Source organism: Haemophilus parainfluenzae (assembly GCF_003252755.1).
Taxonomy (GTDB): Bacteria; Pseudomonadota; Gammaproteobacteria; order Enterobacterales; family Pasteurellaceae; genus Haemophilus_D; species Haemophilus_D parainfluenzae_N.
Map to the genome: position 1 here is coordinate 57672 of NZ_QEPT01000005.1, position 56377 is coordinate 114048.

60 protein-coding genes (2 of these 60 only partly in view) are annotated in these 56377 nt (G+C 40.1%); 34 read left to right on the top strand and 26 right to left on the bottom strand.

Features of this window, described 5'->3' with window-relative positions:
* The 5 genes from DPV95_RS07300 to DPV95_RS07320 form a co-directional block, all read right to left on the bottom strand.
* A protein-coding gene (locus DPV95_RS07300) for a class I SAM-dependent methyltransferase (RefSeq protein ID WP_111304735.1) crosses the window boundary here: on the bottom strand, window positions 1-571 show its 5' portion. 197 nt of this gene lie to the left of the window's left edge; only the first 571 of its 768 coding nucleotides appear in the window; the start codon lies at window positions 569-571; its stop codon lies off the left edge, out of view.
* Window positions 553-1644: a tRNA (uridine(54)-C5)-methyltransferase TrmA gene (trmA, locus tag DPV95_RS07305; protein WP_111406881.1), complete on the bottom strand. Its 1092-nt coding sequence runs from the start codon at window positions 1642-1644 to the stop codon at window positions 553-555. Before trmA ends, DPV95_RS07300 begins: the two co-directional genes overlap by 19 nt.
* A gap of 101 nt (window positions 1645-1745) precedes the next feature.
* A complete protein-coding gene (maoP, locus tag DPV95_RS07310; protein WP_032804166.1) occupies window positions 1746-2081 on the bottom strand; it encodes a MaoP family protein in 336 nt (111 codons plus the stop codon).
* 53 nt (window positions 2082-2134) lie between these two features.
* Window positions 2135-2740, bottom strand: a complete 606-nt coding sequence (gene dsbA, locus DPV95_RS07315) for a thiol:disulfide interchange protein DsbA (protein WP_111406882.1) — start codon at window positions 2738-2740, stop codon at window positions 2135-2137.
* 9 nt (window positions 2741-2749) lie between these two features.
* Complete coding sequence (locus DPV95_RS07320) at window positions 2750-3016, bottom strand: YihD family protein (protein WP_005694923.1); 267 nt, start codon at window positions 3014-3016, stop codon at window positions 2750-2752.
* A gap of 66 nt (window positions 3017-3082) precedes the next feature.
* Between DPV95_RS07320 and mobA the strand changes: the two genes are divergently transcribed.
* On the top strand, window positions 3083-3649 hold the full coding sequence (mobA, locus tag DPV95_RS07325) for a molybdenum cofactor guanylyltransferase MobA (protein ID WP_111406883.1): 567 nt from the start codon (window positions 3083-3085) through the stop codon (window positions 3647-3649).
* A 78-nt stretch (window positions 3650-3727) separates the two neighbouring features.
* A complete protein-coding gene (htpX, locus tag DPV95_RS07330) occupies window positions 3728-4579 on the top strand; it encodes a protease HtpX (protein WP_207974265.1) in 852 nt (283 codons plus the stop codon).
* A 52-nt stretch (window positions 4580-4631) separates the two neighbouring features.
* Here the strand turns inward: htpX and DPV95_RS07335 are convergent, their stop codons facing one another.
* Window positions 4632-6080 carry an aminoacyl-histidine dipeptidase gene (locus tag DPV95_RS07335; RefSeq protein ID WP_049366687.1) on the bottom strand — a complete coding sequence of 483 codons (1449 nt, stop codon included), beginning with the start codon at window positions 6078-6080 and terminating at the stop codon, window positions 4632-4634.
* A 111-nt stretch (window positions 6081-6191) separates the two neighbouring features.
* Between DPV95_RS07335 and gpt the strand changes: the two genes are divergently transcribed.
* From gpt to pdxH, 22 genes are all read left to right on the top strand, one after another.
* Complete coding sequence (gpt, locus tag DPV95_RS07340) at window positions 6192-6650, top strand: xanthine phosphoribosyltransferase (RefSeq protein WP_049366686.1); 459 nt, start codon at window positions 6192-6194, stop codon at window positions 6648-6650.
* Between the two features lie 109 nt (window positions 6651-6759).
* The gene (gene dnaE / locus DPV95_RS07345) at window positions 6760-10239 is read left to right on the top strand and encodes a DNA polymerase III subunit alpha (RefSeq protein ID WP_049366685.1); all 3480 of its coding nucleotides are present in this window, start codon (window positions 6760-6762) and stop codon (window positions 10237-10239) included.
* 77 nt (window positions 10240-10316) lie between these two features.
* A complete protein-coding gene (gene pyrR / locus DPV95_RS07350; protein WP_049366684.1) occupies window positions 10317-10856 on the top strand; it encodes a bifunctional pyr operon transcriptional regulator/uracil phosphoribosyltransferase PyrR in 540 nt (179 codons plus the stop codon).
* 77 nt (window positions 10857-10933) lie between these two features.
* Complete coding sequence (locus DPV95_RS07355) at window positions 10934-11866, top strand: peptidylprolyl isomerase (RefSeq protein ID WP_049366683.1); 933 nt, start codon at window positions 10934-10936, stop codon at window positions 11864-11866.
* Window positions 11867-11930: 64 nt separating this feature from the next.
* Entirely contained in the window at window positions 11931-12980 is a 1050-nt protein-coding gene (gene mltG / locus DPV95_RS07360) for an endolytic transglycosylase MltG (protein ID WP_070591009.1), read from the top strand.
* On the top strand, window positions 12980-13612 hold the full coding sequence (tmk, locus tag DPV95_RS07365) for a dTMP kinase (protein WP_111406885.1): 633 nt from the start codon (window positions 12980-12982) through the stop codon (window positions 13610-13612). Before mltG ends, tmk begins: the two co-directional genes overlap by 1 nt.
* Window positions 13609-14589 carry a DNA polymerase III subunit delta' gene (locus tag DPV95_RS07370; protein ID WP_111406886.1) on the top strand — a complete coding sequence of 327 codons (981 nt, stop codon included), beginning with the start codon at window positions 13609-13611 and terminating at the stop codon, window positions 14587-14589. Before tmk ends, DPV95_RS07370 begins: the two co-directional genes overlap by 4 nt.
* Window positions 14590-14596: 7 nt before the next feature.
* Window positions 14597-15379, top strand: a complete 783-nt coding sequence (locus DPV95_RS07375; RefSeq protein WP_049366679.1) for a YchF/TatD family DNA exonuclease — start codon at window positions 14597-14599, stop codon at window positions 15377-15379.
* A 26-nt stretch (window positions 15380-15405) separates the two neighbouring features.
* Window positions 15406-15930, top strand: coding sequence for a DUF1523 family protein (locus tag DPV95_RS07380; RefSeq protein ID WP_049366678.1), 525 nt, complete (start codon window positions 15406-15408; stop codon window positions 15928-15930).
* Between the two features lie 110 nt (window positions 15931-16040).
* Window positions 16041-17351: a polyamine export protein PaeA gene (paeA, locus tag DPV95_RS07385; protein ID WP_049366677.1), complete on the top strand. Its 1311-nt coding sequence runs from the start codon at window positions 16041-16043 to the stop codon at window positions 17349-17351.
* Window positions 17352-17432: 81 nt separating this feature from the next.
* Window positions 17433-17963 carry an HI_0449 family lipoprotein gene (locus tag DPV95_RS07390; RefSeq protein ID WP_049365129.1) on the top strand — a complete coding sequence of 177 codons (531 nt, stop codon included), beginning with the start codon at window positions 17433-17435 and terminating at the stop codon, window positions 17961-17963.
* Between the two features lie 74 nt (window positions 17964-18037).
* On the top strand, window positions 18038-19558 hold the full coding sequence (fruB, locus tag DPV95_RS07395; protein ID WP_111406887.1) for a fused PTS fructose transporter subunit IIA/HPr protein: 1521 nt from the start codon (window positions 18038-18040) through the stop codon (window positions 19556-19558).
* A 3-nt stretch (window positions 19559-19561) separates the two neighbouring features.
* The gene (gene fruK / locus DPV95_RS07400) at window positions 19562-20503 is read left to right on the top strand and encodes a 1-phosphofructokinase (protein ID WP_049366675.1); all 942 of its coding nucleotides are present in this window, start codon (window positions 19562-19564) and stop codon (window positions 20501-20503) included.
* A gap of 4 nt (window positions 20504-20507) precedes the next feature.
* Window positions 20508-22184 (top strand): fructose-specific PTS transporter subunit EIIC, encoded by a 1677-nt coding sequence (locus tag DPV95_RS07405; protein ID WP_111406888.1) that lies wholly within the window; start codon window positions 20508-20510, stop codon window positions 22182-22184.
* Between the two features lie 85 nt (window positions 22185-22269).
* Window positions 22270-22527 carry an FAD assembly factor SdhE gene (locus DPV95_RS07410; protein ID WP_049366673.1) on the top strand — a complete coding sequence of 86 codons (258 nt, stop codon included), beginning with the start codon at window positions 22270-22272 and terminating at the stop codon, window positions 22525-22527.
* A gap of 117 nt (window positions 22528-22644) precedes the next feature.
* A complete protein-coding gene (rpoE, locus tag DPV95_RS07415) occupies window positions 22645-23220 on the top strand; it encodes an RNA polymerase sigma factor RpoE (protein WP_014064431.1) in 576 nt (191 codons plus the stop codon).
* 21 nt (window positions 23221-23241) lie between these two features.
* Entirely contained in the window at window positions 23242-23823 is a 582-nt protein-coding gene (locus DPV95_RS07420; RefSeq protein WP_049366672.1) for a sigma-E factor negative regulatory protein, read from the top strand.
* 70 nt (window positions 23824-23893) lie between these two features.
* The gene (gene rseB, locus DPV95_RS07425; RefSeq protein WP_049366671.1) at window positions 23894-24838 is read left to right on the top strand and encodes a sigma-E factor regulatory protein RseB; all 945 of its coding nucleotides are present in this window, start codon (window positions 23894-23896) and stop codon (window positions 24836-24838) included.
* A 135-nt stretch (window positions 24839-24973) separates the two neighbouring features.
* The gene (mobB, locus tag DPV95_RS07430; RefSeq protein ID WP_049366670.1) at window positions 24974-25483 is read left to right on the top strand and encodes a molybdopterin-guanine dinucleotide biosynthesis protein MobB; all 510 of its coding nucleotides are present in this window, start codon (window positions 24974-24976) and stop codon (window positions 25481-25483) included.
* Entirely contained in the window at window positions 25462-26871 is a 1410-nt protein-coding gene (locus tag DPV95_RS07435; protein ID WP_049366669.1) for an MDR family MFS transporter, read from the top strand. The genes mobB and DPV95_RS07435 overlap by 22 nt, the downstream gene beginning before the upstream one ends.
* A 133-nt stretch (window positions 26872-27004) precedes the next feature.
* Entirely contained in the window at window positions 27005-28651 is a 1647-nt protein-coding gene (locus DPV95_RS07440; protein WP_049366668.1) for an ABC transporter substrate-binding protein, read from the top strand.
* Window positions 28652-28717: 66 nt separating this feature from the next.
* A complete protein-coding gene (gene pdxH, locus DPV95_RS07445) occupies window positions 28718-29350 on the top strand; it encodes a pyridoxamine 5'-phosphate oxidase (RefSeq protein ID WP_049366667.1) in 633 nt (210 codons plus the stop codon).
* Between the two features lie 76 nt (window positions 29351-29426).
* Here the strand turns inward: pdxH and DPV95_RS07450 are convergent, their stop codons facing one another.
* The 3 genes from DPV95_RS07450 to DPV95_RS07460 are packed head-to-tail and all read right to left on the bottom strand — an operon-like array spanning window position 29427 to window position 32317.
* The gene (locus DPV95_RS07450; RefSeq protein ID WP_014064423.1) at window positions 29427-30533 is read right to left on the bottom strand and encodes a Gfo/Idh/MocA family protein; all 1107 of its coding nucleotides are present in this window, start codon (window positions 30531-30533) and stop codon (window positions 29427-29429) included.
* A 10-nt stretch (window positions 30534-30543) separates the two neighbouring features.
* Complete coding sequence (locus DPV95_RS07455) at window positions 30544-31617, bottom strand: Gfo/Idh/MocA family protein (RefSeq protein WP_049366666.1); 1074 nt, start codon at window positions 31615-31617, stop codon at window positions 30544-30546.
* The gene (locus tag DPV95_RS07460) at window positions 31607-32317 is read right to left on the bottom strand and encodes a FadR/GntR family transcriptional regulator (protein ID WP_049366665.1); all 711 of its coding nucleotides are present in this window, start codon (window positions 32315-32317) and stop codon (window positions 31607-31609) included. The genes DPV95_RS07455 and DPV95_RS07460 overlap by 11 nt, the downstream gene beginning before the upstream one ends.
* Window positions 32318-32490: 173 nt before the next feature.
* Here DPV95_RS07460 and DPV95_RS07465 point away from each other — a divergent pair, with 173 nt between their 5' ends.
* Both DPV95_RS07465 and DPV95_RS07470 read left to right on the top strand, forming a co-directional pair.
* The gene (locus DPV95_RS07465) at window positions 32491-33717 is read left to right on the top strand and encodes an MFS transporter (protein WP_049366664.1); all 1227 of its coding nucleotides are present in this window, start codon (window positions 32491-32493) and stop codon (window positions 33715-33717) included.
* A gap of 155 nt (window positions 33718-33872) precedes the next feature.
* A complete protein-coding gene (locus tag DPV95_RS07470; protein WP_111406889.1) occupies window positions 33873-35258 on the top strand; it encodes an SLC13 family permease in 1386 nt (461 codons plus the stop codon).
* A gap of 70 nt (window positions 35259-35328) precedes the next feature.
* On the opposite strand, the gene DPV95_RS07475 is transcribed toward DPV95_RS07470, so the two are convergent.
* From DPV95_RS07475 to DPV95_RS07495, 5 genes are all read right to left on the bottom strand, one after another.
* Entirely contained in the window at window positions 35329-36420 is a 1092-nt protein-coding gene (locus tag DPV95_RS07475) for an extracellular solute-binding protein (RefSeq protein ID WP_049366662.1), read from the bottom strand.
* Between the two features lie 19 nt (window positions 36421-36439).
* On the bottom strand, window positions 36440-37291 hold the full coding sequence (locus tag DPV95_RS07480; RefSeq protein WP_049366661.1) for an ABC transporter permease: 852 nt from the start codon (window positions 37289-37291) through the stop codon (window positions 36440-36442).
* Window positions 37288-38157 (bottom strand): ABC transporter permease, encoded by an 870-nt coding sequence (locus DPV95_RS07485; RefSeq protein ID WP_014064417.1) that lies wholly within the window; start codon window positions 38155-38157, stop codon window positions 37288-37290. Before DPV95_RS07485 ends, DPV95_RS07480 begins: the two co-directional genes overlap by 4 nt.
* Window positions 38154-39224, bottom strand: coding sequence for an ABC transporter ATP-binding protein (locus DPV95_RS07490; RefSeq protein WP_049366660.1), 1071 nt, complete (start codon window positions 39222-39224; stop codon window positions 38154-38156). The genes DPV95_RS07485 and DPV95_RS07490 overlap by 4 nt, the downstream gene beginning before the upstream one ends.
* 137 nt (window positions 39225-39361) lie before the next feature.
* Window positions 39362-39583 (bottom strand): SlyX family protein, encoded by a 222-nt coding sequence (locus DPV95_RS07495; protein ID WP_005699194.1) that lies wholly within the window; start codon window positions 39581-39583, stop codon window positions 39362-39364.
* 94 nt (window positions 39584-39677) lie between these two features.
* On the opposite strand from DPV95_RS07495, the gene fkpA reads away from it, so the two are divergent.
* The 5 genes from fkpA to tusB are packed head-to-tail and all read left to right on the top strand — an operon-like array spanning window position 39678 to window position 42157.
* Complete coding sequence (gene fkpA, locus DPV95_RS07500; RefSeq protein ID WP_111406890.1) at window positions 39678-40400, top strand: FKBP-type peptidyl-prolyl cis-trans isomerase; 723 nt, start codon at window positions 39678-39680, stop codon at window positions 40398-40400.
* A gap of 59 nt (window positions 40401-40459) precedes the next feature.
* Window positions 40460-41125, top strand: coding sequence for a helix-turn-helix transcriptional regulator (locus tag DPV95_RS07505; RefSeq protein WP_080349560.1), 666 nt, complete (start codon window positions 40460-40462; stop codon window positions 41123-41125).
* Window positions 41125-41505, top strand: coding sequence for a sulfurtransferase complex subunit TusD (gene tusD / locus DPV95_RS07510; RefSeq protein ID WP_065286169.1), 381 nt, complete (start codon window positions 41125-41127; stop codon window positions 41503-41505). Before DPV95_RS07505 ends, tusD begins: the two co-directional genes overlap by 1 nt.
* Window positions 41502-41861, top strand: a complete 360-nt coding sequence (tusC, locus tag DPV95_RS07515) for a sulfurtransferase complex subunit TusC (RefSeq protein ID WP_111406891.1) — start codon at window positions 41502-41504, stop codon at window positions 41859-41861. Before tusD ends, tusC begins: the two co-directional genes overlap by 4 nt.
* 8 nt (window positions 41862-41869) lie before the next feature.
* Entirely contained in the window at window positions 41870-42157 is a 288-nt protein-coding gene (gene tusB, locus DPV95_RS07520) for a sulfurtransferase complex subunit TusB (protein ID WP_111406892.1), read from the top strand.
* Here tusB and DPV95_RS07525 read toward each other — a convergent pair.
* Window positions 42152-42553 carry an HI_0559 family membrane protein gene (locus DPV95_RS07525; RefSeq protein WP_049366655.1) on the bottom strand — a complete coding sequence of 134 codons (402 nt, stop codon included), beginning with the start codon at window positions 42551-42553 and terminating at the stop codon, window positions 42152-42154. The two genes, tusB and DPV95_RS07525, sit on opposite strands and share 6 nt — an antisense overlap.
* Before the next feature lie 67 nt (window positions 42554-42620).
* Window positions 42621-43109 (bottom strand): YbaK/prolyl-tRNA synthetase associated domain-containing protein, encoded by a 489-nt coding sequence (locus DPV95_RS07530; RefSeq protein WP_049366654.1) that lies wholly within the window; start codon window positions 43107-43109, stop codon window positions 42621-42623.
* Window positions 43110-43265: 156 nt separating this feature from the next.
* Here DPV95_RS07530 and DPV95_RS07535 point away from each other — a divergent pair, with 156 nt between their 5' ends.
* Window positions 43266-43664, top strand: a complete 399-nt coding sequence (locus DPV95_RS07535; RefSeq protein WP_049366653.1) for a pyrimidine dimer DNA glycosylase/endonuclease V — start codon at window positions 43266-43268, stop codon at window positions 43662-43664.
* Between the two features lie 68 nt (window positions 43665-43732).
* On the opposite strand, the gene DPV95_RS07540 is transcribed toward DPV95_RS07535, so the two are convergent.
* The 9 genes from DPV95_RS07540 to hemC all read right to left on the bottom strand — a co-directional run bounded on the left by DPV95_RS07540 (window position 43733) and on the right by hemC (window position 52487).
* A complete protein-coding gene (locus DPV95_RS07540) occupies window positions 43733-44845 on the bottom strand; it encodes an ABC transporter substrate-binding protein (protein ID WP_049366652.1) in 1113 nt (370 codons plus the stop codon).
* A 223-nt stretch (window positions 44846-45068) separates the two neighbouring features.
* Entirely contained in the window at window positions 45069-45926 is an 858-nt protein-coding gene (locus DPV95_RS07545; protein WP_049366651.1) for a cysteine ABC transporter substrate-binding protein, read from the bottom strand.
* A complete protein-coding gene (locus DPV95_RS07550) occupies window positions 45910-46674 on the bottom strand; it encodes an amino acid ABC transporter ATP-binding protein (protein WP_049366650.1) in 765 nt (254 codons plus the stop codon). Before DPV95_RS07550 ends, DPV95_RS07545 begins: the two co-directional genes overlap by 17 nt.
* Window positions 46675-46692: 18 nt before the next feature.
* The gene (locus DPV95_RS07555; RefSeq protein WP_005699119.1) at window positions 46693-47361 is read right to left on the bottom strand and encodes an amino acid ABC transporter permease; all 669 of its coding nucleotides are present in this window, start codon (window positions 47359-47361) and stop codon (window positions 46693-46695) included.
* Entirely contained in the window at window positions 47351-48010 is a 660-nt protein-coding gene (locus tag DPV95_RS07560; RefSeq protein WP_049366649.1) for an amino acid ABC transporter permease, read from the bottom strand. The genes DPV95_RS07555 and DPV95_RS07560 overlap by 11 nt, the downstream gene beginning before the upstream one ends.
* A gap of 169 nt (window positions 48011-48179) precedes the next feature.
* On the bottom strand, window positions 48180-49466 hold the full coding sequence (locus DPV95_RS07565) for a heme biosynthesis protein HemY (protein ID WP_049366648.1): 1287 nt from the start codon (window positions 49464-49466) through the stop codon (window positions 48180-48182).
* A gap of 9 nt (window positions 49467-49475) precedes the next feature.
* A complete protein-coding gene (locus DPV95_RS07570) occupies window positions 49476-50774 on the bottom strand; it encodes a uroporphyrinogen-III C-methyltransferase (RefSeq protein ID WP_111406893.1) in 1299 nt (432 codons plus the stop codon).
* A 9-nt stretch (window positions 50775-50783) separates the two neighbouring features.
* Complete coding sequence (locus DPV95_RS07575; RefSeq protein ID WP_065286159.1) at window positions 50784-51545, bottom strand: uroporphyrinogen-III synthase; 762 nt, start codon at window positions 51543-51545, stop codon at window positions 50784-50786.
* 9 nt (window positions 51546-51554) lie between these two features.
* The gene (hemC, locus tag DPV95_RS07580) at window positions 51555-52487 is read right to left on the bottom strand and encodes a hydroxymethylbilane synthase (RefSeq protein ID WP_065286158.1); all 933 of its coding nucleotides are present in this window, start codon (window positions 52485-52487) and stop codon (window positions 51555-51557) included.
* A 136-nt stretch (window positions 52488-52623) separates the two neighbouring features.
* Between hemC and DPV95_RS07585 the strand changes: the two genes are divergently transcribed.
* Window positions 52624-55128, top strand: a complete 2505-nt coding sequence (locus tag DPV95_RS07585; protein ID WP_111406894.1) for a class I adenylate cyclase — start codon at window positions 52624-52626, stop codon at window positions 55126-55128.
* Window positions 55129-55309: 181 nt separating this feature from the next.
* A complete protein-coding gene (locus DPV95_RS07590; protein WP_005694852.1) occupies window positions 55310-55939 on the top strand; it encodes a response regulator in 630 nt (209 codons plus the stop codon).
* 48 nt (window positions 55940-55987) lie between these two features.
* Here DPV95_RS07590 and DPV95_RS07595 read toward each other — a convergent pair whose 3' ends face one another.
* On the bottom strand, window positions 55988-56377 hold the final stretch of the coding sequence (locus DPV95_RS07595; RefSeq protein ID WP_111406895.1) for a divergent polysaccharide deacetylase family protein. 453 nt of this gene lie beyond the right edge of the window; 390 of the gene's 843 nt are visible here — the last part of the coding sequence; its start codon lies beyond the right edge, outside the window — the gene reads right to left on this strand; the stop codon is at window positions 55988-55990.

The following is a 56377-nucleotide window of genomic DNA, read 5'->3' on the forward strand; positions in this document are numbered from 1 at the left end:
TTTCTTTTTTGACTAGGGCGGATTTTTGCTTGTGCGGATACATTGGATCCAAATACACCACATCAGCACTATCGATTTGTGGATTAAGTTCGGCAATATGATGAACATTTAGTAAGCGTATATTTTGTTGCATCATTTCACCTATTTCTGCATCCTGATAAGCGCGGTTGAGGCCATCCTGCAATAGTAAATATACTACCGGATGACGCTCCACTAAACGCACTTGGCAACCGATAGAAGCTAAAATAAAGGCATCTCGACCAAGTCCTGCTGTGGCATCAATCACGCTCGGCAATTCTGCACCCTTAATACCTACAGCTTTGGCAATAGCTTCGCCACGTCCACCACCAAATTTACGACGATGCGCCATCGCACCAGCTACGAAATCTACAAACACATCGCCCAACTTGGGTTCATCCAGTTTGCGTAGGGCTAGGTGAGTTTCAGTTTGCACCAATGCAAGTGGGCTTTCAGTACAATGCTCGATACCAAGAGGGGCGCAAAGTGCGGTCAATTCTGACAATGTTCCCGCTTCGGCAAGCAGTTGAATTTTTATTTTTTCACCAGCCATACGCCGCTTTCCATATGATCTGTATAAGGGAATTGATCAAACAGCGCCGCTTTTTCAATGCGGTGGGTTTGGCTTAGGGTTTGCAAATTCTCACAAAGGGTATGTGGGTTGCAGGAAATATACAAAATACGATCGTAATTCTGCACCAGTTTTACCGTGTCAGGGTCAAGCCCTGCTCGTGGTGGATCAACAAAAATTGTATTGCATTGATAGGCTTTTAAATCAATGCCTTTTAAGCGATTAAACTCACGTACACCATTCATGGCTTGGGTAAATTCTTCTGCGGACATACGAATAATTTGCAGATTATCTATACCATTTTCCGCAATATTAAATTGTGCAGCTGCAACAGATGGCTTGGCGATTTCGGTAGCAAGGACTTTACGGAAGTTTTGTGCAAGGGCGATAGAGAAATTGCCGTTGCCGCAGTACAGCTCTAATAAATCGCCCTGAGAACCTTGAGTGCAATCAATCGCCCATTCCAACATCTTGCAATTCACGGCTGCATTTGGCTGAGTGAAACTATTTTCTACTTGGCGATAAACATAATTGCGTCCTTTTATCGGTAACACTTCATCGACAAAATCTTGCTCTAAACAGATTTTTTGTTTACTCGCACGACCAATCAGTTGCACATCAAAACCAAGTTGTTGTAATTCGCCTTTCAAGTTTTCGGCAGCATTTTGCCATTCTTCCGTAAGTTGCTTGTGGTAAAGCAGGCTTACAATAATTTTATTGCTAAGCGTGCTCAAATAATCAATTTGAAACAGTTTTTTATGCAATACTTCCTGCGTTTTTAACAACGGTAGTAAGGCTTTCATCATGCGATTTATCAGTTCACTGGCAATCGGGAATTCATCTACTCGATAGCGCTGCAAGGTGCTTTGATCAAACATGATGTGATAAAAATCGCCTTTATCATGCCAAATACGAAATTCTGCACGCATCCGATAATGGCTAGTCGGTGAATCAAACACGGCTATTTCTGGGGCGTTAAAGGGCTGCAAAAGTGCGGTCAGTTTTTCAGTCTTTTTTTGCAGGAGTTCGGTATATTGGGAAATGGGTAGTTGCATTGATGTTTACGTTTGAATGATAAATATCCCACAGCCCTTGGCAAGCATGGGGATTGAGTAAAAAAGCAAAAGGCAAGCTTCTGCCTGCCTTTTTAAGTGTATTATTCGCCAGAATAATCTTCGCCGCCAGAAGCCGCTTCGCTCACATCTCCTGATAAGGTGTAAACACGTTTTGTTGTGTTAATGCGAGTACGATATTTATTCCAGGTTTTTTCGAAGAAAGTTTCTGGTGCACGTTCACCACGGCAAAAAGCAACAAATTCTTTTTCTTCTTTTGTCGCTGGCTTGCGTTCGCCTGAATCTAATGCTTTAAACGCTTGACCATATTGCTCTAATACTTGGGATTCTTTGATTGTATAATCACCGTGACGGGAAAATCCGCGTGGGTAGTTTTTGTCGTCAAAAAAACGACGAGTAACACTGAAACTAGCAGCCATAATCATCTCTCTTCTTTATATTTAAAAACGGCAGGCATTAAACCAATTTTTTTTTATTTTTGCAATAAACCTTTCACGGTTTCTACATAATCTTTGACGAAATCATCGTAATTTAAGCCTTCAGGGTTTACACGATATTTGCCATTGACATAGAAATCAGGTACGCCATGTACTTTAAACTGCTCAACCGCATTCACTTGTTTATTCACTAAACCGTTTACAGCAAAGCTGTTGATGTTGTTATCAAATTGTTCAGCAGTTACACCGCTATCAATGAAGATTTTACGAATATCATCCATTGAGCTTAATTTATCTTGTTGTGCGGCTTCAAATAAAGGCGCTTTTACTTTGTTTTCTGCGTCAAGCGCCATCGCTAATGCCCATGCACGAGTGAGATTTTCAGATTGACGACCTAAGAAGTTAACGTGATATTGTTTAAATTCAGTGCCTTTTGGTAAGCTTTCTGCCACTTGTTTTGGAATGTGGTATTCCATTTCAAAGGCATAGCAATGCGGGCAGTAGAAAGAGAAAAATTCAATCACTTCAGGCTGTGCAGAAGCGGTTTGGCTCACTTGAATGTATTGTTTGCCTTCTTCTAAATTAGCTGCGAATGCGTTAAATGAAAATAAAGCACCGAGTAAAAATAAAACTTTTTTCATTTGTTTTCCTTATTTAATAATTCCGCGCGCTTTTAACAATGCGGTTTTAAAATCTTCTTCATAATCTTTTTTGATACCTGGAATCGGCTCAAGTTTATCTGTACCGTGCATTTTTAAATGATAAATAATCACTTCATCAGATAATTCTGCTACGGGCTTATCGAAACCTGCTTCATCAGCAATTTTTTGCAAAATTTGTAGCAAGCTAAGATCTGGGTCTTTAGACCAGTAAGGTTGTAAAAGTTCCAAAACTTCATTTAAACGCTTACATTTCATTGCTATTTCCTTTTAAATGGAGAAAAATAAGGCTAGATCATACTTCAAATAAGGCAATAAGAAAATATGGAATATACAATAAGTGCGGTTATTTTGGCTGGTGGAAAAGCACGGAGAATGAATGGAGCGGATAAAGGCTTACAGCTTTTAAAAAATAAACCGTTAATTAGCCATGTGATTGAGCGCTTACAACCTCAAGTGATTGATATTTCGATTAATGCTAATCGTCACCATGAGGAATATGCACAATGGGGTTTCCCTGTATTTTCAGATGAATTGCCTGATTTTCAGGGACCGTTGAGTGGTATGCTAACATCACTCGAACAAGCTAAAACAGATTTTGTACTTTTTGTGCCTTGTGATAGCCCATATTTTCCGCAAAACTTATTAGAAAAACTAAAAAGTGCGGTTAAAAATGACCGCACTTTAGTGGCTTATGCAAAAGATAAAGCGCGTGAACACCCGACATTTTGTTTGATGTCTGTTCAACTTAAAGAGAAGTTACGTGCCTATTTAAATAAGGGCGAACGTCGCTTATTACAATTTATGAACAAAAATGGGGCGGTTGCTGTCCAATTTGACGAACAAGAAGGACGATTTGTAAATTTTAATACCTTAGAAGATTTACAATAAATTATTTGTTTAACCTTGAATTTTGTAAAAAATTCTCCATTATTGCAGTGTTTACTTTCTATTTTATTGAGGAACTTTATTATGATGCGAATCCTTTTATTTTTAGCTACTAACTTTGCTGTAATGCTTGTGTTAGGGATTATTTTAAATGTGACCGGTATTGCAGGAAATAGTACAGGTGGCATTTTAATTATGGCGATGCTTTTCGGTTTTGCTGGCTCGTTGATTTCATTATTTTTATCAAAAACCATGGCATTGCGCTCTGTGGGGGCGGAAGTGATTACCGAACCACGTAATCAGGCAGAGCGTTGGTTAGTAGAAACTGTACGCCGTCAAGCGCAACAGGTCGGCATTCCGATGCCAGATGTAGCGATTTATCATTCCAATGATGCGAATGCCTTTGCTACCGGTGCAACCAAAAACAATTCTTTAGTGGCGATTAGTACGGGTTTATTAAACTCCATGACGGAAGAAGAGGCTGAGGCGGTATTGGCTCATGAGGTCTCACACATCGCGAATGGCGATATGGTGACCATGACCTTATTACAAGGCGTATTGAATACCTTTGTGATTTTCTTATCTCGTGTAATTGCTAATGTGGTAGCAAGTTCTCGTAATGGTGATGAAGAAAGCCGCAGCTCAGGCATTTATTTCTTAGTTTCAATGGTGTTAGAAATTGTATTTGGTATTTTAGCGAGCATTATCGCAATGTGGTTCTCACGCTATCGTGAATATCGTGCAGATGCTGGTTCTGCGCACCTTGTAGGTAAAGAAAAAATGATTGCGGCATTGCAACGTTTACAACAAATTCATGAGCCGCAAGAGATGGAAGGTTCACTCAATGCCTTTATGATTAACGGCAAACGCAGTGAACTCTTTATGAGCCATCCACCGCTTGAAAAACGTATCGAAGCATTACGTAGTTTATAAAGGATAAAAAATAAAGGGCTAAATTTAATATTTAGCCCTTTTTATTTGTAGATTATTTAATATCCGCTAAGACTTTAGTGAGTAATTCCCAGTATGTTTGTACTGTTGAAATTTGGACTTTTTCATCTGGTGAATGTGCATTGCGAATAGTAGGCCCCACAGAAATCATCTCAATGTTCGGATAATGTTCTTTCAACAAGCCACATTCAAGCCCTGCATGAATCACTTTAATCTCAGGCTCTTTGCCAAGCACTTCTGCATAATGTTTTTTCATTAAGGCTAAAATTGCCGTGTCGTTTACCGGTTTCCAACCAGGGTAAGAACCTGAGAATTCGACCGTTGCACCAGTGAGTTCAGCGAGTGAGCTTAAAGTTTCTTCTACATACTCTTTACCACTTTCAATAAGTGAGCGAATAAGAATCGTGCCTTTGATTTTATCTTCAAGGTTTTTTAATACACCAATGCTCAACGAGCTTTCCACCACGTTTTTGATTACATCACTGTTGCGGATTACACCATTTGGTAAGACGTTCAGCAAATTAATCACTTTTTTGGTGGTTTCAAGCGTGAAAGTTTGTTGTGGATTTTCAACTTGTTCAGCGGTTAAGGTTAAGTTAGGTTCAGCAATAGCGAGCTCTTCTTTCAATAAAACTTCAAAATTTTTGACCGCGGTTTTTACGCTTTCAACATCATGATTGAAGCAAATGGTTGCAGCCGCTTCACGTGGAATCGCATTACGAATTGAGCCACCACGAATTTCTGCAAGGGCAAAGTGCGGTTGATTTTGTGTAAGTTTTGCTAATAAGCGTGCTAATACTTTAATTGCATTCGCACGTGTGGTGTGAATATCACAACCAGAGTGACCGCCTCGTAAACCTTTTAAGTTAATTTGTAGGGCGTGGCTAAATGAATTGTTTTCACGGTGAACAGGTAACTCAACATTCGCATTTACCCCACCAGCACAACCAATATAGATTTCACCGATTTCTTCGGTATCGGTATTAATTAAGATTTCCGATTTTAACCAGTTGCGGCGAAGGTGTACAGCACCATCCATGCCGGTTTCTTCAGTCATGGTGAGTAACACTTCAAGTGGTGGATGTGCAATATCGGTACTTTCTAATACCGCTAAGGTAGAGGCTAAACCGATACCGTTATCTGCGCCAAGTGTCGTACCTTGTGCTTTTACCCAATCACCGTCGATATAAGGGCGAATCGGGTCTTGGGTAAAATTATGCGGATTGCCTTCATTGGCTTGTGGCACCATATCTAAATGTGCTTGTAAGACAACGGGTTGGCTGTTTTCCATTCCTACTGTGGCGGGTTTACGGATTAATACATTACCGGCTTCATCACGCTCAGCAAAAAATTGTTTTTCTTTCGCCCAGTTAACAATAAAGGTCGCGAGTGCATCTTCGTGATGAGATGGATGTGGAATCGCACAAATTTGATCAAACCATTTCCAAAGTAATTGCGGTTGTAATGTGGTAATTTCTGACATAATGAACTCCTTTTTTCATTAAAATTTTTGCGGAAATCATAGCATAAAACACCATTTCAGGTTAAAATTCCGCAATTTTTTTATTTAGCGACAAAGTTTAAGGTATTTGTTATGAGCGAAAAATATGTTGTGACTTGGGATATGTTCCAAATGCATGCCCGCAAATTAGCGGAACGTTTACTTCCTGCCACTCAGTGGAAAGGTATCATCGCAGTAAGCCGTGGTGGTTTATTCCCAGCAGCGGTACTTGCTCGCGAATTAAATATTCGTTTCGTGGAAACCGTGTGTATTGCCAGTTATGATCACGATGAACAAGGTGCATTAAAAGTATTACACCGTGCTGAGGGTGATGGCGAAGGAATGATTGTGGTAGACGATTTAGTGGATACCGGCAACACTGCTCGTGCAATTCGTGAAATGTACCCGAAAGCAAAATTTGTCACAGTATTCGCAAAACCAGCAGGTGCTGAGTTAGTGGATGATTACGTGATTGATATTCCACAAAATACTTGGATTGAACAACCTTGGGATTTAGGTTTAACTTTCGTGCCACCATTGGCAAGAAAATAATCACAAATGTAAGTTGGAAATGCGGGGTTTAGCCTCGCATTTTGTTTTATTGAGCCAATTGCAAAATCCCGTTAGAATTAACCGCACTTTTACTTAACAAGGAATTTGAATGTCAGCCAAACCGCGTTTTGTGCATCTCCGTACGCACACTGATTTTTCTATGATTGATGGAATCGCGAAAGTGAAACCATTAGTCAAGGCGTGTGCAGCAGATAACATGGTCGCGTTGGCATTAACTGATTTCACCAATTTTTGTGGTGTGGTACGTTTTTATGGTGAAACCCTTTCTTCGGGGATTAAACCGATTATTGGTGCAGATGTTCATGTTAAAAGCGAGTTGTGCGGCGAGGAATTATTCACGCTCACTTTACTTGCTAAGAATAATGAAGGCTATAAAAACATCACTTTACTGCTTTCAAAAGCCTATCAGCGCGGCTATGTGGATCTTCCTTATATTGACCAAGAGTGGTTGATTGAACACCGTGAAGGTGTGATTATTTTATCGGGTGGCACACAAGGCGATATTGCTAAAAAACTCCTTAAAGAAAATAGCTCTGAAGCTGAAAGTGCGGTCAGTTTTTATCAAGAATTTTTCTCTGACCATTTTTACCTTTCGCTTTCCAGAACCGGCCGACCAGATGAAGAACGTTATATTCAAGCTGCATTAAAATTAGCTGAGGAACATGATTTACCGCTTGTCGCAACCAATGATGTTGTCTTTCTCGCGCCTGATGATTTTGAGGCACACGAAATTCGAGTCGCTATTCATGATGGCTATACTCTTGACGATCCAAAACGTCCAAAACGTTATACCGAGCAACAATATTTTCGTTCGGAAGAAGAGATGTGTGACTTATTTTCGGACATTCCTTCTGCACTTGAAAATACCGTATTAATTGCTCAACGCTGTAATGTGACTTTGCGTTTAGGGCAATATTTCCTCCCTCAATTTCCAACTGGTGAACTGAGTACGGAAGATTATTTGGTGATGAAATCCAAAGAGGGGTTGGAAGAGCGTTTGGCGTTTTTATTCCCTGATGAAAAAGTGCGGGCAGAAAGACGACCAGAATATGATGAGCGCCTTCAAGTTGAACTCGATGTGATCAACCAAATGGGTTTCCCGGGGTACTTCTTAATCGTCATGGAGTTTATCCAGTGGTCAAAAGACAATGATATTCCGGTAGGACCTGGACGGGGTTCTGGTGCAGGTTCATTGGTGGCTTATGCACTAAAAATTACTGATTTAGATCCCCTTGAATTCGATCTTCTTTTTGAACGTTTCTTAAACCCAGAACGTGTTTCCATGCCCGATTTCGACGTGGATTTCTGTATGGATGGACGCGATCGCGTTATCGATCATGTGGCAGACACCTATGGTCGTGGGGCGGTATCACAAATTATTACTTTCGGTACCATGGCAGCGAAAGCAGTAATTCGAGACGTAGGGCGCGTATTAGGCCATCCTTACGGCTTTGTAGATCGTATTTCGAAAATGATTCCCCCTGATCCCGGCATGACTTTAGCTAAGGCTTTTGAGGCTGAACCACAGTTACAAGTGGCATATGATTCAGATGAAGAAGTCAAAGCCCTAATTGATATGGCGCGTAAGCTAGAGGGGGTAACGCGAAATGCGGGTAAACACGCAGGTGGCGTGGTGATTTCGCCCTCCTTGATTACAGACTTTGCACCACTTTATTGCGACAACGAGGGACTTCATCCTGTTACCCACTTCGATAAAAATGATGTGGAATATGCCGGTTTAGTGAAGTTTGACTTCTTAGGCTTGCGTACACTCACCATTATCAAATGGGCACTAGATATGATTAATGCCCGCCTTGCTTGTGAAGGCAAACCACCAGTCGATATTGCTGCTATTCCATTAGATGATCCTGAATCTTTTGAGTTGTTGAAGCGATCTGAAACGACTGCTGTATTCCAGTTGGAATCGCGTGGGATGAAAGATTTAATTAAACGCCTTCAGCCAGACTGTTTTGAAGATATTATCGCGTTGGTGGCATTATTCCGACCAGGTCCATTACAATCGGGCATGGTGGATAACTTTATTGACCGTAAACATGGTCGAGAAGAAGTGTCTTATCCTGACGCAAACTATCAACACGAAAGCCTTAAACCGATTTTAGAGCCAACTTACGGTATTATTTTGTACCAAGAGCAAGTCATGCAAATTGCTCAGGTGCTAGCGGGCTATACTCTTGGTGGTGCGGACTTATTACGTCGTGCGATGGGTAAGAAAAAGCCAGAGGAAATGGCGAAACAGCGCTCTGTGTTTAAAGAAGGCGCGGAAAAAAATGGCGTTGATGGTGAGCTTTCCATGAAGATTTTTGACTTGGTGGAAAAATTTGCTGGATATGGTTTTAATAAATCGCACTCCGCTGCTTATGCATTGGTATCTTACCAAACCCTTTGGCTGAAAACCCATTTCCCAGCTGAATTTATGGCAGCGGTAATGACCTCGGAAATGGATAATACCGATAAAATTGTTGGCTTGTACGATGAATGTTTACGTATGGGCTTAAAAGTCACGCCACCGGATATCAATGTAGGGAAACATCATTTCAGCGTGAATGAAAATGGTGAAATTGTTTACGGTATCGGCGCCATTAAAGGTGTGGGTGAAGGTCCGATTGAAGCCCTAATTACCGCACGTAATGAAGGTGGGATTTTCAGAGATTTATTTGATTTATGTGCTCGCGTTGATTTGAAGAAAATTAACCGTCGTACCTTTGAAAGTCTGATTATGTCGGGCGCATTTGATAAGCTAGGACCACACCGTGCGGCGCTATCTAAGAATCTAGAAGATGCACTCAAAGCTTCAGATCAGCATGCAAAAGATGAGGCCATGGGGCAAGCCGATATGTTCGGTGTGCTGACAGAAACACACGAAGAAGTGGAAAATGCTTACGCCCACACACCACCTTACACAGAAAAACAAATTTTAGATGGTGAACGTGAAACCCTTGGTTTGTATTTAAGCAGCCATCCGGTAAGTCGTTATTTAAAAGAGCTTTCTCATTACAGTTCCACTCGATTAAAAGATCTCACACCAAACCGCCGAGGACAGATTAGCACAGCAGCCGGTTTGTTAGTATCAACTCGCTTTGCTACAACGAAAAAAGGTAATCGAATAGGTATTGCAACCATAGATGATCGTTCTGGACGTTTGGATTTAACCCTATTCGGTGAAAGCTTAGACCAATTCGGCGAAAAACTGCAAAAAGATACAGTTGTGGTGGTATCTGGCCAAGTCAGTTTTGACGATTTTTCAGGCGGATTAAAAATGTCGGTACGGGATTTGATGACTTTGGATGAAGCACGTTCCCGTTATGCGAAATCCTTGGCTATCAGTTTGTCTGAGGAGCAGATTAGCCCAAGTTTTATTAAGAAACTGAAAGAGATGTTAGAGCCTGTTAGTGGCGGCACTTTACCTATTAACGTATATTATCAAAGTGCAAAAGGTCGTGCGTTATTGCGTTTAGGGATTCAATGGTCGATTACGCCAACGGATGAGATTCTAACAGAATTGGTGAATTTGCTCGGCGAAAATGCGGTAGAGCTAGAATTCGGTTAATATTCCAGTAAAAGTGCGGCCAAAAAATCAGTGTTTTTAACCGCACTTTAGTCGATATAAACAAAGCGAGAAACAAAATGGAAAAAATCATTATTGATGCAGACAGATTTTTACGCACTATTTCGCGTATTTCCCATGAAATTATTGAAAAGCACCAAGATTTCGATAATGTGATTTTAGTTGGGGTAAAACGTCGCGGAGCAGAAATTGCTGAATTAATTCAACGTCGCATTGAAGAGTTGAATGGTGTAAGTCTTCCCATGATGGAATTGGATATCACGTTTTACCGTGATGACTTAGAGTATGTTGAACCTGAAAATCCAACTCCTGTGTATAGCGGTGCCTCCAGTTATATGAATATTCAGGGTAAAGAAGTCATTTTGATTGATGATGTATTATTCACTGGAAGAACCATTCGTGCTGCGATGGATGCGTTAACAGATTTTGGACGAGCAGCTAAAATTGAATTGGTCATCTTTGTAGATCGTGGACATCGTGAATTACCAATTCGGGCAGACTATGTAGGTAAAAATGTGCCGACTTCCCGTGATGAACAAGTTCAGGTGCGTACATTAAAATATGATGGTTGTTATGAAGTGGCATTATTGCCTAAATAACGATCAGCCTATTGTGAACCTTTGATAAAATTGATAATCTAACGAGCATTATCCTATTATTTTTTAAGATAACTAAAATGAAAAAATCAATGTTAAAATCTTTTTTATTTGCCATGATCGGTCTGTTTACTTTTTCTCAAGTACAAGCAGAAGAACGTGTAGTGGCGACTGTAAATGGTACGCCAATTTTACAAAGCCAAGTGAATGCTGTGATGGGCAAAAAAGGTAGCCAACGTGCCGCGCTAGATAAAATTATTGACGACATGCTAACAGAGAAGGCCATAAAAGAATCGGGTGTAAAAGTCAACCAAGCAGAAGTAAACCGTATCGTAGAAGATATTGCAGCAAAAAATGGTTTAACTTATGGTCAATTCTTGGATGCGCTCGATTATCAAGGCATTTCCTTAAATGCATTTAAACAACAAATTTCTCGCCAAATGTTAATGGCTGGTGTGCGCAACCATGCTATTCAAAACAGCGTAGATGTGACTCGTGAGCAAGTGGATGCGTTGGGTAAACAAATGCTCGATGAAGCAAAAGCAAAAGGCACGGCGCAAAAAGTGATGGGCAAAGAGTATGAAGTTCGTCATATTTTATTAAAATTAAACCCATTACTGAATGATGCACAAGCAAAAGCAGAATTAGAGCGTATTCGTAGCGAGATTATTTCGGGCAAAATGACATTTGCTGATGCGGCATTAAAATACTCTAAAGATTATTTATCAGGTGCGAATGGTGGAAGTTTAGGCTATGCTTTCCCTGAAGCTTATGTAGGTCCATTTGCAAAAATGGTTGAAACAACCCCACAAGGTACTATTTCTGCTCCATTTAAATCTGAATTTGGTTGGCATATTCTCGAAGTAACCGGTAGTCGTGATGGCGATAAAACAGAAGATGCCTATCGTCAAAAAGCTTACGAACAAATCGTGAATAGCCAATTACAAGATGCAACCAAAGACTGGGTGAAAGCATTACGTAAAAATGCTGATATTCAATATTTCGATAAGTAACAGAAACCGTTAGAATAAGGGGGCATTTTTGCCCCTTTTGTCGTTTTTATAAAATGAGTGACGCATGAAAAAATTTTTTGTCTTTTTACTGATTCTCTTGCTAATTCTTGGTGGTGTTGGTTTTTGGGGTTATCAAAAATTAACTGAGTTTGTTCATACGCCGGTGAATGTCACGCAGGATCAATTGCTTACAATTGAGCGAGGCACTACTGGCAGTAAACTCGCCGCTTTATTAGAGCAAGAAAAAATTCTTGAACATGCCGATTTATTGCCTTGGTTATTGAAATTACAACCGCAGCTCAACAAAGTGAAAGCGGGGACTTATTCTTTAACGGGCGTGAAAACGTTGCAAGATTTATTGGATATGCTCAATTCCGGCAAGGAAGCGCAATTTAGCGTGAAGTTTATTGAAGGTAAAACGTTCAAGGAATGGCGTAAAAACCTTGAAAGCGCACCTCACTTAAAACAAACCTTGCAAGGTAAAACGGATAAAGAGATCATGGTGTTATTGGATATTCCAGCCGTTGCAAAAGCCGTTTACGAATGGAATAACATGGATGGGTGGTTGTATCCAGATACCTATAATTACACGCCTAACTCGACGGATCTTGAATTATTAAAACGTTCAGCTACTCGCTTACAAAAAGCTTTAGATAAAGCGTGGAGTGAACGGGATGAAAATCTCCCATTAGCAGATCCATATCAGATGCTAATTTTAGCTTCTATTGTGGAGAAAGAAACAGGAATTGCGGCGGAGCGCCCACAAGTGGCTTCAGTATTTATTAATCGTTTAAAAGCCAATATGAAACTGCAAACTGACCCAACCGTGATTTATGGAATGGGTGAGAGTTATACCGGCAATATTCGTAAGAAAGATTTGGAAACGATGACCCCGTACAATACCTATATGATTGAGGGTTTACCACCAACACCAATTGCGATGGTGAGTGAGAGCGCTTTACAGGCTGTGGCGCATCCAGCGAAAACGGACTTTTATTATTTTGTTGCTGATGGAAGTGGCGGTCATAAATTTACTCGCAATCTGAACGAGCATAATAAAGCGGTGCAAGAATATTTACGTTGGTATCGTAACCAACAAAAAGGAGCCAACTAATGCAAGGCAAATTTATCGTCATTGAAGGGCTGGAAGGTGCAGGTAAAAGTACCGCCATGCAAACGGTGGTGGATACATTAAAATCTCTTGGTGTAAATGATATCGTGTTTACTCGTGAGCCAGGCGGTACACCGTTAGCAGAGAAATTACGCCATTTAATCAAACATGAAACAGAAGAGCCTGTTACCGATAAAGCGGAATTATTAATGCTTTATGCGGCACGAATTCAATTGGTAGAAAATGTGATTAAGCCAGCATTGGCAGAAGGAAAAATTGTGCTTGGCGATCGTCACGATATGTCTTCTCAGGCCTATCAAGGTGGTGGGCGTCAGTTTGACCAAACGCTGATGGCAAATTTAAAAAATATGGTGTTAGGTGATTTTGAACCCGATTTTGTACTGTATTTAGATATTGATCCTGCAGAGGGGCTTGCACGTGCTAGAGGACGAGGCGAATTAGACCGTATTGAACAACAAGGGCTTGATTTCTTCCATCGTACTCGCCAACGTTATTTGGAATTGGTGCAAAACAATCCGAAAGCCGCCATTATTAATGCTGGCCAGCCTTTGGCACAAGTACAAGCGGACATTCAAAGTGCGGTCAAAAATTGGTGGGTTTCACAAGCAAAATGAGCGAACTTTATCCTTGGTTAGTGCCCACTTATAATAAGATTAGCCAAACTTTTAGCGAAGGTTTGGGGCATCATGCATTATTGATTAAAGCTGATCAAGGTCTCGGTGCTGAAGGTTTGTTTGAGGCTTTAACAAAACGCATTATGTGTCAAACACCGGATAATGCACCTTGTGGCCATTGCCATGCTTGTCACTTAATGGCAGCGCACAGCCACCCTGATTTTCATGTTTTAGCCTCTCAAGAAGGCAAAGACATTGGTGTTGATCAGGTACGGGCGATTAATGAAGTTGTCAGCCAACACGCACAACAAAACGGCAATAAATTAGTGTATATCCAAGATGCGGAACGTCTTACGGAAGCGGCAGCGAATGCGTTGCTCAAAACTTTGGAAGAGCCGCGTCCGAACACGTATTTCTTGTTGCAAACAGAGCCATCCTCTTCATTGTTAGCGACTATTTACAGCCGTTGCCAGGTGTGGAATGTTCCTTTGCCAACGGAAGCAGAAGCCTTAACTTGGCTTTCTTCTAAATTTCAGGCAGAAACATCAGAATTATTAACCGCACTTGAGATGAATTTAGGTCGTCCACTGTTAGCATTGGAAACCCTCCAGCAAGGATTAATTGAACAACGGAAGAATTTCCTACGCCAATTTTGGCTGTTTTATCGTCGTCGTTCTCCTTTGGAAATTTTGCCTTTCTTTGAAAAAGAACGCACCGTACAGCAAGTGGATTGGATTTTAGCGTTTTTAAGCGATGCCATTAAATACAAACTCGAAATACAAAGTGGCTGGCAAATACTTGATCTTAAAACAGGTGTAACTCAATTTGCAGACGAGCAAACAGCGCTTGGGTTATTAACCGCAAATAAAATTATGCAAAAAGTACGCTCGGATTTACTCACTATCAACGGCGTTAACACAGAATTAATGTTATTAGATGGTTTGACGAAGTTAATTACCGACGTATTTAAGGACTAAATAAATTATGTTTATCGTAGATTCCCATTGCCATTTAGATGCATTGGATTATAAAAATTTACACAAAGATATTGCTGATGTAGTGGCTAAAGCCAATGCACGGGATGTGAAGCATTTACTCGCCATTGATGTAACATTAAGCCGTTTTGAAAAAACTTACCCTGAGTTAGCAAAATTTCCAAATGTGTCTTTAGCTTGCGGCGTGCATCCACTAGATCTTGAAGAAGAACCTTACGATGCTGAGCGTTTATTACGTTTATCCCAAGATAAAAAAGTGATCGCAATTGGCGAAATTGGTTTGGATTATTATTACAGTGCAGATAATAAGGCATTGCAGCAAACAGTTTTTGCTGATCAAATCAGAATTGCTAATGAAGTGGATAAACCCGTGATTATTCATACTCGTTCAGCGCCAGAAGATACCATTGCCATGTTGCGTGAGCATCATGCAGAAAAGTGCGGTGGATTAATTCATTGTTTTACAGAAACCTTGGACTTTGCGAAGAAGGCACTTGATTTAGGGTTTTATATTTCTTGTTCAGGCATTATAACCTTTAAAAATGCGGAAAGTATTCGTGAAGCTATTCGTTATGTACCGGCAGATCGTTTGTTAGTTGAAACGGATTCGCCTTACTTAGCACCCGTGCCTTATCGTGGTAAAGAGAACCAACCTGCCTATACGCGAGAGGTGTGTGAATATGTGGCAGCGTTAAAAGGGCTGTCTATGGAAGAATTTGCGCAAATTAGTACACAAAACTTCGAGCGTTTATTTAAAATTAATGTACAATAAATCATCGATTTAAATGAGAGAGTGTTATGCGTAAGTTTTTTAAGTACTTTTTATTTTTAGTGGTCTTTGTTTTCCACGGCTTTATGTTCGCTGTGGTGGACTACGTTTTCCCACACTATGATGTGACGCGAGTAACGGGTGTAGAAGTGAAACGTGTGGATAAAGATGGCCCGATTACAAAATCGAATCCGGCTGATGGTCCAACGCGCGATGTGTATTTTATCAATACACAAAATGATGATGGCAAAATCATGGTGTATCGTAATGAAGATACCCGTTGGGGTTTCCCGTTCTACTTTAAATTTGGTTCAGCGAACTTACAGGCTCAAGTTCAAGCCTTTGGTAATGAAAACAAATTAGTGCAAATCAAGTATTACGGTTGGCGGATGACGATGTTCGATGAATATCGCAATGCCGTTGCGGTGAAAGAAATCAGTGGCGATGTGACACCAAGCCATCCGATTTTATCTTGGGTATTCTATGCATTCCTATTAGTTACCCTTTTCCTTTCTATACAATTTGTACGCGGCTGGTTCGACAGCGAAAATTAGCGTTTCTTAAATAGGGCGTCATAGAACGCCCTCACAATTTAATAATAACATTTCAAACCTAAAAACTAGCGGTAAATTGACCGTACTTTAAAACCAATAAAGAGAACATTATGAGTTTATCTGCAGCGATTTTTATTTTAATCGTATTAATTATTGTCAGTGCAATCTTGTCATCAGCTGAGATTTCTCTCGCGGGTGCAAGACGCATTAAACTACAAACGTTGGCCAATGAAGGCAATATCAAAGCGGAGAAAGTTTTAAAATTACAGGAACAGCCAGGGCGTTTCATCACTGTAGTACAAATTGGACTTAATATGGTCGCCGTACTCGGTGGTGTGATTGGTGAAGCAACTATTAGTCTTCACTTACAGAGTTTTTTATATGAATACACCACGGCTGAATGGGTTGAGCCAGCCTCCTCTTGGATTGCCTTTTTCATGGTAACCATAACATTTGTTTTATTAGCCGATTTAATTCCGAAACGCCTCGCACTGATTAATCCTGAAGGTGTTGCGCTGCGGACTATTGGCATTATGCAAGCCTTTATTTTCTTATTGAAACCCATTGTATGGTTTTTTGATGGTCTTTCTAATATCTTCTTCCATTTAATGGGGATATCCACTAAGCGCGAAGATAATATGACTCCAGAAGACATTGTGGCGATTGTGGAGGCTGGTGCCGAAGCGGGCGTACTAAAAACACAAGAACATTATTTGATTGAAAACATCTTTGAAATGCAAGAGCGTACCGTGTCTTCAACCATGACGACTCGTGAAAACATCGTGTTTTTAGACCGCACTTTTACTCGTCAGGAAGTGTTGAATACCTTATCGGCTGACTCTCATTCTAAATTAGTGATCTGTGATAATGGTTTGGACAAGATTTTAGGTTATGTGGAATCCCATACTTTGTTGACGCTTTATCTTCAACAAGAAGTAGTAGATTTAACAGATAGCCGTTTATTACGCAAAGCGTTATTTATCCCAGATACGCTGTCGTTATACGAAGTATTGGAGTTGTTTAAATCTACGGGGGAAGATTTTGCGATTATCGTCAATGAATATGCGCTTGTAATGGGCTTAATTACCTTGAACGATGTGATGAGTATTGTGATGGGCGAATTGGTTTCTAACGAAGAAGAACAAATTGTCAGCCGTGATGAAAACTCTTGGTTGATTGATGGTGCAACACCGCTTGAAGATGTGATGCGAGTTTTGGATATTGAATCTTTCCCTGATTCAGAAAATTATGAGACTATTAGTGGCTTTATGATGTATATGTTACGCAAAATCCCGAAAAAAACCGATTTTGTCGTATACGATAAATATAAATTTGAAGTCATTGATACCGAAAACTTCAAAATTGATCAAATTTTAGTTTCGATTGTCAAAGACAGCGGAGTGAGCAAAGAATCAGCGTAGTACTAGGTGTTACCTTGCTTAACTCCCCATTCTAAGTATAATTAACGGCGTTTTTAACCGCCTATAAATAAGGAAAATTTAATGTTTAAAAAAATCTCGGTATTCTTTGTGGCAGTAATGCTTGCAGGTTGTTCTTCGATTTCAGATATGACCTCTTACATTCCGTTTATGGGTAAAGACAAAAAGGTCATTGATTTAGATAAAGATAAAATCGACCAAAAATCTTACGCGGCAGCTTATGAAGCCACTGTGGCAACCTATAAAGATCGCGTAACAAAAAATTTCTTTGTGGATAATTTTGCAAGTGGTGCAAATGACTGGTATCTCGGTCGTATTGTTGTGCCAATCAAACAAATTCAAGATAAACTCTACACAGGTGGTCATGATTCTGATGTGTATGCTTACTACAGTGGTGTGTTGCATGCAGAAGCATTACAAACCAACTTCAGCCGCTTAAGCGCGAATTGTTGGCAAAAAGTGGATTCACCAAGTGTGACACAAGGGATCTACGATGCAATGCGTGATTTGCAAAAAGGCAAAGAGCGCGGTGAAAATGACGCTTACATTTCCCAAGGTAGCGAAATGCTACTCAAAGCCTGTACCGGCCAATAATCAATTTGAGCTGTTGATGAGCGATCCCATCAGCAGCTTTTCTTTTTTAAAATCATCAATGTGAAGGAGCAAGAATGTTAGAACTTTCGGAAAGCAACATTCATTTAAATGCTACGGCAACAAATAAGCTGCAAGCTATTGAAATGGCTGCAAGTGCGTTAGAGCAAGCTGGCAATGTTGAACAAGGCTATTTGCAGGGCATGCTTGGACGTGAACAACAAACCTCCACTTTTTTAGGCAATGGGATTGCGATTCCACACGGTACATTAGAAACCCGTTCGATGGTGAAAAAAACCGGTGTGCAAGTTTTCCAATTTCCACAAGGTATTGAGTGGGGAGAAGGCAATATTGCTTATGTTGTGATTGGTATTGCTGCCCGTTCCGATGAGCATCTTGCTTTGCTTCGTCAATTAACGCATGTTTTAGGTGATGAAGACACTGCGGCACAGTTAGCGACATTAACAAATGTTGAAAAATTCCGTGCGATTTTGTTAGGTGAAAGCGATGCTTTTAGCATTGCTGAAGAAACATTAAGTTTAGATATTGAAACGCAAAGTTTGCTCATCCTTACCGCCATCAATGCAGGTAAATTACAACAGCAAAGTGCGGTTGAAAATAGCTTTGTTTCTGAAGTGGTATCCAATTCTGCTCTGCCGCTTGGTAAAGGGTTATGGGTAACCGATGCCGTATCAGGTAATGTGAAAAATGCCTTAGCATTCAGTCGTGCGAAAACCATTTTTAATCATAATGGCAAAGCGGTGAAAGGCGTGTTGACGATTTCGGCGGTTAACGATCAAATCAATGAGACATTAGCGCGTTTATTGGATGATGAAGTCCAAAATATTTTATTAAGTGGTAATACGCAGCAAATTTTGACCGCACTTAATGGCGGTAAAGTGCCTGTTGCAGCAGCTGCTCAATCTGAAGGTCAAATTGATACAGGTGCAGTGATTGGGACCTTTACTGTTCGCAATGAACATGGCTTGCACGCTCGCCCAAGTGCGGTGCTTGTTAATGAGATGAAAAAATTCGCCTCCAAGATTACCGTACAAAATCTTACTCGAGAAACCGCACCAGTTAGTGCAAAAAGCTTGATGAAAATTGTGGCATTAGGTGTCACTCAAGGTCATCGCTTACGTTTTGTGGCAGAAGGGGATGATGCGAAACAAGCCATTGAAGCCTTAGGTAAGATTATTGCGAGTGGGCTTGGTGAAGCTGTCTCTGCTGTGCCACCGGCTGAACCGGATACCATTGAAGTGAGCAGTGAGCACGCACCACAAATTCACGAAGACAAAACAGGTTTACCAGCAGATGCCATTGAAGCCGTATTTATGATTCGTAATGAACACGGTTTACATGCTCGTCCAAGTGCGGTACTGGTTAATGAAGTGAAAAAATACAATGCGTCTGTTGCGGTACAAAACTTAGATCGTGATAGCCAATTAGTCAGCGCAAAAAGTCTGATGAAAATTGTGGCGCTCGGTGTCGTGAAAGGTCATCGCTTACGTTTTGTAGCGAGCGGCGAAGAAGCTCAACAAGCGATTGACGGTATTGGTGCAGTCATTGAAAGCGGTTTAGGTGAAGGTAAGGAGTAAGTGATGGCAAAAGTAGCAACAATTACCTTAAATGCCGCTTACGACTTAGTCGGGCGTTTGCCGCGTATTGAAATCGGCGAAGTGAATACTGTTGAAACCCTTGGTCTTTTCCCTGCCGGAAAAGGCATTAATGTCGCTAAAGTATTAAAAGATTTGGGCGTAGAGGTGGCGGTTGGTGGCTTCTTAGGGGAAGACAACGTGGGTGATTTCGAAACCCTATTTAAAAAACAAGGCTTAGAAGACAAATTCCATCGTGTTGCAGGCAAAACCCGTATTAATGTAAAAATTACGGAAACCGAAGCCGATGTGACGGACCTAAATTTCTTAGGTTATCAAATCACCCCAGAAGCTTGGCAGCAATTTACAGCAGATTCATTAGCGTATTGCCAAAACTTTGACATCGTTGCGGTATGTGGCAGTTTACCGAGAGGTGTGAGTCCTGAATTGTTCGCGGATTGGCTTAAGCAGTTGCATCAAGCTGGTGTGAAAGTCGTATTAGATAGCAGTAATGCGGCACTCACAGCAGGTTTGAAAGCCCATCCTTGGTTGGTAAAACCAAATCATCGCGAATTGGAAGCGTGGATTGGTCATCCGTTAAATTCTCTTGATGAAATTATTGCGGCGGCTAAAAAACTTAAAGCAGAAGGCATTGCTAACGTTATTATTTCGATGGGCGCGAATGGTTCTTTATGGCTGAGTGATCAAGCTGTTATTCAAGCTCAACCACCTAAATGTGAAAACGTGGTGAGCACCGTAGGGGCTGGTGATTCTATGGTGGCAGGCTTAATTTACGGTATCGAAAAAGGCTTATCTCAAGCGGAAACCTTAGCATTTGCGAGTGCTGTTTCTGCCTTTGCCGTTTCGCAAAGTAACGTGGGGGTGAGCGATATCGCCTTGCTTGAGCCAATTCTGGCGAATGTCAAAATTTCTGTGATTGAAGGATAATGTAATGAATTTGTTTTTAACTCAATCTCCGCAAATTGGTGCGGCAAAAGCCTATTTACTTCGCCAAGCATTGGGCATGGCAGCGAAAAAAGCCAATCATACTGTGGTTGAACAAGCGACAGATGCGGATTTAGTGATTGTTTTCGGATCTAGTTTGCCAAACTCTGCTGAACTTGTGGGCAAAAAAGTCTTTTTAGTCAATGAAGATGCGGCGATTGCTTCACCTGAAGTCACGCTGACGAATGCACTCAATCAAGCAGTGGACTATGTTCAACCCGCTCAAAGTGCGGTTGGATTTGGCGGTGTTTCTGGCGTCAAAAATATTGTCGCGGTGACAGCTTGCCCGACGGGGGTTGCGCATACCTTTATGTCTGCTGAAGCTATTGAAACCTATGCAAAAAAACAAGGTTGGCAGGTAAAAGTCGAAACGCGAGGTCAAGTGGGCGCAGGTAATGAAATTACTCCTGAAGAAGTTGCTGCTGCAGATTTAGTCTTTGTTGCAGCCGATATTGATGTGCCGTTAGATAAGTTCCAAGGAAAACCGATGTATCGTACTTCGACAGGTTTAGCGTTAAAGAAAACCGCACAGGAATTCGATAAGGCATTTAAAGAAGCGAAAATTTATGAAGGCGGCGCAGCAAAATCTTCTTCGAAATCAGAAGAAAGCGGTGAGAAAAAAGGTGTCTATAAACATTTGATGACCGGCGTGTCGCACATGTTGCCGTTGGTGGTTGCCGGTGGTTTGTTAATCGCAATTTCCTTTATGTTTGGTATCGAAGCCTTCAAAGATGAAACAATTTTCCATGGTATTCCAAAAGCCTTAATGGATATCGGTGGCGGTGCAGCATTCCATCTGATGATTGCAGTATTTGCCGGCTATTTGGCCTTTTCTATCGCAGACCGTCCAGGGCTTGCGGTAGGTCTTATTGGCGGTATGTTAGCCACCACGGCGGGAGCAGGGATTTTAGGTGGTATTATTGCTGGTTTCTTAGCGGGTTATGTGGTGAAAGGATTAAATGCAACCATTAAATTGCCGGCAAGTTTAACTTCCTTAAAACCGATTTTAATTCTCCCGCTCTTTGGTACCTTGATTGTCGGCCTTGCCATGATTTATGTGATCAACCCACCGGTTTCACAAATTATGACTACCTTAAGCGATTGGTTAAAATCCATGGGTGAAGTCAATGCGATGGTCTTAGGTGCGATTATCGGTGCGATGATGTGTATTGATATGGGTGGTCCAGTAAACAAAGCGGCTTATACGTTCTCTGTGGGAATGTTAGCCTCTCAAGTTCACACTCCAATGGCTGCCGCTATGGCAGCCGGTATGGTGCCGCCAATTGGAATGGCGATTGCAACTTGGATTGCTCGCAGTAAATTTACCCGTAATCAACGTGATGCAGGTAAAGCTTCTTTTGTCTTAGGTTTATGCTTTATCTCTGAAGGGGCATTGCCGTTTGTGGCTGCCGATCCATTACGTGTGATTATTAGCTCGGTTATTGGTGGTGCAACTGCGGGTGCGATTTCAATGGCATTAAATATTTCTCTGCAAGCACCACATGGTGGTTTATTTGTCATTCCGTTTGTCTCTGAACCATTACTCTACCTAGGTGCAATTGCAACGGGGGCATTATTAACTGGCGTGGTTTATGCCGTGATTAAGCCGAAGGCGACAGAATAATCGATTCTTTGATTAAAAAAGTGCGGTAATTTTTAACCGCACTTTTCATTTATCAGGTATAATTACAATGGTTTAGGGAGAAATTATGGATAAATACAATAAACTCCGCATTGAATGGGATTGTCGTCGAGGTATGCTTGAGTTGGATAAAATCATCATGCCTTTTTATAAAGCGCATTTTGACCAACTGACTGACGACAAAAAAGATATTTTTATTCGTTTACTCGCGGCCACGGATTTACAGCTTTTTTCGTGGTTTTTTAATGGCAGTCAATCAGACGATGCCGAAGTGCAAGCGATGGTTGAATATATCCAAGATATGCAGAAAACGAATGTCCGTTAATTTTTTTGAAATTTTTTATACATAAGGAACTTTTCAATTTTAACTCTGTCTGATAAAGCAACAATAGCTTGCTGTCTTGAATATATGAAGGCGTGTTAGACGTAGCATAGGAGATATATGGCTGAACAGCTAACAGATCAGGCTTTGGTAGAAAGAGTGCAGCAAGGCGATAAAAAAGCCTTTAATTTATTGGTTTCTCGTTATCAAAATAAAGTAGCCGGACTTTTAACCCGCTACATTTCTCATAACGACATTCCAGATGTTGTACAAGAATCCTTTATTAAGGCCTATCGTTCCATTGAATCCTTTCGGGGCGATAGTGCATTCTACACTTGGCTATATCGAATTGCCGTTAATACGGCAAAGAATTACTTAACGGCACAGGGGCGCCGTCCACCGAGCGAAGATATTTTGGCTGAAGATGCCGAAAGCTACGATGTGGGAACCCATCTACGTGATGTAGATACCCCTGAAAATGAAATGTTATCTAGCGAATTAGAAAAAGTGGTATTTGATACCATTCACAGTTTGCCAGAAGATTTAAGAACCGCGATTACCCTGCGTGAGCTTGAAGGGTTAAGCTACGAAGAAATCGCAGAAATAATGGATTGCCCAGTAGGCACTGTACGTTCTCGCATTTTCCGTGCTCGGGAAGTGATTGAGAACAAAATACAACCGCTTATGCAACGTTAAAATAAAGTCGGAGTTTATAAAATGCAAAAAGAGTTACTTTCAGCCTATATGGATGGAGAAGAAGTCAGTGCCGAGTTGACGGAACAACTTTGTCAGGATAAAGATTCACAAGAATCTTGGGCGGCGTATCACACAGTAAGAGCAGTTATGCGTAAAGAGTCACCAGTATTATTAGGTGCTGATTTTACTGCGAAAATGGCTGATTTAATTGAATTAGAAGAAGTAAAACACGTTGAGATTACTGTTTCTCAACCAACACCAGAAGAAGCAGACAGCTTACCATTTGTGCAAAAATTAAAAGCATTCTTTGCACCAATGACACAAATTGCGGTGGCTGCAGGTGTGTGTTTAGTGGCAGTAGTAGGTGTCCAATCATTTAATGCGAAAAGCACGTCGGTTACACCAGAAAACCCTGTTTTACAAACCTTACCATTTAACAGTTCAGTTCAAGAAGTAAGTTACAACGCTCCGACCAAAGATGTAGCCACTTCGGAACAGGTTGAACAAAAAAATCGCCGTATTGGTACGATGTTACAAAACTATGAATTACAGCGTCGTATGCATGCAGACAGCTTAAATGTGGGTAGCAACCAAGCGAAATAATTACAGCAATTAATCGATAATTCACCACCTTAGGCGTGGTGAATTTTTTTATGGATCAATTGATTTATTTATGAAAAAAACGTTTCTCAAATTAACCGCACTTTTAGGCTTATTCTTGTTGCCTTTCAGGGCATTTGCAGAAGAGCCAATTCAGTCATTAAATAAAATGTCGCAAGCCATGAGAGATTTAAATTATGAGATTGCTTTTGTGCAAACGACACCAACGAATATGGACTCGTTCCGCTATCGCCATATTAAGCAAGGGCAAAAAGTGTATGCACAGTTGGTGACATTAGATGGTGAGCAACAAGAGATCATCCAGCGCGGTAATTTAGTCAGCTATTTCCAGCCAGGTTCACGCGCTTTCACGATTAACAGTGGTGAGATTGTGGATGCGCTTCCGGCAGTGATTCGTACTGATTTTAGCAAGCTGAGTCAGAATTATGACTTTATTAAGCTTGGAAAAGACCGAATTGCAGGCCGATTTGTCGATACTATTCGCATTGTGCCAAAAGATGATTTTCGCTATCAATATCTCGTTTTCTTAGATGAAGAAAATGGTTTGTTATTACGTGGCGATATGCTTGATAGAGAAGGCAAGTTATTGGATCAGTTCCGTGTGGTGACGTTATATATCGATGATCGTCTACGTGGTTTAACGGATTACCTTAATAAGGTGTCAGTGCCGCCACTTTTAAATGAAGGAAAACAAGAGTCATCCCTTTCAATCAATTGGAAAACTGATTGGTTACCGCAAGGGTTTGATTTAATTCGCCAGAATCAAGATGTGATAGATGGTGAAGTGATTGAAAATGCGTTATTTAGTGATGGTCTTTTCACTTTTACACTTTATATCAATAAAGCTGATAGCACCGCTGCAAAAGAAAACACTTGGAAACAAGGGGCTTACACGATTTACAGTGAAGTCATAGGCGATAAAGAAATTACCTTTATCGGACAGCTTCCAATTGCCGCAGCGAAACGAATTGTACAAGGTGTAACATTCCTAAAATAATTCAGTAGCAGTGAGAAAGTTGCTATTTTGTTTCCCCTTGCTATACTTTCTTCACCTAATGGATTTTGATAGCTAAACCCCGTCCTGCGGGGTTTTGTTTTATCAAGTGCGGTCATTTTTCTTAAGGTTTTTACAATGAATAATCCCCTTCCTCTTCTTGGCATCACAGGTTACAGCGGTAGTGGCAAAACCACATTGCTGGAAAAATTGCTTCCTCAATTAATTAAAAAAGGCCTACGTGTTTCAGTGATTAAACACAGCCATCACAACGCTCATGTGGATAAAGAAGGAAAAGACAGTTGGCGAATGAAAGAGGCGGGGTCTGCGCAAGTTATTATGGCTTGTGATATTCGCTGGGCGTTGATGACAGAAACCCCTCAAGAACCAGTTTCATTAGCCTATTTAAGTCAACAATTTGATCGTCATTTAACGGATTTAGTTTTGGTGGAAGGATTTAAACAAGAACCCATTCCAAAGATTCTATTGCATCGACAAGAGATGACAAAAACATTGCCGGAATTAGATGAAAACGTGTTGGCTTTAGCAACCGATTATTCGCTTGAAACTGACCGCACTTTATTAGATATTAATCACATTGAACAGATCGCTGAGTTTATTTATCAATGGTGGAAAAAGACGCAGTAATAGAACGTCAGCATTACAAAGGGCTGGCTTGGGTGGCTTCCATGGCTTTGTTTATGCAAAGCTTGGATGCGACTATTTTAAATACTGCCTTACCCACCATCGCAACAGATCTACAAACCCCTGTCTTTGAAATGCAAATGGCGATTATCGCCTATTCTCTTGCCGTTGCTTTATTTATTCCTTTAACTGCTTGGGCGGCAGCTAAATTTGGTACGCTTACGGTTTTCCGTTCAGCTGTTTTTACCTTTGTATTCGGTTCAGTCGCTTGTGCGATGGCAACCTCTCTCGAGACCCTTGTGCTTGCACGGATTCTCCAAGGTGTTGGTGGAGCATTTATGATGCCTGTAGCCCGTCTTGCCATTATTCAAACTGTACCGAAAAATCAATTAATTAATGCCTGGAATTTAATGGCTACAGCAGGACTCATCGGCCCGATTCTTGGCCCGATTTTAGGTGGTTGGCTTGTGGTGCATACGTCATGGCATTGGATTTTCTTAATCAATATTCCGATTGGCATGTTAGGTTTTTGGGCAGCGGCTAAAGTGATGGGAAATCATAAGGGTAATGCGAGTAAGTTAGACTGGACAGGCTTTTTACTCTTTGCATTTGGTTTAGTCGGTTTAACGCTCGGGCTTGATTTACTGGGCGAAAGTCACCGTGACAATATGACTACATATAGTGCATTGTCGATTGGTATTGCATTATTGGTGGCCTATTATATTTATGCAAAAGGTAATGAGCGTGCAATTTTGCCTTTATCTCTTTTCAATACAAGAACATTTCGATTAGGCATTGCAGCTAATATCTTTATCCGTCTTTCCGGTTCGGCTGTGCCATTCTTATTGCCATTAATGTTCCAACTTTCTTTTGGCTATTCAGCTGAAGAGTCAGGCTGGTTGCTTGCACCCATTGCGCTAATGTCTGTTGTATTTAAACGTTTTATTGGGCATATCTTAAATATCTTAGGTTATAAAACCACGTTAATTTTATCGTCACTTTTAATGGCAGGCTCAACGGTTTCCATGTCATGGCTTGATACCTCATCATCAACGACGTGGATTATATGTAATCTGATGTGGTATGGTGCCTGCATGTCGATGATTTTCACTTCGATTAATACACTCACGGTCGGCGATTTATCTCAAGAACAAGGTGGCGTGGGTTCCACAGTGTTGAGTATCGTACAACAAGTAGGTATCGGCTTTGGTATCGCCGTAGCATCCATTATTTTAACGTTATACCGTCAATTCATTGGTAACGAAGGCGAAGCATTACAACATGCTTTCAGTTACACGTTTCTGACCACTTCTGTTTTTGCAATCGCACTAGTTTGGATATTAAGCTATTTGCACAAAACAGACGGGGATCATTTGCGGAAAAAACGCTGATATTGAATACCTTAGTTTAATTTGTTATAAGAAAGATCATTTTCTTATTTCGTAAAAGTTTGATTTGCTTATATCTTAGGTAAAATTTTATATTCATGTTTGGGTGTTTTGCCCGATTAAAGAAGGAAAACTTATGAAATTAAAAGCGACCTTAACTCTTATTGCTGCCAGTTTGTTTTTAGCGGCTTGTGATCAATCTGGTTCTGCGGCAAAAGAAAATGCGAAAGCAGAAACAACAAAACCTTCAGGTAATAACACATTTGTGTATTGTACAGCGAAAGCACCACTTAGCTTTAGCCCAGCATTAGTAATGGAAGGTACATCTTACAATGCAAGTTCACAACAAGTGTATAACCGTTTGGTTGAATTCAAAAAAGGTTCTACTGATCTTGAGCCAGCCTTGGCTGAAAGTTGGGAGATCAGTGACGATGGTTTAACTTATACTTTCCATTTACGTAAAGGGGTGAAATTCCATACGACAAAAGAATTTACGCCAACACGTGATTTTAATGCGGATGACGTGATCTTTTCTTTCCAACGTCAGTTAGATCCTAACCACCCTTACCACAATGTATCAAAAGGGACTTATCCGTATTTCAAAGCAATGAAATTCCCAGATTTATTAAAATCAGTTGAGAAAGTGGATGACAACACCGTTCGTATCACCTTAAATAAAAAAGATGCGACTTTCTTAGCAAGCTTGGGTATGGACTTTATCTCTATTTACTCAGCTGAATATGCAGATGCGATGTTGAAAGCGGGTAAACCAGAAACGATCGATAATAAACCGGTGGGGACAGGTCCGTTTATTTTTGTGGATTATAAAACTGACCAAGCGGCACAATATGTAGCAAATGAAACCTATTGGAAAGGTCGTACACCGCTTGATCGTTTAGTGATCAGTATTGTACCCGATGCGACTACGCGTTATGCGAAGTTACAAGCGGGGTCTTGTGATTTAATTCTCTTCCCGAATGTGGCGGATTTAGCCAAAATGAAAACTGATCCAAAAGTACAGCTTTTGGAACAAAAAGGTTTGAACGTGGCATATATCGCATTCAATACGGAAAAAGCACCGTTTGACAACGTGAAAGTGCGTCAAGCATTGAATTATGCGGTGGACAAAAAAGCGATTATTGACGCGGTTTATCAAGGTGCAGGCACTGCAGCGAAAAATCCATTGCCACCAACAATTTGGAGTTATAACGACGAAATCCAAGATTATCCGTATGATCCAGAGAAAGCGAAACAGCTTTTAGCGGAAGCAGGTTATCCAAACGGTTTTGAAACGGACTTCTGGATTCAACCGGTGGTACGTGCGTCTAACCCAAATCCAAAACGTATGGCTGAACTTGTGATGGCAGACTGGGCGAAAGTTGGCGTAAAAGCAAATCCAGTCACATTTGAATGGGCTGACTATCAAAAACGTGCTAAAGCAGGCGAATTAACGGCAGGTATCTTCGGTTGGTCAGGTGATAACGGTGATCCGGATAACTTCCTTTCTCCGTTACTTGCGAGTGCTAACGCGGGCAACTCAAACTTTGCGCGTTTCAAAAATGCTGAATTTGATGCCTTATTAGATAAAGCGATTGGCTTAACCAATAAAGATGAGCGTGCTGCACTTTATAAACAAGCACAAGTGATTTTCCATGAGCAAGCGCCATGGATTCCAGTTGCACACTCTGTTGGTTTCGCACCACTTAGCCCTCGCGTAAAAGGCTACGTACAAAGCCCATTTGGCTATGATGCGTTTTATGGCGTGAGTGTTGATGGTAAATAATTAACGGACTATACTAGCCCTTGCAACTGCAAGGGCTTTTTGTTTTCAAGCAAAAGGAGAAAGAAAATGGACTTACATGATATTCGTGAGGATTATTGCAAACAGGCGCTTTCTCAGCATGATTGCGATCCAAATCCGATAAAACAATTTGAAAAATGGCTCAATGAAGCAATTACAGCCAAAGTCAATGAGCCGACAGGTGTTAATGTTGCGACAGTCAATGAAGACGGCCGACCAACAAGTCGAATGGTACTGTTGAAAGAAGTGAACGAACAAGGATTTGTCTTTTTTACGAATTATCACAGCCGAAAAGGTCGTGCCATAGAACATCATCCTTTCGTCGCTCTGACATTCTTTTGGCCTGAATTAGAACGTTCTGTTCGTATTGAGGGCAAAGCCGAAAAAATCTCGCCTGAACAATCAGATGAATATTTTGCAACTCGCCCTTACACCAGCCGAATTGGCGCTTGGGCCAGTGAGCAAAGTGCGGTCATTTCTAGCCACAAATCTTTATTAGCGAAAGCGGCACTGGTTGCAGCAAAACACCCATTAAACGTACCTCGTCCACCACATTGGGGCGGTTATCTTGTAATTCCTGATCGCATCGAATTCTGGCAAGGTCGCCCAAGTCGTTTACATGACCGAATTTGTTATTTATACAATGATGGAAAATGGGAAAGAGAGCGGTTATCGCCGTAAACTCTTTAAAAACATTATAAAAAAACAACCGCACTTTGATTTTTCAACCAAAGTGCGGTTAATTTTTACATTATTTTTATTTACCGATGATTTCTGCTAAATCAACTTTGCGGTTTTCGTAACGAGAACGGGTACATGCATCCGCAGTAGCGATAGCCGCGCGGGCAGCTTCACCGGTGAGTAATTTTACAAATTCCTCTGTTGGTTCCATTCCATGAAGAATGTCGTTTAAATAACGCATTTCTTTTTTCATGATAGAACTCAACCAGAGCGGTGTGCGTTTACCCGGTTTACCATATTGAATTGCACCATCCATTTCTGTGCTGTTGTAAATACGGGTACGGTCATCATCTTCTTCTTGGGTTTCGTGAATGAGGAAATAGGTGTCTTTTCCATCTACACGAAGGGTACCTTTGGTATTGTACATATCAAGTTTGATCGCACCTTTTTCCCCTTGAATTAGTACATAATGCTCACCCCAACGGAAAGCGGAGCCCCATTCGAGAACAGCAAAGCGATTATCATCGTATTCCATGGTGACAAAAATCATATCGTCTTCATCACCGAATTTTTCGCCTTTGTGTGCAACATTGGCAGCTGCCATAGTAACGGTTTTTGGCATACCACCCATAATGAATTGTACGCAGTCTAGTTCGTGAATATGGTGATATAAGTGACCGCCAGATTTTTCACGGATTTTTTTCCATGAAATGGTTGGTTGTTGTTCTTCCCAACCGTTACGTGCGGTGTGGCAGTAAAGCACTTTACCGATCACGCCTTGATTGATTAATTCTTTGGCATGGTGAACACCGTTAAAGAAGTTCATCACGTGGCCAGCCATAAAGGTAACGCCATTTTCTTCGCAAGCGCGGACCATGTCGTCACAGTCTTGATAGCTTAAGGCAATAGGTTTTTCACAGAAAACATGTTTTTTGTTTTTCGCCGCAAGAATGACCGGTTCTTTGTGTAAGTAGTTTGGAGTGGCAACAATCACACAATCCACCTCAGGGGAAGTGACTAATTCTTCAAGCGATTTTGCCGCTACGCATTGTAATTCTTGGGCAATGGTTTCACCATTTTCAGGGTCGTATACCATGGTAATCTGTGCATCATCAAATTCATTCATGAAACGGGCTAAATCTGCACCAAAATAGCCAACGCCAACAACACCATATCGCATCATAATAAACTCCTTATTTTTTCACTGAGATTTGTTTTTCCGTTACCATGGATTGCTTCGCTGCTTCTGCAACTTCGATGGCTTCAGTTAAACATAGACTTAATGGACTGGTTTTTCCTTGCGTTAAGTGCTCCACCACACTTTGTACTTCGATTTCAGCGGCTCGGCTTAACCAAAGTTGGCAAGGTGCGTGGGTGACATTATATTGCTGTGTGCCTTTTGCACTTTCGCGTAAAGATAAATCAGCCTCAAATTCATCAAATAAATCAACGTGTTCTATTTTTCCATCTAGATAATTAAATGTGACACTTGAGGTAAAGAAATTGACTTCAATCACACCATTTTCACCATGAATTTGAATGCCCCATTGGTGTAACCGATAAGCGGTGCCCATTTCGAGCGAACCTAACACGCCATTTTCAAAACGTAATAACATCTGCAAAACATCGCGACTATCTGGCGTATCGTGATGAGCTTGATTAGCCGCTTGAGCAAAGACCGCCTCAATATCGCCTAGTAACCAACAGAGTAAATCCAGCTCATGAATGAGGTGGAAAAGCTCACCGCCCGTAAGATTGGCATCTAATTTCCACCATTCTTTGTTTGGTAGGTTTTCAATCCAACGTTGGCGCATAGCTCGTGCGACCGTAATTCTGCCTAATTTTCCTTGTTCTAAAGCCGCTTTGACTTTCAACATGCCTGGTAACGTACGTTCCAAATGGCCCACAAAAATGAATTTGCCTTTTTCTTCGGCAAGACGGCGTAAATGTTGGCCTTGGGAAGAACTTAAGGTAAAAGGTGTTTCAATAAAGACATGACAGCCAGCATTTAACGCTAAGATCGCTGGGGAATAATGAGCATAGTTTGGTGTGGCGATAACAACTAAATCAGGTTTGGTTTCAGCCAACATTTCTTCCACACTAAAAAAGGCTTGGCTGCCATATTGGTCGGCGAGTTTTTGTGCAAGAGAAGGATTGATATCTGTCACTGCAATTAAGTTTGCTTGAGCTTTATCAAATGCTGAAGCCAACTGAACGCCAAAAAAGCCGCAGCCGATTAAGGCAATGTTTAATCCATTAGTTTGCATCATGCCCTCCTTGTTGTAAGCGTTGGCGAATACTTTGGAAATATTGCAAAATCGCGCGTTGCATGCGTACCAAATCATGCGCTTCTACCGCATCAATTAATTCGCGATGCTGCATGGCTGATTTTTCAGGCGAAAGTGTTGGTGGCGGTAAGCCTTTTTCCACTTGTTGATAAATTTGCCAAAACGCATCTAAATATTGAATCAGTAACGGGTTATTTAATGGTTCATAAAGTTTTAAATGAATGTGGTATTCATCTTTAGGCGAAAATTTTTGCTCACGAGCATTTTTTTCCATGTTTGCCACTGATTTTTGCAAAAGTGCGGTCTGTTCTTGGCTAATTTTTCCCAACACCATCGGAGCAAAACCGTATTCCAAAATTTCCCGAATATCCAAAATATTAATCAGCTGATTATGATCATTATGCAAATTCAGTTGGGTGTGAAAGCTTAATCCACGAATCATGGGTACAAGAGATGATTCACTCACAAAGGTGCCGACGCCATGGCGAATGTCTAAAATGTATAGCGCCTCTAAAGATTTAATGGCCTCACGCAAACTGGAACGGCTCACTCCGAGCTGTTCAATCAGCTCATTTTCTGTTGGCATTAAATCGCCGGATTTAAGATTTTGTTTGATGATGAGCGATTTGATTTTATCCTGCAAAACGAGACTTGCTTCTTTTTTACTTGTTTTTTTCATTTCTGTTCTCATTTTCTAATCTATTTTCTGAATTTGTGATCCAGCTCTCATTCTCTCTAATTGACATAGGACATCATACGTCTTATCTTTATTTATGCAAGCAGAAATTAGCAGTGATTTTAAATTCTGTGATCTATACCACAAAATTCTCAAATACAAGGAAGGAGGTTGTTATGGCAACATCATTACCATGGTATAAAGAAGTCAGTCCTACGCAAAAAAAAGCGTTATTTGCGGCTTGGTTAGGTTATGTTTTTGATGGCTTCGATTATATGCTTATCACTTATGTGCTTTTGGATATTCAAAAAGAATTCGCCATGAGCACAACGGAAACATCTACATTATTACTTGCAGCGTTCGTCGCACGTCCATTAGGTGGGGCGATTTTTGGTAGTTTTGCCGATAAATATGGTCGTCGTTTGGCGATGATTGTTTCCATTATCACGTATTCCGTTGGCACATTCTTGTGCGGTTTATCCACCAGTTATATTTGGCTTTTCATCTTCCGTATGATTATCGGCATGGGGATGGCGGGTGAATATGCGTGTTCTTCCTCCTATGCCATTGAAAGTTGGCCACAACATTTACGTACAAAAGCCAGTGCATTCTTAGTGAGTGGCTTTTCTATCGGTAATATTCTTGCTTCTCAAGTGATTCCTTGGGTTGCACAAGCTTATGGTTGGCGTATGGCTTTCTTCATTGGTTTAGCACCAGTCGCTTTAGTGCTCTACGTTCGTCGCCATGCACCTGAAAGTGAAGAATGGGCGCAAGCAAAAGCGGCGGGTAAAGTGAATAAAGTTCCACTTACTGACCTATTCACTAAAAAACAATTACCAATTACCTTAATTATTTTCTTAGTTTGTTATTCAATTTTTTCCGTAAACTGGCCGGTAGTAGGCTTGCTTCCACTTTACCTCAAAGAAAACGGCTATGCTGAGAATGTTAAATCACTGATGTTCTGGGCAGGCTTTGGTATCCTCATCGGTACCTTAATTGCAGGCTTTATCGGGGACAAATTGGGTGAGAAGAAAACCTTTGTATATAGCTTATTGTTATCACTTTTCTTCCTCTTCCCAGTATTCTATTTGCCAGAAAATAATGTATTAGCGCTTGGTGCGTTGCTCTTCTTCTTACTTGCAACTAACTTAGGGATTGCCGGTTTAGTGCCAAAATATATGGCGACGTTCTTCCCAGCTGAAATGCGAAGCACAGGTATTGGTTTCATCTATAACTTCGCAGCGATCGGTGGTGGGGTGTCTCCAGTGATTGCCGCGGCCCTTAGCGAAAGAGTGGGACTTGGTTCAGCCCTTGTGTATGTCACCTTATTCTGGACAATTGTCCTTGTTGCTCTCGTTGGATTAAGATTGCCAGAACGAATTCAAGCTCGTATGCAACAATAAAAAACGAAAGCAAAACAGACCGCACTTTTAGGTGCGGTTTGTTGTTTATACAAAAATAGTTTGAAGCGTGTCACAAATTTGTTAAAAATATGTTTCAATTTTTTCGGTTAAATGCTAATTAATAATCTCCCCTATCGTTTTATAGGAGATTGTATATGCAAACTCAACAAACCTTTCTCTCTAAATATAAAAGTCTCATTATTCTTGCCTTAGACTTTGTCTTCATGTTGGTGTTAATCAAAATACTGCCATTTTCTGCTCAAGAGAATCGCGGGCTAGCCTTGCTGATTTTCATTGGTATATTATGGTTAACGGAAGCCTTTAATATTACCGTAACATCCCTGATGGTACCTGTTTTGGCCATAGGATTAGGCTTGATTAATACACAAAAAGCCCTTGCGCCATTCTCTACGCCAATTATTTATATGTTCTTTGGGGGATTTGTGGTGGCTGCGGTGTTACAAATTCAGAATCTAGACAAGATTATTGCGAATTACATTATTCGTTTAGCCAAGGGAAACTTAAAACTTTCTATCACCTATCTGTTTACCGTAACGACATTCCTTTCTATGTGGATTAACAACACCGCTGTGGCAGCCATGATGTTACCGCTCACCATGGGGATGCTAAAAGGTATCAATGCAGAGAAAAATCATCGATTGTATGCTTTTGTCTTGTTAGGTATGGCATTTAGTGCCAGTATCGGTGGTATTGGTACATTGGTGGGAAGTGCACCAAACGCGATTTTGGCATCTCAAATTCAAGTGACCTTCACTGAATGGCTAGGCTACGGTTTCCCGGTAATGATCTTACTTGTGCCTTCAATGATTTTTTCTTTATGGGTGATTTTACGTCCAGATTTTTCTGTTGAATTTAATCCGTCGCTTGAGAAAGTCAGTTTTAACCGAAAAAATATTATTACTTTGCTGATCTTTATCGGTATGGCGATTATGTTGCTTTTCAGTTCCCTCTTGAATCCGTGGATTAGTGCTTTCCTTGAATTACCGAAAAAAATCGAAAACTTCGATACGGTGATTGCGTTATGTGTGGTGATCTTTATTTGTGTTTCAGGTGTGGCAAGTTGGAAAGAAATTCAAGAGCGTGTTGAATGGGGCGTACTCGTTTTATTTGGTGGTGGTTTAACACTCAGTATCGTGATGAAAGATTCTGGCGCCAGTAAAATTATGGCAGATAGTATCGTTCAGTTTGTACAAACCAAACCACTTTGGGTACTTTGCTTTGTGATAACCGCATTTATTATTTTCCTAACAGAATTTACATCGAATACCGCCAGTGCTGCACTGATTATGCCAATTGTGATTTCAGTGGCACAATCCATGAATTTACCACCTATCGCTTTAGCCGCAATTATCGCTTGTGGGGCAAGTTGTGCATTTATGTTGCCAATTGCTACACCGCCAAATGCTATTGTATTTGCAACAGGAAATGTGAAACAACTTGATATGGCGAAAGTCGGTTTGATTTTAAATCTATTCTGTATCGCCATCATCGGCAGCATGACTTATTTTGTTTGGTTGTAAATGTGGTTAAAACTGACCGCACTTTATTAGCCTATAAAAGTAAACCGCACGTTAAAGTGCGGTTTATTGTTTATCTCGAAATAACCTCTTTTGTGAAGGCTTCCATTTCGGCTTTACGCCATGGTGTTGAGAAGAAAATAGTATCTTTCAAGCCAGATTCACTATTGAGTGGACGAACACCGAATTCTTGGTTTAATTTCTGTTGTACTTCAGGTGAGGTAATCCAATGTACGAAAACAAGTGATGCGGCTGGGTTCGGTGCATTTTTTGCTACGGTTACAACATTACCACCACCAGGCATCCCAAATTTTGGTACATAGAATTTTAAGCGGTCAGTAATCGCACCTTGTTTTTGCAAACTGAACAAGTGGTCTTGCCATGCGGAGACAATTACTAACTCACCGTCGTTTAAACGGGTTAAACTATCAGCATTCGAAGCGGTACGGATTAGCGCATCTTTTTTACTGCTGAACCAATCCCAGGTTTTCTTCCAATTAGCAATTTGTGCTTCATCGATTTTATCGGTACGATAATCATAATCACCATTGATGTACACTAAAGCTCGTTGAATGAAGGCATTACCCGAGCTACCACCATTTGGGTCAGAATAGCCGAATTTTTTGGGATTTTTATCAATATAGCTTTCCATATCAGCCCAAGATTGTGGCAATTCCTCTTCTTTAATTCGCATAGGATCATAAGCTAGACCAGTTTGATTACCCCAGTAACCTACAGCTACATCGCCTAATTCAACACCTTGTAAGTGGTGATTTAATTTATCGAAATTTGGTAAGTTATTGAGTTTTACAAGAATGTCATTTTTCGCTACGTTGCCTAAACGGTCAGCATTTAACACAACCACGTCCATTTTGCCGGTTTCTAGATTTTTTTCAGCAATCAGTTTATTGATATTACCGTCCAAGGTGCCTTCAGGTACTTTGACTTTAATACCGTATTGATTTTCAAATTCTTTGACAAAATTACGGAATTGCGGCTGCAAATACCAAACGCTAACTGTCAATTTTCCTTCTTTTTTGGCCAGTTCTTCGATTTCACTCCAAGATTTACCACTTAAGTCTGTGGAAGCCGAGGCGAAAGTGCTGATAGCCAAGGCGGCAGCGGTAAGACCAATGGATAGAAGTTTACGGATATTTTTTTGCATAAGATGCTCCTTGTGAAAATTATGCTTTTCCTGTGGATTGAGAGAGATAATTCCCTTTCAACAATTTTTCGATAATCATCATCAAAATAATGTTTGGTACCAACAAAATAATCGATACAACGGCCGCATTCGGACGAATAAAAGAATAACCGAGGAAAGAATATAAAATGGTTGGCACGGTAATAAAGTCTGGTGAGCCGATAACGAAAGCGATAGCAAACTCTTCAATACTTTTCACTAAACAGAAGATAATTGATGCTAAAAAACTAGGTTTTAACATCGGCATATACACGTCTTTGAAAACGGTAAATTTAGATGCACCTAAGTCACGGCTAGCATCAATAAGGTCTTGCGGTACAGAAGAAAAGCCCGCGGATAAAATCCGAATAGCATAAGGTAACGTGAGTACAACATGCCCAATAACAATGCCGATGAATGGATTATTAATATTTAAATCCAATAACATGCGGCTAAAGAATAGGGCAATAATCATGCCTGGAATAACCAATGGAATCAGTGTTAATAATTCTGCTAATTTTTTACCTCTAAACTCCATACGTCCAAATGCATAAGCTGTTGGGAGAGAGAGTAAAATAGTGATCAGAGAAACCGTAGGCGCAATGGTATAGCTATTAAACATTGCTTCAGGTAAAGAGGTGGTTTCCCATACAATTTTCCAACGCTCAAAAGATAATGATTGAGGGAAAATATCTGGATAACTCCACGGTTTAGCGGGATCTACCAATGACCATAAACCTGCCATTAAAAAGGGTAAGAACAACCAAATAAAATTAGCAAGAATAAAGAACGCTAAGGAAATACGTGCGATTAATCGACCATTTTTCGTTGTGATTTGTACGGAACTACTCATTTGACTTCTCCACGTTTGACGGCTAATGGTTTAATCAATAATGACACTAGGATGGTGAAGAAGGCAGAGGTCAACATAATAGTTAATGCCATGACCGCACTTTGATTCCACTCTTCAAATTCATAGGCAGACATTTGCATTAAACGTGCTAAAGAATAGGTACTACGAGGACCAGCAATACTATAAAAGGCGAAATCACCGAGTGCGCCAATAAATATTAAAATAAAAGAAACTTGTACCGCACCTAAGGTTAGTGGGAAGATCACATAACGAAAACGTTGCCAAGGACTCGAACCTAAATTAGCTGCTGCATCTAATAAATCAGTTTTCAGTGAATTGACCGCGCCACCAATAAGAATTAAAGCAAAGGGAATGTTTTTCCACATTTGTAAAATCACTACCCCCCAACCAAATTCATCATTTTGTAAGGTTTTCGGCTCGTCCCAAATGCCTAAATAAACAAATACCTCATTAAGAATGCCGTGGTAAGAAATCATATTGACGAACAAAAAGGCGGCAACCAATCCAGGTACCAACATAGGTGCCCGCAAGATGGTGATGATCGTTACCTTGGCAGGCAATTTTTTACGCAACCACATAGCAATGGGATAAGCCACGATGATGGATAAAATGGCCCCTAATAAAGACACTTTTACGGAATAAATATACGAATTTTGGAATACAGGACTATTTAATACGGCTTGCCAATATTCCAAACTAAATTGACTTTCTTCCCCGCCCATACTGTATAAACCAAGGCTTTGAGAGACGACAATGTAGAATGTGGACCCCATTAAAAATAGGATCGTACCTAAACCGCTGCATAGTAATAACCATGCTTTTACATCATTTTTGAGACTTTTCATTTTACGGACTCCAAGAATTTAATCGCATGGCGGGGAACCGTAAAGGTGAGTTTATCGCTCAAATTCGGGCATTTTGTTAGTTGCAGACGTAATTTTTTCTCTTCATCATTACGTTTAATGATTCCTTGCACTTCCGTGATATTGCCCATAAAAGCGGTGTTGATGATATCTACTGTAATTTGGTTTTCCGCTTCCGTTTGTGCGTTTGGTAACAATTCAATGTCTTCTGGTCGAAAGCAAATATAAATTCGTTCAGATTCCGGTTTTTTCTCAGAAAATACGGTGAAATCGCCAAAAATAGAACTCACTGCATAAAGATTGTCACCGATGTTTTTCACATTGGCTTCCGTGATATTGGCAATGCCAATAAAATCTGCCACAAAGCGGTTTTTAGGATGATGATAAATATCTTGAGGAGAGCCAATTTGCTCAATAGAGCCCTTATTTAACACGATGATTTTATCTGACATAGTTAGGGCTTCAGCCTGATCGTGAGTCACATAAATACTCGTCAAATTATATTGTTTTGAGAGTTGCTTAATTTCAAAACGTACACTTTCGCGTAATTTGGCATCTAAGTTAGAAAGTGGTTCATCAAATAAAATCACATCTGGACGAGTAACCATGGCTCTGGCTAATGCGACACGCTGTTGTTGACCTCCAGAAAGCTCATTAGGTAATTTCAATTTATGAAATTCTAAATCCATTTGCTTCAATGCGAGATCTAAACGCTGTTTTTGTTCTTCAATATCAATTTTACGTTGCTTTAAACCATAGCAAATATTGTGAGAAACGTTGAGGTGAGGGAAAAGGGCATAAGATTGGAAACACATGGCTGTATTGCGTTTTTCTGGAGGAACATTGTTAACATTTTTTCCTCCAATAAGGATTTCACCTTCATCAGCCACATGAAATCCAGCGATTAATTTTAATAAGGAGGTTTTACCACAGCCACTTGGTCCTAATAAGGTGACAAACTCGCCTTCTTCAGCGGTAAAAGTAATATTATTTGCTGCGTAAAAGTCACCAAATTTTTTTGTAATATTTTTTATTTCTAACTTTGCCATTTTTACATCCTCTATTTGGCTTACAACGATAGAGGTAACCATAAAACACTTGGTTATTTTTTCAATAAAATAAAAATATTTTTTATGAATTTGTGATGAAGATCACGCATTTAGATAAAATATGGTTTTATTACATTTTAATAATGCGGAGGCGGTGTTTCTTCTGCTTGGCTGGCAATATTAGAAGGTTGCATATCTTTTAATTTGCCGGCGAGATAGCGGAGTTGAAGTTGAATTTTATCCATATCAAATTGTTGTTGAACTAATGCTTGGTTGAGTTCGTCTAAAAGTTGTTCTTGAAAAGCAATTTTCATTTCAAGTTCAGCAATGCGATCTTCTAAAATTTGTTGATTTTGCATAAAATTTCTCTAATTTTTAAAAAAATGTTGTGAATTTGGTCAATCCGATTTAACCTATTCGCTATTCCGTTTCTATTATAAAGGATCAAGCAAAATGTTGAAAATTCAAAAGCTTTCTCTTGCTGCACTTATGGTAAGTGCGGTCGTTTCAGGTTCTGTTTTTGCAGAAGATAAAGCAGCGCCAAGCGCAAGCGATGCGTCTTATGCTGTAGGTGCATTAATGGGTAACCAAGTAAAAGATTTAGTGGATGCTCAAAAAGAAGTGATTCAATACGATAATGCGCGTATTTTAGATGGCTTAAAAGATGCATTAGAAGGTAAAGTTGATATTCGTAAAGACGAAAAAATTCAACAAACCTTAGATGGTATTCAAGAGCAATTAGTGTCTGCAGCGAAAGCAAAAGTAGAACAACAAGCGAAAGCCGCAAAAGAAGAAGGCGATAAATACCGCGCTGAATTTGCGAAAAAAGATGGCGTAAAAAGCACTAAAGATGGCTTACTTTACAAAATCACTGAAGCAGGTAAAGGTGATGCGATTAAAGCAACAGATACTGTGAAAGTACATTACACCGGTAAATTACCAGATGGTAAAGTATTTGATAGCTCTGTTGAACGTGGTCAACCGGTTGAGTTTAAATTAAACCAAGTGATCAAAGGTTGGACTGAAGGTCTTCAGTTAGTGAAGAAAGGCGGTAAAATCGAATTAGTGATTCCACCTGAATTAGCTTATGGCAAACAAGGTGCTGGCGATGCAATTCCACCTGATGCAACACTTTACTTCGAAGTTGAAGTATTAGACGTTAATCCTAAAAAATAATCCTTAATTCAACCGCACTTTGTCCAAAGTGCGGTCATTTTCCCTACCAGATTTGAAAAATGATACTAACCGATAGACAACCTTTCACCGATGAAGATCGTGCTATTCTGATTTCCTATAAAGCGGTAGTTGATGGCGTGAGCGCATTGATTGGCGAGCATTGTGAAATCGTTTTACACTCTTTGGAAGACATTGAGCATTCCGCCATTTGTATCGCCAATGGGCATAATACCAATCGTCAAGTGGGTTCACCTATTACGGATTTGGCCTTGAAATCTTTGCGTAACATGCAAAGTGAGAGTGTGTCTAAGCCTTATTTCACCCGTGCTAAAGGCAATGTGTTGATGAAGTCTGTGACCATCGCCATTCGAAATAGCAAACAACGCATTATTGGTTTACTTTGTATCAATATTAATTTGGATGTGCCGGTTTCTCAATTTATGCAGGCCTTTATGCCAACGCAGGAGCAAAATGAAACCTCTTCCGTCAATTTTGCAAGTTCAGTGGAAGAATTGGTGGCACAAACGGTAGAAAAAACCATTGAAGAAGTGAATGCAGATCGCTCGGTTTCAAACAATAATAAGAACCGTCAGATTGTGATTTCACTTTACGAAAAAGGTATTTTTGATATTAAAGATGCGATCAATTTAGTGGCTGATCGCCTCGTGATTTCTCGCCACACCGTGTATTTGTATATTCGTCAAATCAAACAAGAGCAAGAGTAATGAACTATGTTCTCGCCGTGAAAAGTCCCGTTTATGGAAAACAAGGGGCTTTTCTTGCCTATCAATTTGCCCAAGCTTTACTCAAAAAAGGGCATGCCATTAGCCAAATTTTCTTTTTCCAAGACGGTGTGAGTAATGGCAATGGCTTGGTTTATCCTGCCAATGATGAATTTAATCTCACGCAAGCTTGGCAAGTCTTTTCAACGCAACATCATATTCCTTTGCATTTATGTGTAGCTGCTTCGCAACGTCGTGGCGTAGTGGATGTGCTTGCAGCAAAAGAGACAGATAAAACGAATCTTGCAGAAGGTTTTGAGATTACAGGCTTAGGTGAATTTATGGCGATGGCATTAAAAGCGGATCGGGTGGTGACATTATGAAGCTTGCATTCTTATTTCGTACCGCACCGCATGGAAACGCGATTTCTCGTGAAGGTTTAGATGCTTTGCTCGCGGCAACAGCATTTTGTGATGAAGAGGAAATTGGTGTCTTTTTTATCGATGATGGCGTATTAAATTTACTTGATGGGCAAAATCCTGAGTTATTGTTACAAAAAGATTTTATCCGCACCTTTAAATTATTAGATTTATACGATATTGAACAGCGCTTTGTCTGCGCCGATTCGCTCGACCAATACAATTTACAAGCTGAACAACTTATTATTTCTGCTGAAAAAATTGACCGCACTTCGCTGATCAATAAACTTAGCCAAGCAGAAAAAGTGTTTACGTTTTAAGGAATATTATGCTTTATACCTTTTCTCAAGCTCATTATTCTGAGACAGAACTTCAACGTTATTTAACTGAAATCACGGAAAATGATGCGGTGGTTTTATGGCAAGATGGCGTGTTGCTAGCGGTAAAGTACGGAGAAATGTTTACTCAATGCAAAGGACAATGTTTTGTGCTGGAACAAGATGCTTTAGCCCGAAATTTAACCGCACTTTTGCCAGAAAACAATCAAGTGCGGTCAATTTCATTCACAGATTTAGTGGATTTAACTGCTCAATATTCGCCTCAAATCGCCTTATAGCGGGCGTTCTTTCGGTAACAAGAGCGGTAGTACCATAACAGAATAAAGCGCTAAGCCTGCGGCCATTAAGCAGGTAATTTCTAATCCTCCTGCACGTAACCATTCGCCAAATCCCATATCATTCACTAGCGTTGCATAAAAGATTCCCGCTACGACGGTATAACAAAATCCAATTAATACCGAAATTAATGCGATGGCTTTTACGTGATAACTCGCATAACGGTGAAATGCTGCCCAAAGTGTAATGAGAAAAGTCGGTACCGCAGCCACGATAAAGACGGTAACCGCTGAAGGCTGAAATCCATCGGCATCATTGTTTGCGAACATTAGGCCAATAGTGCCGATAATTTGAATAATCAACGGTAAAAGAATAAATGCTTTAAGATATTTTTTCATGAGATGTCCAGTTAATAGAAAAACGGAAGCATTGTATCAATCAAATGAAAGACAACCAATCTTTTCCCTATTCGGTTTTTATTACATCCACTAATGTGGGTTGAACGATTGAGGCGTAATCTTGTGTGTTAAGAATAATGGAGCGTTCTAATATACCTGCATTAAATGCCAATTCATCATAACGAGAAAGTAAGCTAGGATCAGCAATTAATAACAAATCAGGATGAAAGCTAAAAGGCGGAATTGCACCAAATACACAGTCAGTTAGGGTGTCTACTTCTGCTGGACTAGCAAGTGATGCTTTCGTGCCACCCAAATAGGCCGCTACTTTGCTTAAATCAGATTGTTGATCAGCTGGTAATATAACTAATACTGCTTGTTTTACGCCATTCCCTTTTACTTTGCATACCAAGGCTTTTGCCCCTTGCCCTAATTCTGTACCCCGGATTTTAGCTACTTCTTCTGATTTTCCTGCTGTGGGATGTTCAACCACACGATAGCGTGCTTGATGCTTATCTAAAAGCGCGGTCAATTTTTCAAATGTTTTTACAGACATGAGTGATTCCTTCAATAGCAATGTTTAATCAGTTTAGCAAGGATTGATGTATGTGAAAATCACAGAAAAATAATTAATCTTTTGAGTCGTATTTATTATGAGATAGACAAATACCTTTATGCCCCGTACTATGTTTCTTTTTCTTTGGTATCGATTATGACTCGAATTAATCTTGTTCCGCCAGCGGAGCTTTGTGATCAGCATCTTTTAGCGGAGCATCGTGAATTAACTCGCATTCCTAACGCCGTGGCGAAAGGTAAATTTCATTTGAAAGGACAGCCTACGGAATATAAGTTGGGGGAAGGGCATGTGCGCTTTTTCTTTAATAAATTGGCGTTTTTAAAGAAACGGTATGATGCATTGCATGCGGAATGTAAGGCGCGAGGCTTTAACGTGCAGTATATTTGGAATGAAATGTTACCTGATGATCCAAGTTTATGGTTGGACTATGAAGCCACAGAAGCGGCGTTACAGATTAATCGGGAACGTATTCAGGAAAGAATGCCATTAAAGGCGAGATTTACACCGCATCTTCCAAAGAGCGGTCAAAAATAAAGGAGTTTTCACTTATGAAAGGCAGTGAGAATATAAAAAAGGTGAGCATCGCTCACCTTATGAATTGTTTAATCTTTCAATTTAATAAAAAACGTACCACTAGGTATGATAGGCAAATAGTTTTTATGGAAATCCATAAAGGTTTTTTGTGGGTCTATGTCTTCAAAAAGTTTTGGGTAAAGTGCTTTTGCCATAAATTGAGCGGCTGCTAGATCACTTAGTGAGCGAGAGGCTGTATGATAAATACCGTAAACACGGTGGTTTTTAACTGCAGGTAAATCTTGCCACCCTGCACGGGTTAAGAAACCTTTTAGGCGTTTTTGTGCATCCTGTTCATTGATGTTTATTCCCATCGCCATCATTTCATCGTTAGTTTCATGCCCCATTTCTGTGCCAGAAATCATGATCACTTCAGGTTGTGCGGCAAGAAGTTGTTCTGGATTAATTGGTCCCCAATTTTCGACAAAAGGCTTGCTTACGTTATCCCCGCCAACAGTTTCAGCAATAGCACCCCACATATTTTTACCAAAGGTAAAGCTATATTCACTAGGACCTTTATTGCCAAATTCTACATAGATTTTAGGTTTAGGTAGGTTAGCCTCTTTTACACGTTTTTGAATATCAGTAATGCCTTGAGCATATTCATCTGCAATTTTATTTGCTCGTTCTTCGGTACCTGCAAGTTGCCCAAAAATCTTTGCGCTTTGGGTGTGTCGTTCTACACTTTGAGCATTAAAATCGACAACAATAATTGGAATGCCAGCTTGTTCTAACTTTGGTAGTTCGGAACCAATAGTTTGATATTGCCATTCTGCAAGAATCAATACATCAGGTTTTAATGCCAAGGTTTTTTCGGTTGAGAAAGTTCCTGTATTTACATTACCAATATCAGCAATATTTTTGAGTTCAGGCATTTTTTCAGAAAACAATGCCCAACTTCCTGGATTAAATTTTTCCCAAAATTCACGTGAGATACCTTTAACATATTTAAAATTTTCAACACCCGTAACAGCAATGTAATCAGGATAGTAAAAGCCTAACACGGCATTTTTTACGGGCACATCAACGTTAACTTCTCGTCCTAATACATCTTTGATTGTTTTTATTTCTGCTTGAGTAGTGATACCAAAAGTCAGTAATAGAACGGCAAAAATTAAACGAATTGTTGATTTTTTTTGCATATAAACTCCTGTCTGAATAAAACATCAGAATATTGCCATAAATAAGAATTATTATCAAATTCAGATGTTATAAAGTGATAATACAAGAAATGCTGTTGAAGGGTAAAATAGGCATATATCTAGAAAAAACATATTTCGCATTTAAAATTGGAAGTGCGGTCAAAACTTAGTAAGTTTTCACTTCTCCTTGAGTTGGACTAAAGGAGAAGTGAATGTGGGAGAATTATTTATATTCAACCACGATATCGCTTTCGCTGACGGTATCACCATAAACTGGCAATAAGGTTTTTTCATAAGCTTGTTTTAAACGACCATCTTTGCCTAAGGTTTGGATTTCGTTGTTTAACCAATTTAACAATTCAGGTGCATCTTTGCGAACAGCTGGTGCAATAACATCTTGATCACCAAAGTTTTTTATGCCTACGGTATAACCTGGATTTTGTTTTGCCCAAGCGAATAAGAAGGTATTGTCATTAGATAATGCATCACCACGACCATCACGTAAGGCTTCAAAGGTTTCTGTATTTTGTTCGAATTTTAATAACTTCACATCAGGATAGTTTTTGGTGAAGAAAATATCGGCAGTAGTGCCTTTATCAACAATTAAAGTTTTTCCTTTTAATTGTTCAAGGTCAGTAATAACAGAACCATCTTTTGAAACAACACCTAATGCCACTTTCATGTATGGATTCGCAAAATCCACCACTTCTTTACGTGCTGGAGTTACAGTAAAGTTGGCGAGAATAATATCAACTTTCTTAGAAAGTAAGTATTCAGCACGGTTTGCGGCATCCACTAAAACAAATTCCACTTTGTTTTCGTCGCCTAATAAGTCTTTACCGATCGCTTTACCAATTTCAACATCAAAGCCTTGGCTTTTGCCTTGTGCATCAACATAACCAAATGGTGGTTTATCGCTAAATACACCAATGCGCACTTTGCCATCTTTTTGTATTTGCTCAAGGCTTGAAACCGTTTTTGCCCCGTCTTTAGCGGGTTCTTTGTCATTACACGCGGTTAAGCCAAATGCTAAGGTGGCAGTAGCTAAAAGTGTGGTCAATGTTTTAAATGTTTTCTTCATAGTTTGTCCCTCTCGGTTCATAATTTAAGATATTTAAGAATGTTTTCGCACGATCCGTGGTTGGATTCGTGAAGAAATCTTCCGGTTTTGCTTGTTCAATAATTTGCCCTTTATCCATAAACACGATGCGATTAGCCACTTGACGGGCAAAATTCATTTCATGGGTAACGATAAGCATCGTCATGCCATCTTTGGCGAGGCCTAAGATCACATCAAGTACTTCACGTACCATTTCTGGGTCAAGGGCAGCAGTGACTTCATCAAACAGAATAATTTCAGGGTTCATGCAAAGTGAACGAACAATGGCAATTCGCTGTTTTTGTCCACCGGATAATTCACGTGGATAGGCATTTTTTCGGTCATATAAACCTACGCGTTTAAGTAACTCATCGGCTTGTTTTTCAGCTTCAGCACGATCGCGTTTTTGTACTTTTAAAGGGCCGAGTAAAATATTGTCAATCACTGATAAATGAGCGAAGAGTTCATAACTTTGGAATACCATCCCAATGCGTTGACGCGCTTTGACCCAAGGAATGTCTTTGCCTAATTCGCCTGCATTTTGCAGCAAAATATGACCGCGCTTTATTTCCTCTAGCCCATTTAGGCAGCGTAAAAAAGTACTTTTACCACAACCCGATGGACCTAAAATAACGACAACTTCGCCTTTCTCTATAGAAAGATTGATGCCTTTGAGTGCTTCTACATCACCGTAATTTTTGACGAGGTTTTTAATTTCTAATAACGCCATGTGTTTTCCTAATAAAAATTAACTTTCCCAACGGGTTTCTAAATAACGGGAAAATAAGGATAGCGGGTAACAAATCACAAAATATAAACCGAAAATGACACCGTAAATCCAAAGCGCCGCTGATTGATTACTAAATAATGAATGCTCGATAATTTGTTGACCGACTTTAATTACTTCAACCACACCAATTAACATCGCCAAAGAGCTGGTTTTTACCATGCGAGTAAAGAGGTTAATAGCACTTGGTGTCACACGTTTTAAACTTTGTGGCAGTAAAATATACACAAAGGTTTGAAACGGCGTTAAACCTAAAGCGTAGGCTGATTCTACTTGATGTTTTTCAATAGAAGTTAATGCACCACGCACTAAATCCCCCATTTCAGCCGTTCCCCAGAAAATAAACACCAAAATACATACAGAAATGCCATCTAAGTGAATATCAAACCATTTTGCTAAACCGAAATACGCGAGAAAAAGTAACGCTAATAATGGAATGATGCGTACAAATTCTAAATAAAAGCGGCAAATGGCTTTAATAATGGGATTTCTGCTTGTCATGATTACGCCAAAAATGACACCTAAAATACAGGCGAAGAAAACAGAAACGAATGCAATTTCAGCCGTTACCCATAAACCGTTGAGCAAGCGTTCAATGTTGCTGCCTTGGAATAATAACTCAAGCCCCATATTTTGCTCTCCGAGTACGGCGTTCTAAATAACTGATGAACAGAGACATCGGTAATAGAATGATTAAATAAAACACCACTAATAAAAATAAGGCTTCATTGGTTTTGTAATCGAGCCCGATGACTTCTTTTGCGACAAACATGAGTTCCGCAACTGCGACAGCACTGATCACAGAGGTTTCTTTCATTAAGAACAAGCAATTTGCCCCGATTGCAGGTGTTGCAATCGCAAAGGCTTGTGGGAAAATGACATAGCGAAACGCTTGGAAAGGAGTTAGGCCAATACTTAATGCTGATTCAATTTGCCCTTTTGATACAGCTTCCAGACCTCCGCGAATGGCTTCTGCCATATAGCTTCCACCTAAAAATGCCAGGCCGATAATGCCGCAAGTAAACCCATCTAATTTCAGACCAATTTTAGAAAGCCCAAAATAGAGAAAAAATACTTGAATTAATAAAGGCGTATTACGAGAAAGCTCGATATAGCCTTTTACTAGCCAAGTTAATGATTTGACTTTGTAGGTGGTAATCACAGCACAAATCACACCAATCACTATCGACAATAAAATGCCCCAAAAGGCGAGATGAAGCGTCATCAATGTGGCATGAATAAAACGTGGCGTGACACTTAAAATATAATCCCAATTCATTTTTTATAATTTAATCGTTTGCGTAACGATATAGTAAAAAATTTTGAAACGGTGAGAAAATAATGGAAATTTATTACTTATAAAGAAATGTAATAAGAAGCGGGTTTTAAATAAAATAAGTGGTGGGGAATGATAAAACGGGGCTTTATTCAGCCCCGTCGTTGTTTATTTAATCACGTTTTGCGATAAGTGCGGTTGGTTCTTCGTCTGTTTTTACTTCAGTTTGTATTTCAGTGGGTTTGTCTTGAATTGACATGGCTGATTTTAAACTATCCTGACGAATTTTTTCTGCTGCTTCTTTGTCACCAGCTTGTTCGAACACATAAGATGCCATCATGACATCATTTGGTTGAAGCTGAGTTGGGCAAGCAGTCACTTCTTTAAATGCTTCTGCTGCTTTAGCAAAATCGTTATTACGCACATAAAGATAGCCTAATGCACGATTGAGACAACAACGTTGGCTTTCATCGGCACGTTTTGCACGTTTTTCTACTAACTTGAGTAGCTTGCTGTTATCTTCTGCTTGTAAACGAGTAATTTGTGTGCAAAGTTCAGGGCTAATTGGTGTGTTATCACCCAATTTCTTCATGATTTCAAGCGTGAATTCATAAGCCGATTCATGATCGTTACAATCAATTAAACGTTGAATTAAAGCGGTTTTTAATTCTAAATCATTGCGACGACGACGTGGCTGAGCTTCCCACCATGCGAGCAAGCCTTCAACGCCTTCTTCATTCATTTTCTCATCTAACAAGCCATTTTCTGTTTCTTGTTGAAGGGCTTTAAATTCTTCTGCTGAGAATAAACCAGAACCTTCGATTAAATCTAAGATGCCATCAAGTGCCTGATAAGCTTTGGAACGGCTATAAATTTCAGCAGCAAGTTTTAATACTTCTTTGTTACGATCTGACATTTCAAGCAAGCTATCGACGGAACTACGCGCTGCCGGTAATTTATTTTGTTGTAATAAAATACGGGTGCGAGCAATTTCGACGACTAGATTATCTGAACCGGCAAGTTCAGTCGCCTCAATTAAATAACGGTTTGCGCTGAATTCATCACCGCGTTGCTGTGCAGCTTCAGCGGCTTTAATCAGATTTAATACTGGCTCTGCAGAATGTTTCGCGTTTTTACCAATCAGTTTTTCTGCCTTGGCATAATCGCCTTCATTCATCTTCATCAAGCCTTCAAGGGTTTGACGTTGTGCTTTCACACGTTTACGGCGAGAAAACCAGTTATAGGTATTGCTACTTAAACGGAAGAAACGGGTAACAATCCACTCTAATGTATAAATTATCGCAAGTGCGACCACAAAGAAAATGACTAATGTGGTGAGCGACATTTCATATATGGTGTTTGCTGTTTCAATTCTGACATAACCTTGCTGACCGGAGAGGTAAGGCCCTGCAATCAATCCGGCAAGTAAGGCTATCATTAAAAAGAGAACTCTAAACATTATCTATCCTTATTGTTGGGGCTCAGTTGCCGGTTGTACAGCTGGTGCTTCAGCGGGTTTTTCTTCCGCTTTTGGCTCTTCCGCTTTCGCTTCAGGTGCCGGTTTTACTTCTTCTTTTCTTGGTGAATTATCCACTGCTTTTTCTGCTTCAATTTCCACTTTCTGCACATCTAAAGGTGTACGATTTAAGTATTTATCAAGCATGCTTAAGCTTTGTAATTGGCTTGGCACATCCACATAGATGGACACTTCAGATAATTCATCCACTGATTTTAAGAAACTTTGAGTCACTTCAGCATTGGTATCAAAATAACTACGAATCCAAGATGCAACGGCTTCTAAAGATTGTTTATAAAGTTCGTTTTGCTGACGAGGCACCGCCATAATTGCTAATTGTAAGCGTAAACGAATGTTTTCACGTAAGTAGATATCTTGGTTTGGCGCTAATAATTCTTTGCGATCTGCACCATGTTTCGGTGAAATGCGGATAAAGTGGTTCAAGAATGAAGTCGCACTTTTTTCTGCATTTTCCGCCCAATCTGAAAGAGAATCTGACAATTTTGTTGCATTTTGGTCATCACCAAAATTCACATCTAATACCGGTAACTCATCAACCGTATTAGCTAATTGCGATAATTTTTGCATGACCGCATTTTGATCCACGCCAGCTACGGAGAGAAGTTGTTTCAGATCTTGATTAATGGCACTACGAATAGCTGCGGATTGTGAGTTATTTACTTTAGCAAGGGTTTCATCAGCGAGTTTTAAGAGTGAAACCGCTGTATCCACGTCATTATCTAACACTAATTTACGCAATGCATTGTTGAGCAAGAAATCCGCTTCTGAGAATAACCAATCAGTAGGTTGTTGAGCATTAGCTTGCGCGCTCACTTTATTAATTTGTGATTGTAAGCCAACTAATTCGTGTGATTTAGCATTGATTAGCTCTTCTACTTGGGCAATTTTGTCTTGCGTTGCTTTATTCTCAGACTCTAATTGAGTAAGTTGTGTGGTATCAAATTTTACGTCTTGAGCAGGTGCTGAAACCACCGTTTTATTATTGATTTGAGCTTCAAGTGCGGTCAATTTTTGTTGGAATTCATCCACTTGTTGTTGACCAAAATAATAACCTGCACCACCCACGCCAAGTGCAATGAGAATGGCCAATAAACTTAATCCAGTACCACTTTTCTTCACAACGGTTTGTGTACGTGGCGCAACAGGCTCGCGATCTTCAGTTTGAATTTCCACTGCATCAGTTGCTTGGATTTCATCTGTCGTTTCAGGGGTTAATTTCTCTTTCGCCATATCTTTTCCTTAGTGAGAAAGGGGAGTTACTTCATTAAGTAAGGTATTAAGTAAACTTTGATTGTCCGCACCCGCGGAAACCACCACATTATGCCAACCTTGTTGTATTGCAACATCAGCAATGCGTTGGCTTACCGTGACTAAACAGCAATTTTTTAGCCAATTTTGTTCATTTTCAGGCACAAATTCGATTAACGCCTGCAAAATTTCAAGGCTCGTGACCACAAGGGTTTGTACACCAGAACGAATACAAATACTGGTTTGCTCTTCGTTATTATAACTAATCGGTGTGCGTTGATAACATTCAATAGTATCAACGGTTGCACCACGTAATGCGGCTTGTTCGCGTAGTAATTCTCGTCCGCCGTTGCCGCGTAAAATTAACAAGTTTTTATTTGTTAATTCTGCCATTTGCGGTAAATTCAGCACACCTTCGGTATTTTCTGATGTAATTGGATAACGAACAGTGCATTCAGTTTGACAGGAAAAATGCTGTGCCGTTCTATGTCCAACTGTAAAGTATTGTAAATCTTGACGCCAGTTAAAGCCAATATCTTTCAGGGTTTTATCCGCAAAATCGACCGCACTTTGGGATACCAAAAACACATAATCACCGCTTTTTAGCTGATTAAGTTTTGTCGGTAATTGTGCCAACTCAGCACCCGCTTCAATAGAAAGCAAAGGCAAATGCAAGGCAACTACACCGGCTTGATTTAGCTGGTCAACTAGGGTTTTTCCTCGTTCATCGGGGCGAGTGACTAGTACGGCCATGGTAATTTCCTATGCTGAATAAATCTTCGCCAGAATCTTATCTGCGCCTTGTGCTAGAAGTTGTTCTGCAATGCTCACACCTAATGCTTCGGCATTTTCAACCGCACTTTTACCTTCCGCACGAATAATCGCTGAGCCATCGGTTTCTCCGACAAGAGCACGCAAGAAAATTTCACCATTTTGCTCAATGGCGTATCCACCAATTGGCACTTGGCAGCCGCCTTGTAAGCGGGTATTCATTGCACGCTCAGCCAAAACACAAGTCGTCGTAGTCGCATCTGAAAGTGGAGCTAGTAATGCTTTCACTTCTTCATCATCAACACGGCACTCAATGCCCACTGCGCCTTGTCCGGCAGCCGGTAAAGATTGTTCCACTTCAATAAATGAGGCAATACGTTCTGCTAGCCCTAAACGAATTAAGCCGGCCGAGGCTAAAATAATGGCATCGTATTCGCCATTGTCTAATTTACTTAATCGGGTTCCCACATTGCCACGTAAAGATCGGATATCAAGATCAGGGCGTAATTGTTTTAATTGGCATTGACGACGTAAGCTTGATGTTCCAACGATAGCACCTTGGGGCAAATCATCTAATGAGCGGTATGTATTGGATACGAAAGCATCACGTGGATCTTCGCGTTTACAGATCACACTTAATCCTAAACCTTCTGGAAACTCCATCGGTACGTCTTTCATTGAATGGACAGCAATATCGGCACGTTTTTCGAGTAAAGCCTTTTCTAACTCTTTAACAAATAAGCCTTTTCCACCAATTTTAGCTAAAGGTGAATCTAAGATTACATCGCCTTTTGTTACCATAGGAACTAATTCAACAGAAAGTGTTGGGTGAAATTTTTCTAATTGATCTTTCACAAAATTAGCTTGCCAAAGTGCTAAAGGACTTTGACGAGTCGCTATTTTTAAGGTTTTAAGTACTGCCATAAATACCGCTGATTTTAAATAGAATTATGCCCTATGCTACCATTTTTAGGGCAAAAAGTCAGATCATTTAAATTTTTGATTTCCGACTAGGTAAGTGGTACAGTAACACCAGTTATTTGGTGATAGGTAGGAAGCCTTGAAATACGATCTCACTCAAGCCCGAAAATGTATTGAAACGCTAGATAAACGTCGTTTTGATCGAGCATTGCTGGGCTCTGGTGATGCATTCCGACACATCGTCTCTTTGTTGCCTCTGTTGTTGCATCTTAATCATTCAGCTTTGCCGGGTTATGTGGAAGATGCCCCAGTAGGCATTTCTGATTTTATCCTTTCCAATTATCAGCAAGGTTTTCTCTCAAAAGAACATCCTGAACTTGTAGCAAGTGTGCAAAGTGCGGTCAATTCTGATGCTGTTTTTGCCCCGATCTTAGGTATTTATGTGATGGGGAGTTTTGGTTCCATTAGCCAAACTTCAGCTTCAGATTTGGATATTTGGATCTGCCATCAAGATGATTTATCTGAGCAAGATCAACAACGCTTAGCGGAAAAAATGAAGAAAATCAGCTTATGGGCATCCACATTTCATGTGGAAATGCATTTTTATTTAATGACGCAAAAACGCTTCCGTAATGAGCGTTATTCCGATCCATTAACCAAAGAAAACAGTGGTTCTGCCCAATATATGTTGTTATTGGAAGAGTTTTATCGTTCCGCTGTACGCCTTGCGGGTAAGCCATTATTGTGGCTCCACTTGTGGGTGGAAGATGAAAAACAATATGAAGCCGAAGTTACGCGTTTAGTGGCGGAAGGTGAGCTTAATCCAAATGATTGGGTTGATTTTGGCGGGTTAGGGCAATTTTCTGCCAGTGAATATTTTGGTGCGAGCTTATGGCAACTGTATAAAGGTATCGATTCACCGTATAAATCGGTGATGAAAATCTTATTGTTGGAAACCTATGCCCAAGAATACCCAAATGCCCATTTAATTGCTCGTCAATTTAAAGAAGATTTACTTTCCGGTCGTAGTACCGCTGCACATCATTTTGACCCTTATATTGCGATTCTAGAGAGAATTAGCCAATATTTGACCGCACATTCAGAATTTAAGCGCCTTGATTTTGTACGCTCTTGTTTTTATGTGAAGGCGACGGAAGACTTTGCGTTATATCACGCGTCAAATTGGCGTATTTCTTATATGAAAATGATGGCCCAAGAATGGGGTTGGTCAAAAGAACGTATTGAAGAATTAGATCTGCGTCCAAATTGGAAAATCAAACGGGTGAAAGAAAGTCACAATAATTTGGTGAATTTCTTGATGATGAGTTATCGAAATCTAGTGGATTTTGCGCGTAAACATAAAATTAATTCTAGCGTAATTCCGCAAGATATTACGGTACTTTCTCGTAAGCTTTATACCGCATTTGAAGAGCTGCCAGGTAAAATTACATTACTCAACCCACAAATTTCACATAATTTAGCGGAAAACCACCTCACATTCATCGAAGTTCATGGTAATAAGCGTTTTAAAGATGGGTGGTATATGGTGAATCAGCCGCCACATCATATTATGTTCTCGAAAGAACGTGTGATTGAATATGGGGAAAGTTTAAATAAAGTCGTCGCATGGGCTTATTTTAATCGTTTGCTGACAGCTGAAACTCGTTTGCATCTAATCAGTCAAAATATCGACCAGCTCACTTTACGTAATTTTGTCGCTGATTTGCGATTGTTTTTCCCCCATACAAATGGTCAAGCTCCTACAAATGAGGCACTTTCTTCGCAGTGTGAAATCCGAGATTTGTTTATTGCAGTGAACTTAGTAAATGACCCGACAGCACAAGTTGAAGAACTTAAATCAAATATCTCGCCGAGTGATTTGTTCAGTTTTGGTCAATTAGAACAGAGCTTGGTCGGCAGCATTGATTTCACTTACCGTAATGTGTGGAATGAAATTCGAACTTTACATTTTGAAGGGCAGAATGCGATTTTGCTTGCCTTAAAAGTGCTTTCTAATAAAATTGATCAAGGTGTGAATCAGCCACGTTCTATACAGGTTTTCTGTTACAGTAAACACTACAACCGCACATTGCGAAACTTGGTGAGCGTACTGGTAAACCGTTGTATCAGTATTCAATTAGGGGATAGTCGTCCAACAACGCATTCCCGTTTACGTGTGGCTGGGAAAAACTGGCAATTCTTTTTTGAAGAGAAAGGGATCAGTTTACAGCCTATTGACGGTGGGAAAGAAAGTGCAGTCAATTTTGAAGACGTTTTGCCAACTCAATTGGAAGAGAAAGAAATTATCCCTGAGGGACGCCGATATCCACCTGAAATTGATTTGTTTGCCAGTGAAGGTTTTTTACAATTTTTCTTTGAAGATAATGCCGATAATAGCTTTAACGTCTATTTGTTAGATGAAAAGAATCGTCTCGAAATTTATCGTCAATGTGAAGGTTCAAAAGATGACAAGGTCCGTGAAGTAAATCAGATTTATCAATCACTCGGCTCGAAAGGTTGTAAAAATCCGTATAAAATGGTGCAGCGGAATTTTAATTACCCGCAATTTTATCAATTGCATCTGACAGAAAGCGGTATGCATATCATGCCGTTCAAATTTAAAAGCAAAAGGAGTTGCGACTAGCTAAATCAAAACAAGTATTGTTTGAGATAAATGAAGTATATCTACAAATATGCATTGGAAGATAGGCAAAATCCCGATAGAATCCCTTCTTTTGAAAATCTATTGAGAAATAATCTAAGGCTGTGGACGTTTTCGCCTTCAGGCGATAGAATGTGCGTCCTCTCATCTCTTGGAGAAAATTATGCAAGAAAAGTTAAAAGTATTAATTATCGACGACCATCCATTAATGCGTCGTGGTATCAAACAATTAGTTGAATTAGAAGAGAATTTTGAAGTCGTTGCCGATGTAGGAAGCGGTACAGAAGGTATTTCCATTGCGATTCAAGAATCCCCGGATTTAATCATTTTAGATCTGAATATGAAAGGCCTTTCCGGTTTAGATACCCTTAAAGGTTTGCGTGCGGAAGGCGTTGATGCACGAATTTTGATCTTAACTGTCTCTGATGCGAAAAATGATATTTTCACTCTCATCGATGCGGGTGCTGACGGTTATCTATTAAAAGATACCGAGCCAGATGTGCTACTTGAGCAAATTAAACGTATTGCACAAGGCGAAGTGATTTTAAGTGATTCGATCAAGAATTTACTGTTAGAACGTAAACATACTGTTGATCCAATGGATTCACTCACCGATCGTGAAATGGATGTATTACGTTTAATCGCGACAGGTTTATCCAACAAACAAATTGCAGGCCAACTTTTCATTTCTGAAGAGACGGTTAAAGTGCATATTCGTAATTTACTGCGTAAACTCAATGTACATTCACGTGTTGCGGCAACTGTCTTATTCTTTGAACGAAATGGTCGATAGGCAAGTTAAACGTAAAAAAGTGCGGTCAAAATTGACCGCACTTTTTATTTATCTCGGCACCCCCCTTAATAAAGGGATTGGCTCAAATGGCGCAACTGAGGTTGGCGCAGGAATATCATTAAAAAGTAAGATAAATGGTTTAGGTGGCAAGATTTTTTCATTTCGCCATAAGCTTCCCATGCCGACTAATTGAATATCATCGGGTAAATTCTTTATTCCCGCTTTTAATAAAGCTACAGTATTTGGGCGAGGGTGTCCAATAGCAATGGCTGTGCCATGTTTACGCGCATATTGAATTGCACTTTGAAATTGGCGTTGCACATCTACTAAATTATCGCTGTCATCTAAAAAGATGTGGCGATCTAATACACGTACGCCTTGTTCTTTTGCTATTTTTCCTGCGACTGATTTTCCAATCGTACGACTATCTAAAAAGAA

What these genes read in the sequence shown, in the direction of transcription:
- trmA (WP_111406881.1), bottom strand. Translation starts at nt 1,644, where the DNA reads ATGCAACTACCCATTTCCCAATATACCGAACTCCTGCAAAAAAAGACT.
- maoP (WP_032804166.1), bottom strand. Translation starts at nt 2,081, where the DNA reads ATGGCTGCTAGTTTCAGTGTTACTCGTCGTTTTTTTGACGACAAAAAC.
- dsbA (WP_111406882.1), bottom strand. Translation starts at nt 2,740, where the DNA reads ATGAAAAAAGTTTTATTTTTACTCGGTGCTTTATTTTCATTTAACGCA.
- DPV95_RS07320 (WP_005694923.1), bottom strand. Translation starts at nt 3,016, where the DNA reads ATGAAATGTAAGCGTTTAAATGAAGTTTTGGAACTTTTACAACCTTAC.
- mobA (WP_111406883.1), top strand. Translation starts at nt 3,083, where the DNA reads ATGGAATATACAATAAGTGCGGTTATTTTGGCTGGTGGAAAAGCACGG.
- DPV95_RS07335 (WP_049366687.1), bottom strand. Translation starts at nt 6,080, where the DNA reads ATGTCAGAAATTACCACATTACAACCGCAATTACTTTGGAAATGGTTT.
- gpt (WP_049366686.1), top strand. Translation starts at nt 6,192, where the DNA reads ATGAGCGAAAAATATGTTGTGACTTGGGATATGTTCCAAATGCATGCC.
- dnaE (WP_049366685.1), top strand. Translation starts at nt 6,760, where the DNA reads ATGTCAGCCAAACCGCGTTTTGTGCATCTCCGTACGCACACTGATTTT.
- pyrR (WP_049366684.1), top strand. Translation starts at nt 10,317, where the DNA reads ATGGAAAAAATCATTATTGATGCAGACAGATTTTTACGCACTATTTCG.
- DPV95_RS07355 (WP_049366683.1), top strand. Translation starts at nt 10,934, where the DNA reads ATGAAAAAATCAATGTTAAAATCTTTTTTATTTGCCATGATCGGTCTG.
- mltG (WP_070591009.1), top strand. Translation starts at nt 11,931, where the DNA reads ATGAAAAAATTTTTTGTCTTTTTACTGATTCTCTTGCTAATTCTTGGT.
- tmk (WP_111406885.1), top strand. Translation starts at nt 12,980, where the DNA reads ATGCAAGGCAAATTTATCGTCATTGAAGGGCTGGAAGGTGCAGGTAAA.
- DPV95_RS07370 (WP_111406886.1), top strand. Translation starts at nt 13,609, where the DNA reads ATGAGCGAACTTTATCCTTGGTTAGTGCCCACTTATAATAAGATTAGC.
- DPV95_RS07375 (WP_049366679.1), top strand. Translation starts at nt 14,597, where the DNA reads ATGTTTATCGTAGATTCCCATTGCCATTTAGATGCATTGGATTATAAA.
- DPV95_RS07380 (WP_049366678.1), top strand. Translation starts at nt 15,406, where the DNA reads ATGCGTAAGTTTTTTAAGTACTTTTTATTTTTAGTGGTCTTTGTTTTC.
- paeA (WP_049366677.1), top strand. Translation starts at nt 16,041, where the DNA reads ATGAGTTTATCTGCAGCGATTTTTATTTTAATCGTATTAATTATTGTC.
- DPV95_RS07390 (WP_049365129.1), top strand. Translation starts at nt 17,433, where the DNA reads ATGTTTAAAAAAATCTCGGTATTCTTTGTGGCAGTAATGCTTGCAGGT.
- fruB (WP_111406887.1), top strand. Translation starts at nt 18,038, where the DNA reads ATGTTAGAACTTTCGGAAAGCAACATTCATTTAAATGCTACGGCAACA.
- fruK (WP_049366675.1), top strand. Translation starts at nt 19,562, where the DNA reads ATGGCAAAAGTAGCAACAATTACCTTAAATGCCGCTTACGACTTAGTC.
- DPV95_RS07405 (WP_111406888.1), top strand. Translation starts at nt 20,508, where the DNA reads ATGAATTTGTTTTTAACTCAATCTCCGCAAATTGGTGCGGCAAAAGCC.
- DPV95_RS07410 (WP_049366673.1), top strand. Translation starts at nt 22,270, where the DNA reads ATGGATAAATACAATAAACTCCGCATTGAATGGGATTGTCGTCGAGGT.
- rpoE (WP_014064431.1), top strand. Translation starts at nt 22,645, where the DNA reads ATGGCTGAACAGCTAACAGATCAGGCTTTGGTAGAAAGAGTGCAGCAA.
- DPV95_RS07420 (WP_049366672.1), top strand. Translation starts at nt 23,242, where the DNA reads ATGCAAAAAGAGTTACTTTCAGCCTATATGGATGGAGAAGAAGTCAGT.
- rseB (WP_049366671.1), top strand. Translation starts at nt 23,894, where the DNA reads ATGAAAAAAACGTTTCTCAAATTAACCGCACTTTTAGGCTTATTCTTG.
- mobB (WP_049366670.1), top strand. Translation starts at nt 24,974, where the DNA reads ATGAATAATCCCCTTCCTCTTCTTGGCATCACAGGTTACAGCGGTAGT.
- DPV95_RS07435 (WP_049366669.1), top strand. Translation starts at nt 25,462, where the DNA reads ATGGTGGAAAAAGACGCAGTAATAGAACGTCAGCATTACAAAGGGCTG.
- DPV95_RS07440 (WP_049366668.1), top strand. Translation starts at nt 27,005, where the DNA reads ATGAAATTAAAAGCGACCTTAACTCTTATTGCTGCCAGTTTGTTTTTA.
- pdxH (WP_049366667.1), top strand. Translation starts at nt 28,718, where the DNA reads ATGGACTTACATGATATTCGTGAGGATTATTGCAAACAGGCGCTTTCT.
- DPV95_RS07450 (WP_014064423.1), bottom strand. Translation starts at nt 30,533, where the DNA reads ATGATGCGATATGGTGTTGTTGGCGTTGGCTATTTTGGTGCAGATTTA.
- DPV95_RS07455 (WP_049366666.1), bottom strand. Translation starts at nt 31,617, where the DNA reads ATGCAAACTAATGGATTAAACATTGCCTTAATCGGCTGCGGCTTTTTT.
- DPV95_RS07460 (WP_049366665.1), bottom strand. Translation starts at nt 32,317, where the DNA reads ATGAAAAAAACAAGTAAAAAAGAAGCAAGTCTCGTTTTGCAGGATAAA.
- DPV95_RS07465 (WP_049366664.1), top strand. Translation starts at nt 32,491, where the DNA reads ATGGCAACATCATTACCATGGTATAAAGAAGTCAGTCCTACGCAAAAA.
- DPV95_RS07470 (WP_111406889.1), top strand. Translation starts at nt 33,873, where the DNA reads ATGCAAACTCAACAAACCTTTCTCTCTAAATATAAAAGTCTCATTATT.
- DPV95_RS07475 (WP_049366662.1), bottom strand. Translation starts at nt 36,420, where the DNA reads ATGCAAAAAAATATCCGTAAACTTCTATCCATTGGTCTTACCGCTGCC.
- DPV95_RS07480 (WP_049366661.1), bottom strand. Translation starts at nt 37,291, where the DNA reads ATGAGTAGTTCCGTACAAATCACAACGAAAAATGGTCGATTAATCGCA.
- DPV95_RS07485 (WP_014064417.1), bottom strand. Translation starts at nt 38,157, where the DNA reads ATGAAAAGTCTCAAAAATGATGTAAAAGCATGGTTATTACTATGCAGC.
- DPV95_RS07490 (WP_049366660.1), bottom strand. Translation starts at nt 39,224, where the DNA reads ATGGCAAAGTTAGAAATAAAAAATATTACAAAAAAATTTGGTGACTTT.
- DPV95_RS07495 (WP_005699194.1), bottom strand. Translation starts at nt 39,583, where the DNA reads ATGCAAAATCAACAAATTTTAGAAGATCGCATTGCTGAACTTGAAATG.
- fkpA (WP_111406890.1), top strand. Translation starts at nt 39,678, where the DNA reads ATGTTGAAAATTCAAAAGCTTTCTCTTGCTGCACTTATGGTAAGTGCG.
- DPV95_RS07505 (WP_080349560.1), top strand. Translation starts at nt 40,460, where the DNA reads ATGATACTAACCGATAGACAACCTTTCACCGATGAAGATCGTGCTATT.
- tusD (WP_065286169.1), top strand. Translation starts at nt 41,125, where the DNA reads ATGAACTATGTTCTCGCCGTGAAAAGTCCCGTTTATGGAAAACAAGGG.
- tusC (WP_111406891.1), top strand. Translation starts at nt 41,502, where the DNA reads ATGAAGCTTGCATTCTTATTTCGTACCGCACCGCATGGAAACGCGATT.
- tusB (WP_111406892.1), top strand. Translation starts at nt 41,870, where the DNA reads ATGCTTTATACCTTTTCTCAAGCTCATTATTCTGAGACAGAACTTCAA.
- DPV95_RS07525 (WP_049366655.1), bottom strand. Translation starts at nt 42,553, where the DNA reads ATGAAAAAATATCTTAAAGCATTTATTCTTTTACCGTTGATTATTCAA.
- DPV95_RS07530 (WP_049366654.1), bottom strand. Translation starts at nt 43,109, where the DNA reads ATGTCTGTAAAAACATTTGAAAAATTGACCGCGCTTTTAGATAAGCAT.
- DPV95_RS07535 (WP_049366653.1), top strand. Translation starts at nt 43,266, where the DNA reads ATGACTCGAATTAATCTTGTTCCGCCAGCGGAGCTTTGTGATCAGCAT.
- DPV95_RS07540 (WP_049366652.1), bottom strand. Translation starts at nt 44,845, where the DNA reads ATGCAAAAAAAATCAACAATTCGTTTAATTTTTGCCGTTCTATTACTG.
- DPV95_RS07545 (WP_049366651.1), bottom strand. Translation starts at nt 45,926, where the DNA reads ATGAAGAAAACATTTAAAACATTGACCACACTTTTAGCTACTGCCACC.
- DPV95_RS07550 (WP_049366650.1), bottom strand. Translation starts at nt 46,674, where the DNA reads ATGGCGTTATTAGAAATTAAAAACCTCGTCAAAAATTACGGTGATGTA.
- DPV95_RS07555 (WP_005699119.1), bottom strand. Translation starts at nt 47,361, where the DNA reads ATGGGGCTTGAGTTATTATTCCAAGGCAGCAACATTGAACGCTTGCTC.
- DPV95_RS07560 (WP_049366649.1), bottom strand. Translation starts at nt 48,010, where the DNA reads ATGAATTGGGATTATATTTTAAGTGTCACGCCACGTTTTATTCATGCC.
- DPV95_RS07565 (WP_049366648.1), bottom strand. Translation starts at nt 49,466, where the DNA reads ATGTTTAGAGTTCTCTTTTTAATGATAGCCTTACTTGCCGGATTGATT.
- DPV95_RS07570 (WP_111406893.1), bottom strand. Translation starts at nt 50,774, where the DNA reads ATGGCGAAAGAGAAATTAACCCCTGAAACGACAGATGAAATCCAAGCA.
- DPV95_RS07575 (WP_065286159.1), bottom strand. Translation starts at nt 51,545, where the DNA reads ATGGCCGTACTAGTCACTCGCCCCGATGAACGAGGAAAAACCCTAGTT.
- hemC (WP_065286158.1), bottom strand. Translation starts at nt 52,487, where the DNA reads ATGGCAGTACTTAAAACCTTAAAAATAGCGACTCGTCAAAGTCCTTTA.
- DPV95_RS07590 (WP_005694852.1), top strand. Translation starts at nt 55,310, where the DNA reads ATGCAAGAAAAGTTAAAAGTATTAATTATCGACGACCATCCATTAATG.